We start from the raw sequence: 56,561 nt of genomic DNA, 5'->3' as shown, positions 1-56,561 counted from the left end.
AAAATTTCTTTTTGGCATTTTTCTTTTTCTGTCAATAAAGATTGATTCAAAGAATTATGCTGACAATTTTGCTAAAATTTCATCACTGACATCAAAATTGGCATAAACATTTTGCACATCATCGTCTTCTTCTAAGGTTGCAATCAGACGTACAACAGAGAGTGCTTTTTCTTCATCAATTGGTGCTAGAGTTGTTGCTTTCCAAATGGTTTTGATCGATTCTGCTTCGCCGAGTGTGGTTTCAAGAATTTTCGAGACCTCACCAATATCTTCAAAGGCACAAAAAATATGATGATCCGTTTCTTCAGACTGTACATCTTCCGCGCCTGCTTCAATTGCTGCGTCCATAATGGTATCAACAGTGCCAGCCTCAGATTTATAGATAATCTCACCAACGCGATTAAACATAAAGCTAACGGAACCTGTTTCTCCTAAAGCACCTCCTGCTTTTGTAAAAGCAGCGCGGACATTTGAAGCGGTACGATTCCGATTATCGGTTAAGGCTTCAACAATAACGGCTACCCCACCAGGGCCATATCCCTCATAGCGCACTTCATCGTAATTTTCGACATCACCACCTGAGGCTTTTTTAATTGCTCGTTCAATATTATCTTTCGGCATTGATTGCGCTTTTGCATTTTGAACCGCGAGCCTTAAACGCGGATTCATTGTCGGATCAGGAGAGCCCTGTTTAGCTGCAACCGTAATTTCACGTGCAAGTTTGGAGAATATTTTCGAACGCATTGCATCTTGACGTCCTTTGCGGTGCATAATATTTTTAAATTGTGAATGGCCTGCCATGGCTTACCTTTTTGTTTGGGTGGTCAAACGCTCCCTTTTAGTAGCACAAAAGTACCATAAAAAAGGATAAAGAGATTGAAAAAATCTTTATAAGAAAATTCTCCTCAAAGGTAAAGACATTCTCGTTACAATCACTATTAAGAGAGATCTCTTGTCGTGGGCTAAAAATCAGGTTATAAAGATCTTTATTTCATGGTATTAAATAAATAACTTACTTTATATGTTTCATCTTGTTGGAAGGGGTGAATAAAATCTTCTATAGTAGAAACATAGCACTCCAAAGTTCCAAAGTGGGCAGTAACTTGCCTCAGAAAGAGGCCGATAAAAGGATATAACAGATATGTCAACGCAACTTTTGATGCCCAAAGCAACAGCTGTTTGGTTAGTCGATAATACAGCGCTTTCTTTTGATCAGATTGCGGAGTTTTGTCAATTGCATGTGTTGGAAGTCAAAGCAATTGCTGATGGTGAAGCAGCACACGGAATTAGAGGATTGAATCCTATTAGTTCAGGGCAGTTAACACGCAGCGAGATCGCACGTGTTGAAGCAGATGCAAATGCACGCTTAAAAATATCTGAATCAAAAGTGCGGATTCCTCAAACTAAACGCAAAGGCTCACGTTATATTCCTTTGTCTCGACGGCAAGATCGTCCAAATGGTATTTTATGGTTGGTTTTGAACCATCCTGAATTAAAAGATGCGCAAATCGCACGATTGATTGGAACAACAAAGGGAACTATTGAGCAAATTCGTCATAGAACACATTGGAACAGTAATAATTTGGTTCCTCTCGATCCCGTAGGGTTGGGGCTCTGTTCTCAAATTGATTTAGATTTTGAATTGCAACGGGCAGCAAAAAATCTTCCTCTTTCTGTAGAAGGAGATCAGACTCTCCTTCCTACATCGGTAACAGAAAATGCCAATCTCGATGAAATAGAATTTGAAAAAGCTTTTGAAAAAAATCTCGATGCTGATACCGTGTTTGCTAATCTCAATGCTCTAAAAAAATCTCAAGAGGAAGAATAAAAATTTCGCAGAGCAGTAAAAGAGCGGTAAAGATGAGAACAAAAATCTTAGGAAATTGAGAAAGAGTGATACTTGAAAGCGAAATGGGGTGACGAAGATCCATTGAAAGAAATGCTGGGGGATGAAAAAAGAGAAAATAAAAGAGATTAATGTTTTATTTTCAAAATAGATATTAAGAATAAGGCATGATTGATGATGCCGAAAACAAGGAGAACTGGTTTATGAACTCTCTTAGAAACATTATCCGTTATCCATTTGTGATGGCTTTTTGTGTATTGTTAGCTTTGGTTAGTGGTTGTGGCAAAAAAAATATTAATGCGACAAATGGTATGAATTCCTCTCTAAATGGTTCTGGGTTAAATAATGTACAGGCAGGCTCATCACAAGACTTTACAGTCAATGTTGGAGATCGGATTTTCTTTAGTTTGAATTCTTCTTCTATTGAATTGGATGCAGAATATGTTTTGGCTCGTCAAGCAGAATGGTTGCTCCGTTATCCGCATTATTTTATTATGATTGAAGGTCATGCTGATGAACGTGGAACGCGCGAATACAATTTAGCTCTTGGACAACGCCGTGCTGTTGCAGTTCGTGATCATCTTATTTCTTTGGGTGTTTCTTCTCAACGGATGAAAACAATCTCTTACGGAAAGGAAAGGCCTGTAGCGCTATGTGATGACATTTCTTGTTGGAACCAAAATCGACGTGCTGTTTTGGTTGTTAATAACAACAGGGAATAATTTAAGAGATATGAAACGTAAAGGTTTGAAAAAGATCTGTGGACACTCTTGAGAGAAAGACAAAATTTGAAGAAGGAATAAGAGGTTAAGAAGCAATAAAATGGAGAGAAAGAATAAAGAATAGCAAAAGAGAGGGTAGAAAATCTGCCCTTATAGGTTTTTTAGCCTTTTCTTTATAAAATTTGCATAAAAATGCTTCTTCCTCTGTTTGCCGGTGCCTCTTTTTCTCATATTTCCCGGCTTATTTTTTCGTATGTTTTCCGTCAAATAGTAAGGGCTTCTTATTCAGAAGAAAAATATAAATTCAAAATACAAAATATCAGAATATATTTGTGCATCATAAAATGGAAAAGAAAAAAGTGAGTGTTTTCAACGATAAGAAGAGCATTATTTTATTCATCATTCCTTGTGTAGTGGATTTCTTGTAACTATTGCTCAAAAGAGCAAAGTTTGTGGTAATTTGAAGATCAATCACAACGGGCTCGAATATTGGAAGCGTTTTGTCGGTGCTTTAAAGAGGAGTGAAGTTTTTTCGGTGTCCGTTAAATTAGCAAAAGATCTTTTTAAAAAAACAGATTTTTCTCATTGTCAGAAATTGATTTTAGCGGTTTCTGGAGGGAGTGATTCGTTAGCTTTATTGTTTTTGGTGCAAGAACATTTAAAGACACTGCCCATTTCTCCAGAAGTGATTGTTGTGACGATTGATCATCAATTGCGTGAAGAATCAGCACTTGAAGCCAAAAGTGTTGCAAAAATTTGCCAAGCTTATCAGATCAAACATATTATTGTGCAGTGGGAAGGAAAAAAGCCAAAGACAAAAATAATTGAAAAAGCGCGGATCGCGCGATATGATTTACTTTTTAAAGAAGCCCAAAAACATGGTGCAACACTGATTATGACAGGACATACGCTGAATGATCAGGCTGAAACTTACCAAATGCGTGTTCAACGCAGTCAAAAAAAAACAAAAGGTGCTGAATTAGAAGTTCTCGAAAAGTCATGGAAAGAGAGAAGTTCTGAAAATGCAATAACCGAGATGCTGAAAAAAAATGACCAAGAAATATTGGCAGAAAAGGGTGAGGAAGGATATGAGCGTGGGTTGTCTTGTATTCCAAGGGAAGCATTGTTGCATGGTCAAGTGCGCTTAATTCGCCCATTACTTGGGGTTAATCGTCAAACACTGCGTGCTTATTTATCTTTTCAAGGATTAACATGGATTGATGATCCAACAAATGAAGATTCAAAGTTTGAACGTGTGCGCGTGCGCAATTTTCTTCGTCAAAAGAATCTTTCTGAGATTGCTAAGAAGGTTCGTAAAGCGGCGTTAAAACGTCGGATACAAGCGCAAAAAGTTGCTGATTTAATCTTAGCTTTGGATATTGCTGTTGAGCATGGGCGCTGTTTTATTGGAAAACCTCCTGCTTTTTTATACCAACATCATGCTTTTCCCTTTGTTGTTGGGCTTTTCATTGTTTTAATGGGGGGAAGCTCTTATTTGCTTTCTTCTCAAAAATTGGTTGCTCTAAACCAGAAATTATGTTTGCAAAAACCAGAAAAAAAACGTTTTACTCTAGCAGGAGCAGTAATTGAATCGAGCAAAAAAGGAATTGCTATGTGGCGTGAAGCACGGCATATTCAAGAAGCAATCATCGCTCCAGGAGAAACCTTTGTATGGGATCGACGTTACCAAATTACCAATCATGATACAAAAGCTATACGCGTAGGGCCCGCGGATTTTGCCCATCTGAAAGATTATCTCGATCAAGGAAAAAGTGAGGTTGAAACCCCACATTTTCCCTCTTTGCAATCCTTAGTGATGATTTCTAATGAAAAAGGGGTTGATATTCCAGAGTTAACACATCATTTTTGTTATCAACGAGATATTATAATGAAACGCATTATGGCCCCATTTAATTGGTTGTTATCATTAGAAGATGCTGCTATTGCTAATGTTGTAGGATCTTTTTTCAATATTGAGTAGAAAATTTTAAGATTTAGGGAAAAAATGAAGAAAAATCATTTTAAAAGATAATAAATAGTTCTTATATCTTGGCAAGGGGGAAACAAGATTATATGCTGAGCGCGACTTTTAAGAATCTCTATTAAAATAAATGAGCTGAATATGAATTCCAATTATCGCTCCCTCTTGATTTGGGGGGTTATTGCCTTCGTTTTAATTGCGTTATTTTCTCTTTTTAATAGAGACAATCAGCGTGCTGGAAATAGCGAAATATCTTATTCTGAGTTTTTACAGAAAGTTGAGAATGGCGAGCTTAAAGCCGTAACTATTCAAGGACAAAAATTAGTAGGAAAAACTACAGATCAGAGAGTGATTTCAACTTATGCACCAAGAGATCCAGGATTGGTGCAAAAATTGGAAAACAAAAAAGTTAATGTTAAAGCTATTCCTGAAAGCTCAGGGAATAATATTTTTCTTAATTTATTATTTTCATTGCTTCCCGTTATTATTATCGTTGGAGCATGGATTTTCTTTATGCGACAAATGCAACATGGATCACGCGGTGCTATGGGCTTCGGGAAATCGAAAGCAAAATTGCTGACAGAAGCCCATGGAAGGGTCACCTTTCAAGATGTCGCTGGTGTTGAAGAGGCAAAGCAGGATTTACAAGAAATTGTTGATTTCTTACGGGAACCACAAAAATTTCAGCGCTTAGGTGGACGTATTCCACGTGGTGTTCTGCTCGTAGGACCTCCAGGAACAGGGAAAACGTTGCTCGCACGTTCTGTGGCAGGGGAAGCCAATGTGCCTTTTTTTACCATTTCGGGGTCCGATTTTGTGGAAATGTTCGTTGGGGTTGGAGCAAGCCGTGTTCGTGATATGTTCGAACAAGCAAAAAAAAATGCACCGTGTATTATCTTTATCGATGAAATTGATGCCGTAGGGCGTCATCGTGGTGCAGGATTGGGTGGCGGAAATGATGAACGCGAACAAACATTAAATCAGTTATTGGTTGAAATGGATGGATTTGAACCTAATGAAAGCATTATTTTAATTGCTGCAACAAATCGTCCTGATGTACTCGATCCCGCTTTGTTAAGACCTGGACGATTCGATCGACAAGTAGTTGTTCCAAATCCGGATGTATCTGGGCGAGAACAAATTTTAAAAGTTCATGTGCGGAATGTACCTCTGGCTCCTAATGTCGATCTGAAAGTATTGGCAAGGGGAACACCAGGATTTTCTGGAGCTGATCTGATGAACCTCGTCAATGAAGCCGCTTTAATGGCTGCAAGCCGTAATAAAAGAGTGGTCACAATGAAAGAGTTTGAAGATGCTAAAGATAAGGTAATGATGGGAGCTGAACGCCGTTCAACCGCTATGACACAAGAGGAAAAGGAACTGACAGCCTATCACGAAGCAGGACATGCTATTGTAGCTTTGAGCGTTCCAGTTGCTGACCCTGTCCATAAAGCAACAATCGTGCCAAGGGGAAGAGCTCTCGGTATGGTTATGCAATTGCCAGAGGGAGATCGCTATTCTATGAGTTATCGGTGGATGATTTCACGTCTGGCTATCATGATGGGAGGAAGAGTTGCCGAAGAATTGAAATTTGGAAAAGAAAATATCACCTCTGGAGCCGCATCTGATATTGAACAAGCGACAAAATTAGCGCGTGCAATGATTACACGATGGGGATTTTCTGATATTCTCGGAAATGTTGCTTATGGTGATAATCAAGATGAGGTTTTTTTAGGTCACTCGGTAGCGAGAACACAAAATATCTCTGAAGAAACAGCTCGTATGATCGATGCTGAAGTGCGTAAGTTGATTGATGACGCCTATAAAACCGCTACAAAAATTTTGAAAGAAAAAAAGAAACAGTGGTGGGCCCTTGCTCAAGGCTTGTTGGAATATGAAACATTAACAGGAACAGAAATTAACGATATCATAAAAGGAAAGCCTCCTGCACGGACATTAGGAAGTGAAAATGACAATTCACGGACTTCTGTTGTTCCTAAAATAGGGAAAAAAGGAAGACAAGATACCACCAATCTTAAAGGTAAGCACGAACTGGAAACCAGTGGTGCTGAAAAAAAGTCGCGGAGCAAAAAAAATAAAGCTGAGGCAAATAAATCTGATAAAACTGAAACAGGAAATGTTTCTGAAAATAAAGAAAAAGCTGCAGAAAAGTCTAACGTTTCTAAACAAAAGAAAAAACAAACTCCTGCTAATGATGCTTAATCAGAACGGATTATCATGAAAGCTGTGTGCATCGTCGTCACAAAAATCCTTTATGGCATTATAAAAACAGCAAAGATCTTGATCAAGAAAAATAAAAGGTGCGAGGTTGGATTTAAGAAATCGGTTAGAAAAAAGGTGGTATAGTAAAAGCTGATGTAGCAAAGGTGAACACGACAAATCCTAGAAAGAGAACGGTTCTGGAAAGAGACGAGAAATAAAACTGTTCATGGACAGTCCAAAACTCTTGGGAGGTTAGATTCTGATGACTCTCTCTCCTCATAAGAGGGAGAAGAGTTTACTTGCTAAGAGGTTTTTCTCTTAATTTTAAGAAATACTAAAAACATAAGAAATTACAGTATATGAAAGCTGTAAGGAAAGCATATAATATGTAAAAGGAAAAAAAATGGCACGGAAATATTTCGGTACAGATGGAATTCGAGGGAGAGCTAATTTTTTTCCTATGACACCAGATTTTGCCATGAAAATAGGAATGGCAGTGGGGGTTTTATTTCGCAAAAAAGAACAGTCACATCGTGTGGTTATTGGGAAAGATACACGTTTATCTGGTTATATGCTGGAAAATGCTTTGGTTTCAGGACTGACTTCTGCTGGAATGGATGCTTTCTTATTAGGACCTGTGCCAACCCCTGCTGTGGCTATGTTATGTCGTTCATTACGCGCTGATTTGGGTGTGATGATTTCTGCTTCTCATAATCCCTTTTATGACAATGGTATTAAACTTTTTGGTCCCGATGGCTTTAAACTTTCCGATGAAATAGAAAAGAAAATTGAGCAATTAATCGAAACAGATTTTTCACATTCTTTAGCGGAACCTGCTGAAATTGGTCGTGCTAAACGCGTGGAAGGGGATATTTATCGCTATATTGAATATGCTAAACGAACTTTGCCACGTGATGTGCGTTTGGATTCTTTGCGTATTGTGGTGGATTGTGCCAATGGTGCTACTTATAAAGCAGCACCCCGCGCATTATGGGAATTAGGAGCAGAAGTCTTTGCGATTAATAATGAGCCAACAGGTCTTAATATTAACCAGAAATGTGGATCAACTGACCTCACATCTTTAAAAAGAAAAGTGCATGAAGTGCGTGCTGATGTTGGTATTGCTCTTGATGGCGATGGTGATCGGGTGCTCATGGTTGATGAAAAAGCCCAAACCATCGATGGGGATCAAATCATTGCTGTTATTGCTGAGCATTGGTATAAAACAGAACGCTTACGAAATAAGGGGGTTGTAACAACTATTATGTCAAACCTTGGGCTTGAGCGCTTCTTAAACAGCAAGGGATTGGATCTCATTCGTACAAATGTAGGGGATCGTTACGTTGTCGATACTATGCGGCAAAAAGGGTACAATGTGGGTGGGGAGTCCTCTGGGCATATTGTCTTAAGTGATTTTGGTACAACTGGTGATGGACTGGTGGCTGCCTTGCAAATTCTCGCTTGTATGCAGCAAAATCACTATTCTATGAGCTACTTGTGTCAGCGTTTTGAAGTTGTACCACAAATTTTGAAAAATATAGCGATTAAAAATAAAAATATATTGGAGAACCCTAAAGTTAAAACTGTGATCGATCATGCACAGAAATGTTTAAGAAAAGAAGGACGGTTGGTTATTCGTCCTTCTGGAACTGAACCATTAATTCGAGTAATGGCTGAAGGCGATGATCAAAAAGCAATTGAAGAGATTGTTGCAGAGATCAGTGATGTTCTTATGCAGTATGATAGCACTAAAACATAATAGTGCTACAATATTTGAAAACTCTTGAGAAAATGGGGGCCTTTGCAGTGTTTATTTTTGGTAAGGCCCTGTATGTGATTCTATAAATTTATATAAAAGGTGGGGAAAGAGGGTTCCTTCCCCTTGAAGAGGGCTGGGAGATGGGGCATTCTCTGAATGCTCTCCTCGAAGGGAGACTTGGATGAAGAGCAAACAGTTTGGAGAGTAGAAGGATATCCACCTGTTTTAAGAGTGGTCTTTTTTATTTTTTTTCCAGAGAAAATAAGTCATAAACCCGAGAATAGGTCCCCCTAATTTAACAAGAGGAAAATGTTTGTTTAACAACGCGAGGCTGGAAAGAGCTGAAGTCGTTATAAGCTCGTGACGATGCTTTTCCCACTGTTTTTGATGATCCTGACGGTGGTACGATTTTAAAAATTGACAAAGAACAGCATTGAATCCTGCGATAAAAAGCCAAATAAAAAAGAGTGTACTCGCTGCTGCAAGAGGGGACATCACCAAACATAACGCAAAAAAGCTTGTGACACATAAAAAAATGAGAGCTATAAACAGTGCAATTCCAATAATCCCATAGCAAAATGTTTGGATCTGGATTTTTTTGACAGTGTTTTTGATCCCTCCACTAACAAGATGGCTCAAAAGAGGTGCGATCACTTTATACATTGGTTAACGGCGCAACAAGTGAGAAAGAATAAAACCAATGCCTGTCGCAATCAGAATAGTTTTGCCAGGATTATCACGAACTTGTTGGTTGAGCGTTTTTTCTAAATCGTTATACTTGCGTTTCGCTTGCGATAAGAGTTCTTCACCATTTTCCTTTGCTGAACTGTAAAATTGTTCAGCTTTATTTTTCGCTTCGTTCATTTTGTTGGAACTAAAATCACTCAGGGTTGATGTGATGTTTGTAACCTCATTGCGTAATTGCTCCAACTGTTTTTTTAAGTTTTTCTCTGTTTCTGTTTTGTTGTTTGTTTTATTATTTGCCATAGTTATGATTCTTTCTATTGACCTAATTGCACATAGTGTTGATAGTGTTTGATTGAAATAAAGATTTTTAATAATTATGCTTTTGTAACGTTATAAAATCTTCTTAGTTCCCTGATCTGTTGAATAATAATATTTTTAGAGATAAGTCTAAGGAGAAAAGAGGAGAAATATTCTTTTTAGGAGAAATCTTATAGAGAAAGCTTTTTCAAGAAAAAGCTACTCTTCAATGAAGTGACCGATTGATACAATTGGTTTTGATAATGCGAGATTTTCTTTATGAGATAAAAAAAGAAATATAAATAATATCTAAAAATCTTCTTGATGATGAAAAAGATTAATCATAAGTAATAGGCAATAAAAATGACTTGTTTTTTCAAATTGATATCTTTTAAAAAGGCGATGTAAAGAATAGTCAAAAAATATAAAGGGGAAAAATAGAAAATTTAAATATAAGGGTTATAAATATAACATGACATCTCATACAGTTTCTTTAGAGAACAATACTGTTGCAGTATCAATGCATGATTTCTCTCCTTTTTCAATGTTTATGGCTGCTGATTGGGTTGTGAAAGCTGTCATTATATTTCTATTGTTGGCTTCTCTCCTCTCTTGGACCATTGCCTTCGTTAAAATTATTGAACTCACTGTAGCAAAATACAAAGCACGGTATGCCCTTAAATTAGCAAGAAATGCTCAGACACTTGCAGGATTGATTGTCAGCTTTAAAGAAATTAAAGGAACTTCTGTCTTCTTACTGGAAGAAACACTGAAAGAAATACGTCTGTCGTCACAATTTGTAAAATCAGATGATGCTGACAGAAGTCAAAATGAAGCCTTTTTTTGTGGAAATATCAGTAGTGTAAATGGATTGAAAGAGCGTGTGCATTCGCTTTTATCTCGCTGTTTATTGGCTGCGATACGTCGTATTACTTTCGGAATTCCTGTTCTGGCAACAATTGGTTCTGTAGCACCTTTCATTGGCCTTTTTGCAACCGTTTGGGGGATTATGGATTCCTTTATTGGAATCGCAAAATCCCAAACAACACGGTTGGATGTTGTCGCTCCTGGAATCGCTGAAGCTTTGATGGCAACAGCTATTGGGCTTTTTGTAGCAATCCCAGCTGTTATTATCTATAATAGTATTATGCGGGTTCTTAATGGATATCGAAATGATTTAGCGGATATCGCAGCGGTGATTGAAAGGCTTGTAAGCCGTGAATTTGATAGACAACAACAATTATTAGATAACCATGAAAACAGATCATTATGATAATTGGGAAACCAATGAAGAGAGCCTTTATAGCGAGATCAATATAACACCTTTTATTGATGTAATATTAGTGTTGTTGATTGTTTTTATGGTGACTGCACCTTTGGCAACGTCGATTCTGCCTGTTCAGCTCCCTACTTTCACTCAAGCCCCTGTTGCTGATCAAACAGACAAACCGCTCTATATTACCTTACAAAAAAATCACATTCTTTATATTGGAAAAAATCAAACGGATAAAACAGAGTTTGTTGATCTGTTATTGCAGGAAACACAACGCAATTTCGAAACAAAAATTTTAATTCGAGCAGATAGTGAAATCGATTATGGAGCTGTTGTGGATCTACTCAATCAAATTCGAATGGTTGGATATACCAAAATCGGTCTTGTAGGACTCCAAAAAACAGAAAAAATTTCTCATAGTAATGTGATAAGCGATTCTTTCGAGGATGATGATTAAAGAACATATTTTAGAGCTTGGTGTGGGCTGGATTCGTGGTTGGGATGTTTTGAGTCTGTGTTTCAGATGTGTATCGGGGGGAGTGGAGCTTGTGTCTGAGTGTGTTGAGGCACGTGGTATCTTATGCCTTGTGATGCGTAATGGAAGTATGTGGCGAGATATTGGTTCCCTAAAGAAAAGCGAGTGATCGTGTCATTCTTGTCCTGTTGAGCCAAAACCTCCTGTACCGCGAGAGTGTGGAGTGGTTTGAGAAGAAGTAAAAAAAAGCTCTTCTTGATCTGGGTCAAATTCATGTACATCAACCTGGATAACTGGAGCAATGACCGTTTGTGCGATGCGCATACCACGCTGAATGGAAAAGTTTTCTTGTCCCAAATTGATCAGAAGAACTTTAACTTCACCAAGATAATCGCTATCGATTGTTCCCGGAGTATTCAGGCAGGTAATACCATGCTTTAAAGCAAGACCGGATCGTGGACGGATTTGTGCTTCATAGCCTGGAAGAAGATGAAAGATAAAACCAGTTGGTATTAGAATACGCTGTCCCGGTGCGAGATTCACAGTTTCTTCTGGGGCAAGAGCAGCACGTAGATCAAGGCCTGCAGAACCCACTGTTGCATAATGGGGAAGGTCAAGCCCTTGTCCATGGTTAAGGCGTTGGATCCGTAAAGGGAGTTTTTGTACAAGATGAGAAAAAGCATCTTTCTGAGGAGACAGAGGAGGAGTATTTGAAGAATAAGACATGGCAAGGAATCTCCAACAGATAAATCAGATACCCATCCTAACAAAAGCCCTTTTACAAAACAAGCGGATACAATGATTGCGTGAAACAAAGGGATTCTATGTTTTTGAATCAGATTGTGCCGATAAAAATCCCCGTGGCAAATACTAAAGCACCGCCGAGAATAATCTGAAGAGAGGCACGCCGCAAGGGGGTCGACATGAATTTATTTTGAATCCAAACAATGACCCCTAACTCTAAAAATACAATAATGAAAGCAATAAGTGTTGCTAAGAGAAAAGAGTCAATCAAATAAGGGATAGTATGGCCTAAGCCACCAAGCATTGTCATCAGACCACAAGCAATCCCTCTTTTTACGGGAGAGCCACGACCGGATAATTTACCATCATCGTGAAGCGCTTCTGTAAAGCCCATCGAAAGACCAGCTCCGATCGATGCTGAAAGACCCACTAGAAAAGTTTTATAGGTGTCACCCGTGGCAAAAGCTGCTGCAAAAATAGGAGCAAGCGTTGAAATGGAACCATCCATTAATCCGGCAAGACCCGGTTGAATCCACGTTAAAAGAGTCTTCTTTTGATGAGGCGTGAGGGCAGATTGATCTGTCTCTTCAAAGGGATGAGAAGGGGGAGAGGCAGGAGAAAAGGATGAAAAAAGAGAATTGTCAAGTGATGAATTCGAGGTTCCCGAATTCATATGACATGAAAGGTCAAGGAGTTGCTTATGATGTTCGAGTTCATTGTGGCCCATTGTTGTGAGAATCAAAGCTTGGTTGGGACAAGATGATTCTAATGCTTTTGCATATTTTAAATATAGTGCAGCGTGGTCTTTTTTTAACTGGGTAGCATGAGCAACAATCTCTTGCGCGGTGCAAGAGGAGCAAGCCTTTTGCGACATAGGAGGAGAGGAGCTCTTGAACATTGTGACTCAGACTCATATAATTCATTTAGAACTATTCTAAAATATAAAAATTAAAATAATGAAAGTCAATGCAGAATTTATTTCTTTCGGAGTAAAATTTTCTTTGCGAAAAAAGGCCTAAGGTAAGTTCCAAGATTAGTGATTGGGAAGCATAAGTGAAATGGTATTTTAGGATGAAGATTTAAGAAGAAGACTCTTGTTAGGGTGAGGATGCTGCTAAAGTGGAGTTTTTGGAGTTGAGGGTTTTTGGAATGGAAGCTTTTAGGTGATGAAGAAGAACACTTGAGAAGTTTGGGATTTTTTTTGTGTTCGATGCCTCTCCCTTTATATTATTTATGGTTTAGGATGTTGAGCGAGAATGCCTTTTGAAGCAACAAATAGGCTTATCAACATCAACAATAAACTAGCAACAGCGTTCCATCCGGCAAAGGAGAGAAATAAAAAATATCCTGCTGCTTGATTACAGGAAGGAGGTTGAAGAGTGTTTAATTGATTTAAGAGTTGAGAAGCATCTTTTACGGTCATGTTAGAGGACGAAATACAATTGTTTGGAATGTTCCAAAAATGATATTCAGCGCCTGCGTGGTAGACTGCTAAGATAAAGCTGATGGTCATGAATATAAAAATTCCCCAGAATAAAGACCGTATCCAAACAGAGTAGGGGAAAAATCGTATTGATAAGCCAGCAACACCTGCAAATATAAGAGAACCATAGTGAGGAAGCCGTTCGATAATGCACAACTGACAGGGAAGAATGCCTCTAATATATTCAAAAGCAAGGGCGATACTAATGGGAATGAACAGAAAAACGGTGAGGATAAAAATCCATATTTTTTTTTCTTTATCACTAAATGTACAGTGAAGATGTTGGGTGAAAAAACATTGAGAAGAAGTCATTGCGTGTACACCTTAAAAAGAAAAATATGGTTTGAGAAAAAAAGTGTATAATCCATAAATGAATAAAAACAAAAGAAAACCAAGTGGCATAAGCCATTTAAAGTGATGAGAAAGCCAGTGGGTCGCTTGAGAGCCAAAACGCTGAATAAGCCAAGCAAAAAAATAAAAACGTATCCCACGGGAAAGAATACAGAGAAGAATAAAAAGCCAAAGATTAAAATGTGTAACACCTGCAAGAAGAGTGGTAATCTTGATGGGGGGAAGATGTATGAGACCAGAAACAGTCAGTAATATTGCCAGAAACTCTTGAGTCGTATCATTGTGTAATGTTTGAAAATTTTCATATTGGTTGGTGAATTCTAAAAGAGGTTTGACAATCGTATCAGAGGTAAAATAACCAAGACACCATCCAACAATACCCCCAAAAACAGAACAAATTGTTGCAATAAAAGCATAGGAATACGCTTTTTGAGGACGAACAATTGTTAAAGGAATATACAAAACATCTACTGGGATAAAAAATATAAAGCTTTCAATAAAAGCAATAAAACCAAGCCAATAAGACGCTGTGTGGCGCTTTGCTAGTGAAATTGTCCAAAGCTTTACTGAGTTAAAGATCATCATTTCTTCCGACAATTTAAAGAGGCAAAGAGGTTTAAGAGGATTTTAGAAAGTCTGAATGAGACAAAAAATAGTCAATTTTTACAAAAAAAGAAGTCTAATGTTGACGAATCTGTCGTTCTTTATATAGTACAAAAAAAGAGGGAACAAGTATGTTCTTTATTATATGTTGTGCGGGTGTGGTGGAACTGGTAGACGCGCCAGACTCAAAATCTGGTTCCGAGAGGAGTGTCGGTTCGAGTCCGACCACCCGCACCAGTCTCTCTTATATTCCTTTGATTTTAATATTCCTTTATTTTAAATATAATATCCTCTTAAATTTCTAAACATAGATTGTGGAGTTAAGATGCTCGTCAGTCTTTATTTTACGCTCATGAAGCCCCTCTTCGAGGCCTTTTTTCTTTTTAGAAGAAGCACTGTTTGAAAGATTCCCTCTTCGAGAGGGAAATGTCAAAAGAGACGCTCAAAAAAGTTTTTTATAAAAAAGAATTTTTAAAAAGAAAATGCTCATACAAAGTGCTTATACAGAGAAAGTGCTGACAGAAAGAACAGAATAGGAGAAGAGAGAGGGATAGGAAGAATGAAATGGTGAGTCTAAGATGTGTTATGGGATGGTGATAAAGGATGTGATGCATGCTTTTTGCAAAGAGCTAAGATGTACTCGCGTGATTCACATAGCCCCAGTGGATAGCGAGTAAGTCTAAACAATCTCGTAAATGATCGGCAAGAGAATTTTGTTTGCGTTTGGAAGGACTTAATTCTTTAAATGCTTGATCATAACCAACGACTTGTTCAACCAGTCGATACCCGAGAATACCTAAGTGGGTCTTGACCGTTTGTAAGTGTTTGAGGGCGTTTGTTTGTATTTCAATTGGGTGGGTATATCTCTGACTGCTATCCACTTTTTGAACGGTCAAATCAAGACTCATTTGTGTATCACCTTGGCATTGACGCCAGTAAATATAAAAGCGTTCTGCTGCTTTGTATTGCGCTTGGTTGATATGTCCTTTCTTATATAAAAGAGCAATGGGGCGGCTGTGGGCATCGATAATAGCAAGGGTTGTGCGTGGGTTTTTGGTGTTGATTGGTAATGTGGATTGAAAGGAAGGATTGCTCGTTTCAATCATTATTTCTCGCGTTTTTAAGTGGCCAATCGGTTGCTCTTTGCAGGGCAAGGACATAGAGGAGAAGAGACGCGAAGATTTGTGTTTTTTGGTCGAGGGGATTGTGTTTCCTGTTTTTTGTAGATGGGTCATGATGTTTCCTTACAAGGATGATGGGTGTTCTTGTTTGATAAGAGAAGCACTGAAATTAAGAGCTTCTGTAAGGGTAAAAGAGGTTGAAAGGTTTAAGGAATGGTATTGATTAAAGCCTTGTTTTAAAGAGACTGATTCTTTTGTATTGAAGAGTTATTATTTGTCGAGAAAGGTCAATGGAGAGGAAAAAGGTCATGGAGGGGAAAAAGAAGGAGATTCTTGTGGTGGAGGAGATGTAGGGAAATGATGCAATATGTGAGGGGAGGGATAGCTTTCTTTTGGTTTCAAAGAACTGTTGTGGTCGCGTTCAATATAGCGTCGCAGAGTCGATGAAGCAGAAGAAGAACAACGATAACGGTAAGTTTTGGGGTCAAACCAGAGACCGATTTTCCCTTCAAAATCACCAGAGCGTTGTTTGGCGATATTCATAATGACACCTGGACGTTGCGTTAAGTTTGCTTTTTCTTCTGGTTGATGAGCGGAAAAAATTTTATCTTCTAAAGACCGATTACGCCAAATGGTGATAATATTAAAAGCATTTGCACCAATTTCTGAGGCGCCTTTAATGTCTTCTGTGCCGGGAATATCCTTTTCTAAACCACTTTTGCGCGTATGCGCTACAAGATGAATGTGAACAGCGTTTAAGATAGCCCAATCAACGATTTTGTAAACAGCTTTTTCTTGCCCAGCATAGTCATCAGAAGAGATCCCAAGACGCATCAGACTGTCAATAATAAACTGGTCACAGCCATATTTTGCACGGCAATAGTCAAAAACATCTAGTAAAGTGTCAACGCTTGATTTGCCTACATGTTCATACAGAATAAGACCTGCATCTAAAAAATGAAGAATACGTTCAATCATTTCTTTCGTTGGTTGGTCGGTTCCACCCGTTTGCTTCGTTAAACGACGCAAAGATTGTTCGCCTTTCATTTCAAGAGAAGCTAAGCAAAGACGGCTTTTTTGCTCAATCCAATGGGGAATGCAATCTGATAAAAGTTGACTTTTACCTGCACCACTGGCCCCACTCCACAGGGTCAATTCTGCAGGGCGAAAATAAAGCTTACCATTCAATTGGGGATAGGGAATCGTATAGCCAAGATGCTGTTCTGCAGGAGGATAAAATAAGTTGATTACTTGCTCTTTATAATCCAAAGCATGACGTAACCCCTTTGGCGTAAAGCTTTGAGCCTGTAAAAAAGCTTCTTGGATAATGGAAGCGTCAACACCTGCTTGTAAACACGCGTTCGCATCTTTGCCAGGAAGCTGGACGCGATAACAACGATGACGACCAAGGCGATGAGCAATCTCAAAAGCTGCTTCTTCCCCCGATGCATCCATATCTGTGGCTAAAAAAATGGTTTCAAAGGATTCTAAATGATCAAATTCATTCTCAATCCAATTTTGTTTGCCCCCCTTTCCTCCGCCAAAGGGAACTGAAACAGCTGGATAGCCATAGGTCGCTAAAGAAAGAGCGTCAATCTCTCCTTCGGTGATAACCAGGGTTCGATCCGTTGAAGCACGTTCTTTGGAGGACAAAGCTTGCCAGCCAAAGAGAATCGGCTCACACTGAGAAAGAGTCGGTTTTGCCTTTGCACCGTCTTCGGCTAAGCGCTCTTTCACTAGAGCAAGGGTGCCATTTGGCTTATAAAAAGGAAAAATAATTTTATTGCCCTCTTCTCCAATTTGGTATCGTTGTAAAATTTCAAGTGGAATATGACGCTTTTTGTGCAAATATGTTTTAACCTGATGTTGAGGCATGTTGGCTTTGGGAATAGAGGGTGAACGATACTGATGGCGGGGAGCCATAAAAGGCTTGGGACGAGAAAGATTGAGATAAGCGCGCGCTTCATCAAGTGCTTGGGAAAGGCTGATCCCTTTAACACCACACCATAGGTCAAGAAGATCGCCGCCGCTGCCTTCAGCAAAATCATACCAAAGACCTGCTTTACTACCGCTTAAGCTGATTGATAGGCTTTGTCCTGCTTCACCGCGGATATTCCCAACAACCCAGGAATTGCCCTGTTTGCGACCTTGTGGAAGAAGCATTTCTGCAATAGAACCCGCTTGGGCAGTTAGTCTTTGTTTAATTTCAAAAAGTGTGCTCATTTTAACCAACCTGATAATTGATAAGGTTGCTGTAAAGGATTTCTTCATTAGCTCTGCCCAAGGGAGATGAAGAGTGTGCTGAAAAAGTTGCCGAAGACAAAACTAAAAGCCGTTGATCATTTTCTTTTAAACGCTCAATTTCACGGCGGTACCAATTGCGCCAAGTGGCTGACCAATCAACCTTCATAGCCTCTTTGCCACTTTTCGCTTGCCAATAATCACGAAATTTTTTTTCTTGCCAATGCGCTTGCTCTTCACTGAGACCTTCCGAAATCGCTGCTGCAATATCAGCACGCCAATCAGATGGAAGACGAGACCCCTGCGTCGCTTTTTTAAGGGAAGAAACATCACAAAAAGAGTCAGAAGAAACAACTGAAGAATATTTCTTTTGTGAAACACCTATTGGTGTTTCTTTTTCTTCTGCTTTCTGAGCTTCTGAGTTATGTTCAGCATCTGGTGGAGAGGTGTTAAACAAATGTTGAAATTGGTCATTGATTTTCTTACGTTTTTTTGCTGAAGAACGACCAGCATAGGATTTTTTTTCAAGCAATTTTGTACGCTCATGAAAAACAGTTTCACAGCGCGCATTCCACAATCCACTGGCCAGGTTTAATATTTTCCCCTCCGTTATCAACATCTCTAAAACACCTTCAAAAGTCCGCTTGTCACAACCACAAAGACGCGCTAAACGTTCTACCGATAAATCTAAAGGACGGCCTCGCGCGTACATTTCATTCAAAAGAATCGTGTAAATGCCAATTTCATGTGCTCGCATTCCACGAACTCCACCAAGAAAATCATTCTGGTACCAACAAACATAAGGAAGTATCGATGATTCATAATCAGGAAATTCTGAGTATAAAAGTTGTTTCATGGTTCAATAAACTTTCTTTTTTCAATCTGGGATAAAGCAGTAAAAAGCAAAAAATGTATTGTGAGAGTTCTCAAAGTGCATTGATAAAATTGACTATTTTAAAAATGTTGCTGTTTTATTCTGGTAGAGGATTATTTTTTTGTGTATTTCCTTAAAATTAACGCATCAATTATACAGAATCTAGAGAATTGCAATTTGAGGTTGTATTAAAGGGTAAAATTAAAGAGGATGAAGAAACAATACACGGGTTTTTGAGAAATTCCTGTCTAGCCCTGGGCTGATGCTGTGTTTTTTGATGAAAAAATAAAATATGATAAGCCCTCCAATAAATGAAAGTTTTAATTTTATCCTCTTTAGAAGATAAAGCAAGTCAAATTTTATTATGGAACATATTTTTTAAGACAGGCTATAAGGTGAGACTATGAATATTGATGGTTGGCGTCAAAGATTGCAGGAAGCGCTTCAAAAAAGTGGACGATCAAAACGGTCTATTTCGCTTGCTGCAGGCAAAGGGGCCGGGTATTTGCATTCAATCCTTTCTGAAGGAAAAGAGCCGACGATTGAATCACTCTATCATGTCTGTCATGCCATTAATGTCAGTATGAGCTATATCCTCTATGGAAAAGGTGCAATGCCCGAAGATCAAGAGTTTATTGATCTCGTTTTGCAGGTTTCTCCTGAGGAGAGGAAGGCCATTTTGACCCTTTTGCGTCGACCACCCGATGGAGAAAAAACATAACAGCTTGTTGTGTTTTTAGGTCAAGTTTTTTCCAAGATTTTAGTAGTTCAAAATCACTCATTTCAGCCCCCCGTTTATTGAAAATTTATGGATTAAGAGCTATCAGAAACAATGCAAAAATGGGAACAAGAGATTAACAGTCTTCGTTCTCGTTTTTATTTGAACATTGTCAAAAGCCATAATATATCTTTTATTAAGGATAAAATAATTGACATATCTTCCATAGAGGATATAAGACTAACGCTATATTTGATCATGTCAAGAAAAAGCTTAGCTTTATCAACTGCCGAAGAGAGGAAAAATTTTATGAAAGATGTATCATTCGTTAAAGAGGATGAAATTCTTGTCATTCTTTGTGAAGATGAGATCAACGACGCTTATGATGGTCCTATTGAGCAAGAAGACATTCTCGAACTGATTGATAAGCACGATAATGTGACTCGACTTTTACGCCTCGACTTAAGATCACTCCATGCTGATGATGTGAGTGAACAAATCGCTGAATTTTATATGAAAACACATGATAATTATGAAGATGACGAACAAATACATCCTTTCATTTTCAATAGTGATATTTATCACGCTTATTTAGATCAAAAAGCTGCTCAAGAATACGAAGATAATCTTTACGGATCTTATGAAAAACAACATCGCTTGCGGTGGTCTGATGTGTTGAATGAATATTGAGGGGAAAATAATGAAAAGTTATCTCAAAACACTTTCTTACGGACTGCCACTCTATTATGCCGGAAATGCCAAAAATATTATCAAATTGGAACCACAACAAAAAAATGCCTGTTCTTTTACCTCACAGTATGAGGCAGAATCCCTGGCACAGAAGTTAGCACTTCAATATCAGCGTTATGACTTTTATGTGGCTCAAAAATAGCTATGCATTTTCTGATCACAGTGTAAAAAAATCAACTTTGAGCAATAAAAAGCCTTAGTGAAAGAAAGGTGGGCGGTGTGATTATATCACTGTCTACGTTGAGCTATGTGAGGTTAGTAGGCTTTAATCGGGTTTGTCAGTGGTGTTGGTGAGTGAAAGAAAAATCTTCGAGGGTAAAAAATTTCACAGATCAGAAAGAGGAACAAGAATGGCAAAGAGGAGGACATCTAAATAATGCCAACGATTATTGATTGTGTTCAAGGAACAGGTGAATGGCGCCAAGCGCGCAATGGTTTAATTACTGCTTCTTTGTTCGAAATGGTGCTTGCGCAAAAACAAGATGGCAAAAAAACCCAAAAATATAATGCTGTTATGATGAAACTTGCTGGAGAAAGAATAACAGGAAAGTTCGTTGAAGAAGGGATAACGTTGCCTATGCGGCGCGGAATAGAATTAGAACCACAGGCGCGTCAGCTTTATGGAACTCTCACACAGACGGAACCTGAATGCGTTGGCTTCATTTTGGCAGAAGATCGTCTGAAAGGAGTCTCTCCAGATGCTTTGATCGGGACAAATGGGATGTTGGAAATTAAAACGAAAAAACCTGAAATTTTGATTCCTCATTATACGCAAAAAGACTTTCCTCTCGAACATAAAGCACAATGTCAAGGAGGATTGTGGATTGCACAACGCGAATGGATTGATTTAATGCTCTATTGGCCAGATATGCCTCCTTTGATTAAGCGTGCTTATCGTGATGAGGCCTATATTCAGAAGCTCGAAATAGAAATCAATCGATTTAATGATGCTTTGGCAGTGATGGTGCATCGTCTTAAAACGATGTGTCTATAAAGAAGGGTGGGGGGTATGCAGTGCATAGTGGTGCTGCGAGAGAGGATTGAACTCTCGACCTCTCCCTTACCAAGGGAGTGCTCTGCCACTGAGCTACCGCAGCGCTTTGAATCTTTGTGCTGCTTGTGCCATATTGTTACAAAATAGGCAAGAGAGCATTGATCCATTCTTGAAAGTTAGTTTATCTTATGTCATGACAAAAAAGGTGATATGAGAAACCAAAAAAATAAAAGAAAAATAGTGTGAGCTTGACGTGTTTCAAGTTATTAAAAGAGTAAAATTGTTTAAAAAAGTGTGTCATGACACAAATGAATCAACAAAAACAAAACAATAATAAAAAATGTAAAGATGAAAAAAGAAAACAACGCCAAGAAAGGCTCGCTCAGCAGTTACGCGCCAATTTAAAACGTCGAAAAGAGCAAAATCGAAAACGATTTCAGGATAACTCATAAAAAAAATTTTAATTAAGGTATTTTTAAGAGATTTTTGCAACCAAATCTCTTGATGATTCATTTCAAAGTCATAGAAAAAAAACGCTTTAAGGTGTTCACCTATTTTAAAAGGAACTTTCTTCAAAAGGCCCTTTTAAAGGAAGACTTTGGGCTTGAGTAAAAAGGGCAAAACATTATGGATTCTATTCACATTATTGGTGGAAATCCTCTTAATGGTGTTATTCCTATTTCAGGGGCTAAGAATGCTACACTTCCTCTTATGGTTGCGGCATTGCTCACGGAGGGGACACTTACTTTAGATAATATTCCTCATCTCGTCGATGTCGAATTCTTATTGCGGATCCTTAATCATCACGGGATCGGTTATGCTGTCGAAGGACGAAAATCACATCAAGAGAACGGATATTCAAGAACAATTCATTTTACAGCAAAAAAAATAACAACAGTAAATGCACCTTATGAATTGGTAACAAAAATGCGTGCAAGTTTTTGGGTCATTGGTCCGCTGCTTGCACGATGTAGAGAAGCTTATGTTTCTTTACCTGGAGGATGCGCCATCGGAACACGCCCTGTCGATTTTATTCTGGAAGGACTCAAAAGTCTAGGAGCACAAATCGTGATCGAACAAGGATATGTGCATGCTAAAGCGCCAGAGGGTCTCAAAGGCGGACGCTATCGTTTCCCTAAAGTAACTGTCGGGGGAACACATGTGCTCTTGATGGCAGCTGTCATGGCAAAAGGAACAACCATTCTTGATAATATCGCTTGTGAGCCAGAAGTTATAAATCTGATTCAAGCGCTTAAGGCTATGGGTGCACTTATCTCTGGAGAAGGAACGCAGACCCTCACTATCCACGGAGTCGAAAAACTCAACGGTGCAAGAATTCAAGTCATTGCTGATCGAATCGAAGCAGGAACATACGCTATGGCCGTCGCTATGACAGGAGGAGAAGTTTTCCTCAAAAACGCAAATCCTCATCATCTTACCGAAGTTCTTGAATGTCTCAAAAAAACAGGGCTCGAAATCGAAATAAAACCAGAAGGGATCAATGTAAAACGAAACCCAGAGCAAAAGATTATATCCGTAGATATCAAAACAGGTCCTTTCCCAGATTTTCCGACAGATTTACAAGCCCAATTCATGGCTCTTATGACACGGGCTCAGGGGAGTGCACATATCACCGAAACAATTTTCGAAAACCGATTTATGCACGTACAGGAATTGGTCCGCTTGGGTGCACAAATTACACTCAGTGGACAAACAGCATTTGTTCAAGGGACAGGTCGTTTGCAAGGTGCACAGGTAATGGCAACAGATTTGCGTGCTTCTGTTTCTCTTGTTATTGCTGCACTTGCTGCACAGGGAAAGACGATCGTTAATCGTGTTTATCATCTCGATCGAGGTTTTGAACGGTTGGAAGAAAAATTGGCTCAATGTGGTGCAAACATTCAACGCGTAACAGGATGAGAAAATAAGAGGCTGCTTGAAAGATATAGGCGCAAAAGCAGCACTGTGAAGGCTCGGGGAGGCCAAAGGGGTTGCGGAGAGGATAATGGGGTTGTTAAAGGTACATGTTTCGAAGGAGATCAGAGAGGCCTAAAGTGACAGAGGATCCCAAAAATCTGGAGTTTCAGGCTTTAAATGGGGACCAATGCGGACAGCTGAAACCTTTTCAGCAAGGCCAGTACGGTCAGAAAGTTCAACCGCTAAACCACAAAGCGTTGCTGGGCCTTTCGCAGGCTCATAAAATTTAAACTTCTTCTTATAAAGAAAACGGTACAAAGGTTCTTCTTTGTCCATCCCTAAAGAGGAATTATAATCACCACACATCCCCGCATCCGACAAATAAGCACTGCCTCCCTCTAAAATTTGAGCGTCAGCCGTTGGAATATGGGTATGGGTTCCAACAATAACACTCACACGTCCATCAAGAAAGTGACCAAAACATTGTTTCTCGCTGGTCGCTTCTGCGTGAAAGTCAAAAATAATAGCGTCTGCTTGCTCTCGCAAAGGACATGCTGCGATAATCTTATCCGCTGTATGAAAAGGGTCTTCTACCTTGCAGGGCATAAAAACAGCACCCATTATATTCGCAATAAGAACACAGGCCCCATTTTTCGCTGTCCATAAACCAGACCCTTTCCCAGGTGTGCCTTCAACAAAATTCGCTGGGCGTAAAAAACGATCGCTATAAGATGCATAGCTTAAAGTCTCTTGACAGTTAAATGCATGATTGCCCGTCGTAACAACATCAACACCCGCATTTAGAAAATCTTGATAAACTGACTCCCTAATCCCAAAGCCATTGGAGGCATTTTCACCATTCACAACAACAAAATCAAGGCGCCATTGATCAATTAAATGAGGAAGAGTGCGCAAAACAGCTGCACAGCCCGTTTGTCCAACAACATCACCTAAAAATAAAAAGCGCATAAGCGTTTTAATCATAATTTAAGGTTCAAGAAAACCCTTTTCTGTAAAAATACCCTCTAAAAGAAGGTCATCTTCTCGCGCGGGAATGGATAAAACTTCTTGGCACGAAAAACCAAAACCAAATAAATGCACAGGATGAGCTTGGTTGCGAAGATGTGCAATTACCCGGTCATAATAACCTGCTCCATAGCCAAGACGGTGACCTTGACGGTCAAACGCAGAAAGGGGAACAAAGATGAAATCAGGAAAAACAACACTCTGTTCAGAGTTAGGACAAAAAATGCCAAAATGCATCGGTTCTAATTGCTTCTCATCCGAAAAATGACGAAAAACCATCATCTTGTGATCAAGAACAACCGGTAAAGCTAAATTTCCACCACGGGAGGAAATAAAATCAAACAAAGGACGTGGGTCAAGCTCTGAACGAATGGGCCAATAACCAGCAAAAATAATCTGTGAAAAATTATGCACTCTTTGTGCAAGATACTCAGAAATATGCAAACATGCCTGTTGCGAAAAAATATTTCGCTCTTCTAAAGATAAACAATTTCGTTGCGATAAACCAAATTGCCGCAAAGAGTTGCGAATCGATAAAAAAAGAGAAGGGGAAGAAACCATCATTGTTAAGCAATGACCTGCAATAATTACAAAAATCAAAGAAAATAATAGCCAAAAACTGACCAAAAATATAAAAAAGGTGAACCACAACAGCCGATGGAAAAAGTTGATTCCGAGTGCCTAGTATACTAGGTGGGCACCGTGTGAAAAAGCCCACGAGCTCTTTCAGGGACAGCTCCCTTGGAAATCAATAAGGCCTCAGGAATATGTTATTTCCTGTCGAGAAGCGCAGAACACCTTTCACCATTATAAAACAATTTCATCTTCCCGGCTAGATAAAAAATTATCCGATTATCACTCTAAATAATCACTGCTAAAATTGCTAAATTTCTTGACCCAGTTGTTCGGATAAAAGAATATCAAGACGTTGTTGAACAAGCTGCATTTGCGGATAAAAAGAAAGGGCCTTTTCGTAAGCCTTTATCGCTAAATGTGCGCGATCCGTTGCTTCCATGATAATGCCAAGCTCAAAAAAAGCTATGTAATTCCGAGGCTCAAGTTTGAGAGCATGAGAAAGATCAATCATCGCAAGCTTAAAATCACTTAATTGAATATGAATCCAAGCACGCCTAACCCAAGGTTCTGCATAGGTTGGAGAAAGAGATATCACAGAATCAATTATATCAAGAGCAGAACCGTAATTCGATTCCGTAATGCTTTGTTCTGCCCATGTCATTAAAAGATCAACCGTCTCACTGCCTGAGCGTGACCATAAACGCTGAAGTTGACGACTCAGATTTTTCGCCTCCTTCGCATCAGAACAATATTTCAATTCTTTCAAAAGACGCACAATCTCTTGTTCTTTACGGTTATTCGAAAGGGACCGATGAGTGTGAGGCAGCGATTCATAATCTTCAAGAAGAATTGCTCCTGAGTGAGTCTCCGATAAGGAAGAAGTCTCAGATTCAGCTGATGGCAAACCAGGTATGAGGTCATCTAAAGGTAAAAACAATTGTGGAGAAGGTGATTCTTCAAACGATAAAGGAGGAGAACTCTGACTGTGACAAGGAGAAAGAAAAAAAAGACTATTGAAAAGTAAAACAGAAATACTCCGCTGCCTTAAAAATCTTGCCCATTGTCTTAAAAGTTTTAGACTTAAAAGTTTTAAATGAACACCACAAAAAGATGTACACAAAAAAACAGCAGAAACCAAAAATCTCTCTCTAAAATTCATTATCCCTGGCGGGCTCTAAAACGCGGATTGCTCTTATTCAAAATATAGATACGACCTTTACGACGAACTAACCGATTATTACGGTGACGTTCTTTGAGTGCTTTGAGCGAATTCTTAATTTTCATCATCATCACCGTTTATATACGTTTATATATATGAGCAAAATGTTATAGTCTTAAATAGTGTAACAGTGTATTCTTAAGGATGTAAGACATTACAGAAACATTTCCACTACCCTATCGTAGAAACTACTTTATAAAAAAATAATGAAACTTCACACCACAATAGACAAATAAAAACGGTGAATTTTTAACAGGGAGTCCTTTTCTTGTCAAGTACGCTTTACCTTTATCCCTATGGAAATAGAGTAATCTTTCAGGATTGATAATCTTTTCTAGGAAAAAAAGGAGGATGTCGTTGGAGGAAGAGGGCTTATAGGAAAGGGGGTGTTGTTGCAGGAGAAGTGTTATAAGGGGAAGGGTGACAGATATGGAGAGGTTCTCTAAGGGGAGCTCTCCAAAAGGCGGGTTCTCCAAAGTGCTTCATTTTGTTGCGTCGAGAGATTGTGTTGCTGGTCCCGTCAATTGGATGACATGGCCCATTTTGCGTTCTGGCTTGACAAGAGTTTTGCCGTATAAATGCACCGATGTCGATTTTTGCCGTAAAAAGCTTTGATAATCTTTCAAGTTCATGCCAAGGAGATTTGTCATCTCGCAATTGCTATGGCGTGAGGTATCTCCTAAAGGAAGAGCACAAATGGCACGGATATGCTGTTCAAATTGTGAAGTGGTGCATGCTTTTTGTGTCCAGTGACCCGAATTATGCACGCGAGGCGCTAATTCGTTAACCAAAAGACTTCCATCGGTCAAGACAAAAAATTCTACACAAAGAACACCAACATAATCAAGAATATCCATAATCTGAGCATTGATCTCATGTGCTGTTTCTTGTATTTTTGATGAAGCATGTGAAGGCACAAATGTTTTATAAAGAATGCCGCTTCTATGTTGATTTTCACAGCAGTCATAAAAAGCGTGCTCTTTTTGAGGATTTGATGCTGATACAACAGATATTTCAAACAAAAAAGGAACAATCTCTTCTAAAATCAGAGGTTGATGATCAAGAGCAATTAAAGCTTTATCGATGATTTCTTTATTCGGATGATGAAGACCAATTTGGTGTTTGCCATCATAGCCAAAACGGCGTGTCTTTAAAAGACCACTCCCTCCCAAAGCTGATAATCCCTCAATAAGAGAATTACGGTCATGAACCGCGTACCACTTAGCCGTCCGAATCCCATTATCGTTCAGAAATTGTTTCTCAAAAACTCGGTCTTGCGAAATCTCCAAAATCTGAGAAGAGGGATAAAGATAACTTTTTTGTTCGATATACTGCGCTATTTCCAAAGGAAGATTTTCAAACTCGTAGGTTATCACGTTGCAAACAGAAAGAAGACGCGCTAACGCTGTTTGATCTTCGTACGAAGCAAGAATATGTTCTGTGCCAATTTGAGACGCTGGGCAATCAATTTCAGGGCTTAAAACAAGTGTTTTAAAACCAAGTTCCGCTGCTGCAAGTGCTAACATTCGTGCTAATTGACCTCCTCCAAGAAGGCCAATAGTATTGCCAGAATATAAACTTTCAGAATAGTGAGACATTTGCACTTTCCATCGTTGGAGTCGTTGCTACGCTGGTTGTTTGTTTTTCACGCCAGCTCTGTAAACGTTTAGATAAAACATTATCATAAATCGCAAGAACCGCTGCAGATAAAAGAGCCGCATTAATCGCTCCTGCTTTGCCTATCGCTAAAGTGCCAACCGGTATGCCAGCCGGCATTTGCACAATCGAAAACAAAGAATCTTGACCCGACAAAGCTTGAGAGTGAATCGGAACGCCAAAAACAGGTAAAGAAGTAAGAGACGCTAACATACCAGGAAGATGCGCTGCTCCCCCAGCGCCAGCAATCAAAACTTTAAAGCCAGAAGCTTTTGCTCCCTTTGCAAATTGGTAAAGCCGTTCAGGTGTTCGATGCGCCGAGATAATCTGTGTCAGGTGAGAAATGCCGAGGTCAGTTAAAATATCTGAACTATGTTGCATAATATGCCAATCTGATTGGCTGCCCATTAAAAGCGCTACGTCATACAATTTTTCAGCCATTTCATATCCTTTTTCATTTTTTAAGGCTTGGTTCTCGATCAATAGGCTTCATGCCTTCAAAGGGCAATTCAATTGCTTTTAAAAGTTTTGTCGTCTTTTTGTAAAGTTAATTAGTAGATTTTATCCTTTTTAATGAGAGAAAATAAATATTGGAGTGCAGCTTCTAAGAAAAATAAAGAGATAGAGAAAGAATATCACAAATAAAAGGAGCATAGAATAATGGTTTTATTGAGAAGATTAAGAATCTGTGAAATTTAAAGTAGGAGATAGAAAGGTGGAGTTTGCTGTCACGCTCAGGAACTCCTTAATATTATACAATGAAAAAGCAATCATATGAAGAAAATTAAAATTAGAATAAAGAAAAAAGAGAAAGAATAAGGAATGAAAAAAGATTTAATGAACAATAAAAAGCGCGGAAAAGAAAATCTCTCTCTCTGTTAAATCCCTGTTCACAAAATCAACAAAATAGGATATGAAAAAAGAAAAGACAACTTATTATATAAAATCAACGACATATTATTGTAAAGGAAATCACTCTTTATGTCTAAAGAAGAAGTATTGGAATTTTCTGGAATCGTTACAGAACTCTTACCGAACGCAATGTTTCGGGTAAAGCTAGAAAATGATCATGAAATTATTGCTCATACCGCTGGAAGAATGCGCAAAAATCGTATTCGTGTCTTGGTCGGCGATAAAATTATGGTGGAAATGACCCCTTATGATTTATCAAAAGGACGAATTACATATCGCTATAAATAATCGTCACAAGGAAAAATTCTGTATCAAAAATCAACTATTCCTAAAAATCAGGCTTTTGGCTGAAAAAGTGAAATCCTAGCAAAAGAATAAACTGATATAAGGCTTATCCAGTGATCAAAAAAATCAAAAATAAAAAAAGATCATAGGTATAAAAACTTAAATGAAGTGGGGACGTTAAGACAAAAGTGCGTAAGCACTCGAAATTGGCGAAAGGGGTTCTATCGTGGATATTGATTTGATTCTTGCTTCTGCTTCCCCGCGGCGTTTAATACTTCTCGAACAAATAGGTGTTGAGCCCAAATTTGTTTATGCAACCAATATTGATGAAACGCCAAAATCAAGAGAGCATCCCGCAAGCATGGCAAAGCGTTTGGCAAAAACAAAAGTCCTTGCAGCAAAGGAAAGTTGGTTAAGAGACCAGAAAAATAGTCAAAGAGAACCAGAAGCAAAAAAATATTTAATTTTAGCTGCAGATACAGTTGTGGCAGTGGGACATGTCATTTTTCCTAAAGCAGAGGGAGAAGATGAAGCATATGAATGTTTGCGCTTTCTTTCAGGAAGAGTTCATAAAGTATATAGTGCCGTGTGTCTCATGAATGAACGTGGGAAAATAAGTGTTAGACTGGTTGAAAGTTCTGTGCGGTTTAAACGCTTAACTAAAATGATGATGAATGCCTATTTAGCTTCCGGGGAATGGGAAGGAAAAGCTGGAGGATATGCGATCCAGGGAAAAGCAGGGGCTTTCGTGACAAATATAAGTGGGTCTTATTCCAACGTCGTAGGGCTCCCATTGGCTGAAACAATGGATCTCTTAATGACTTATCAGTATCCATTGCTGAATCATTGGGTGGAAAATTTCGATGAATAAGGTCAAAATAGGTGAAAAATGATAGGTCAAGGCAGAAAAAAAACAAAAGCTTACAGAAAAAAGGTGCTGTAAAAAACAATGAAACAGCGCAAAAAAGATGAAAAAAAAGCAGAAATGTATCAATTGTCATTGCAGAAAAATAATCTGCGTCCATCACGCCCTTGCCCAGAATGTGGAAAAATGTCTCAGCAGGATTCTTACCCTTTTTGTTCATCACGGTGTCGTGCAGTCGATCTGAACCGTTGGCTTTCTGGGGCATATATTTTACCTCCTCCACTTCAAAAAACCGATGAGGAAGAGTAAAAAAGAAAAATTTTGTAAAAAGGAAAATCGCCACACCACTATTTGTGGTTAAAATTAAGTGCTTTTTACGAATTCGTCTGAAAAAGTTGTGCTTCTATTTGAGCATGAATGCCTTCAATTAAGGGCAGTTTGCGTTATTTAATATTTTAAAATATGAGCCAGTATTCTGTTTTTTTCCTTTCTTGGTTATCTAGATCAGGTCTAATTCGTTATGGTGCGACGTGGAAAGAGAGCTGTGAAGAGGAGCAGTGGAGGGATTGGAGATTGATTTTCAAAAAAAGGTTTTCCCTCTTGCTATAAGAAAAGAGTGTTCCCATATTTCTTTATATTAATTTAAATGAATTATTGCTTATAGATGTGTAGAAAATCGTGAAGATTCTTGAAAAGGAATATTAAGCGATAAAATACAAGCGCGTGAGGACAAAGAATCTGTAAAGGCAGAAAGAAAGAAAAATATGAATTTGGAAAAATATAGCGAACGGTTTCAAGGTTTTTTACAAGCAGCACAAAGCAGTGCTCTTGCGTCTGATCATCAGCAGTTTATGCCTGAACATTTCTTGAAAGCGCTCTTAGAGGATAGTCAAGGATTGGCAGTTTCTTTGATCCAAAAAGCAGGGGGGAATTTGCCTGCTATTCAAAAAGAACTCAAAGAAGCTCTCGATGCTTTGCCAAAAGTACAGGGTGGAAATGGACAGCTCTATATGTCTCAGTCTTTGGCAAAAGTCTTCGCAAAAGCAGAAGAAATCGCCCAAAAAGCAAATGATCAGTTTGTGACAGTGGAACGTGTTTTACAAGCTTTACTTCTCGAAAAAAGTGCAAAAACGGCAGATATTTTGACAGGAGGTGGGGTGAAAGCTCAAGAGCTTGAGCAGGTCATCAATGTCATGCGAAAGGGAAAAACTGCAACAAGTCGTCATGCCGAAAGCCAATATGAAGCCTTGGAAAAATATGCCCGTGATTTAACAAAAGAAGCACGAGAGGGAAAACTCGATCCTGTGATTGGACGAGAAGAAGAAATTAGAAGAACTGTGCAAGTCTTATCACGTCGAACTAAAAATAATCCCGTACTGATTGGAGAGCCAGGAGTCGGAAAAACCGCTATCGTAGAAGGATTAGCTCTCCGCATTGTCAATGGTGATGTGCCTGAAACATTGCGCGATAAACAGCTCTATGCTCTCGATATGGGAGCCCTTATCGCTGGTGCAAAATATCGAGGCGAATTTGAAGAACGTTTGAAGGCCGTTCTCACAGATATTCAAGCCGAAAATGGACAAATTATTCTCTTCATCGATGAATTGCATAATCTCGTCGGAGCTGGGAAATCGGATGGACCTATGGATGCTTCTAATTTGCTCAAACCCGCTCTCGCTCGTGGTGAACTCCATTGTGTCGGCGCTACAACGCTTGATGAATATCGAAAATATGTTGAAAAAGATGCCGCTTTAGCACGACGTTTCCAACCTGTCTTCGTCCCTGAGCCAACTGTGGAGGATAGTATCTCTATCTTGCGAGGCATCAAAGAAAAATACGAACAACATCACAAAGTACGCTTAGCTGATAGTGCTTTGATTGCTGCTGCACGATTATCTCAACGCTATATTGCTGATCGTTTTTTGCCCGATAAAGCGATCGATTTGATCGATGAAGCTGCTGCACGCTTGCGGATGCAGGTTGATTCAAAACCGGAAGAACTCGATGCAATCGATCGGCGTATTATGCAGTTGAAAATCGAACAGGAAGCGTTGAAAACGGAAGTCGATCCCGCAGCAGAAGAACGTTTGAAAACCGTCAAAGCCGAACTCGAAACTTTGGAAAAAAGCTCAACAGAAATGACACAAGCTTGGCAAGCCGAAAAACAAAAATTAGGCTATGCTGCCGATCTCAAAAAACAGCTCGAAGAAGCACGAAATGCTTTGGCTATTGCACAACGAAATGGACAGTTCCAACGCGCTGGTGAACTGGCCTATAGTGTCATTCCTGAACTCGAAAAACAACTCAATGTTGCAGAAAATGACGACCAACAAAATAATCTGGTCGAAGAAATTGTTACTGCAGAGCATATTGCTCAAATTGTTTCTCGTTGGACAGGGATCCCCATCGATCGAATGCTCGAAGGCGAACGAGAAAAATTATTGCGAATGGAAGATGAAATCAGTAAACGGGTGGTTGGGCAAACCGAAGCTGTACAAGCTATTGCGCGAGCTGTACGACGTGCACGAGCCGGATTACAAGACCCTAACCGTCCTATCGGATCGTTTATGTTCCTAGGACCAACAGGGGTTGGAAAAACAGAACTGACAAAAGCTCTTGCTGCTTTTCTCTTTCAAGATGCTCAGGCTATGTTGCGGATCGATATGTCCGAATATATGGAAAAACATGCCGGAGCACGATTGATCGGTGCTCCCCCGGGATATGTCGGATATGAAGAAGGAGGACTCCTCACCGAAGCTGTCAGACGTAGACCGTATCAAGTTATTCTCTTCGATGAAATTGAAAAAGCGCATCCTGATATCTTTAATCTCTTGCTACAAGTGCTCGATGAAGGACGTTTGACAGATAGTCAAGGACGAACCGTCGATTTTCGAAATACTGTCCTCATTATGACTTCTAATCTCGGAGCAGAAAGCTTGACAGCATTACCCGAAGGGCAAATAACACCGCAAGCAAAAGAAGAAGTAATGCAAGGAGTCAAAGCCGCTTTCCGGCCAGAATTCCTTAATCGCGTCGATGAAATTATCCTCTTTCAAAGATTACAACGCAAAGATATTGAAGCAATCGTCGATATTCAAATTCAACACTTACAAAATTTACTTAGTGAACGCAAAATTACCTTGCAAATCAAACCAGAAGCTCGAACTTTGCTCGCCCATAAAGGCTATGATCCCCTCTATGGGGCTCGGCCGTTAAAGCGAATGATACAAAGAGAAATTCAAGATCCCCTCGCAGAAAGTCTTTTAAAAGGGATAATCCGTGATGACACAACCATAACAATTACAAAAGAAGGAGAGCAGTTGATCTTTTCCTCTATAACAGAAAAAGAAAAAATAAACGCTTGAAAGATTAAAAAACAGAAAGGTTAAAAACATTTGACAAGGTGAATCTAAACTGCTACTATAAACACATAATGACAAGTGTGTATTATTTAATTTAGCTTGGTTCAGTAAGTGAACTGAGTTTTTTTATGTGTGGATTAGTACTGGCAATTATAGGCTCAGAGTTAGAGTTCAGCATATTTTAATCAGCCATGTAGAGCTTTTACCATATAGAGCTAATGTGTTGTGGAGGAAGTCTTGTCGTTGTTTCAAAGCATGTTATGAAAGCTGTTTTTGTCGTGCAGAAGTTGGGGTGGGGAGGAAAAATAGTGAAAATTAAACAGATCTTATTCTTTCAATAAAAGAAAGGTCAGTAAAGGTTTCTGTGTTAGAAGATGCTGGTACCGGTAGAAGTCGCATAGGTCTTTGTTGAGAAATGGCGGACTTGCCTTTTGTATAATGAATATAATATAGTAGATTTTTTTCTGCTTTTTTTGAGAAAAAAATTATCTAAGTCTCTTTTGTTGTTTAATTTTTTAGGAGTGGAGATGAAACATTTCTCTGTTAAGGGATAGGTGACGCTTTCTGTATGTTTGGCTTATTAAAGTTTCTAATCACTTCAAGCTTCTCCTTTTATTAAAGACTAGACGTATAATTATGTTGAAAGTTTGAAGGGGGAGCAATAATTGAGCACGAAGGATTTATAAAGTGGGCAAGAGTCATTGATTAGGTGGCTTTGAGGTCAAAATTTATTTCTGTTATTAGCGAAAATGCTGATATCCGTATATCATCCAACAAACACAGTGAAAAAAGTCTAAAGAGTGATGAGGGGACTCTCTATTTGCGGAACAGATTGGATCATCTTTGTATGATTTCCTCCTTTATTGGATTGCTTTCTTTTTTCTGAGGATAGTGTTTATAATTCTTGCTCGGGAAGTAGCGGATTGTATCGAAATAAATGAATGATTGAGGCTTCTATTTTATCTTGCTTATCATGTTGAGAAATGGAGCCGTTATTATCATTGATAAAAGCACTTGCTTCTCTTTTAGTGGTGGTGTGATGAAAAAATGTTTTTTCTTTAATAAATTGACATATGAAAAAGGAACTGCTTGATGATAGAGGCTAATTCTCTTCCTTTACGGAGAAGAGGACGATCAAAAGGAGCCATGAATAGAACAACAAAGCTTTTTAAAAAAGCGCTCCTTACTGCGGCTGAGAAAGCTGGTGATCAATATGGTTCTGATGGGCTAGTATCTTATCTTTGTTATCATGCGATCAATAATCCTGTGCCTTTCTTTTCTTTGTTGGCAAAGATTTTACCTTTGCAAGTGACAGAAGAAGATAAAAGGAATACTAAGATTTCGCGGATTGAGATTGTACCGATGATCCCCAATGAGGCAATGAATGATAAATTTTATGAAGCCTCTCGTGAAAATAAGATGTGATTCTCATGGGGGTTAGATGTAAGAAGATTTAAGAACGAGAGTTTATCAAGAATAAGAGTGCATAATGACAACCGCTCAGATTGCCCTGATTCCAAAACTTATGCCTGTATTTACGGGAAAGGCTGATGTTCGTGCATCTTGGGGAGGAAGGGGATCGGGGAAAACACGCTCTTTCGCTTTGATGACAGCTGTGATCGGCTATCGTCATGGAAAAGCCGGAGAACGAGGCATTATCCTCTGTGCGAGACAATTCCAAAATTCACTGGCTGAAAGTTCTCTTGAAGAAATTAAACGTGCCATCGAATCCTATTCCTTTTTAAACGACTATTATGAGATGGGTGATAAATATATCAAATCAAGAGATGGCTGTATCGTTTATGTTTTTGCTGGTCTTGATCGCAATATCGCTAGCGTCAAATCTATGGGGCGTATTTTGCTCTGTTGGGTGGATGAAGCTGAACCAGTGACTGATGCTGCTTGGCAAACCCTGATTCCAACGCTCAGGGAAGAAGGAAAAGACTGGCATTCCGAGTTATGGGTGACGTGGAACCCTTGCCGAGAAAATGCTGCCGTTGAAAAACGTTTCCGTTTTACCAAGGATCTTAATATCAAAGGTGTTGAAATCAATTGGCGTGATAATCCAAAATTTCCTGCAAAACTTAATCGCGATCGAAAAGCTGATTTAGAACAAAGACCCGAACAATATCAACATATTTGGGAAGGGGGCTATCTGCAGGCAATGCAAGGGGCTTATTATCAAAAATTGCTGCTCGAAGCAGAACAAGATGGGCGTATTACCAAAGTACCGCGCGATCCTCTGATTCAAGTCAGGATTTTTTGGGATATCGGTGGAACTGGTGCTAAAGCTGATGCAACTGCTTTATGGGTGGCACAATTTGTCGGACGCGAAATCCGCGTGCTCGATTATTATGAAGCACAAGGGCAACCCTTATCAGAACATATTGGATGGGTCTGTCAAAAGGGATATGAAAAAGCACTGATGGTTTTGCCACATGATGGGGCTACAAAAGATCGTGTCTATAATGTCAGTTTTGAAAGTGCACTCCAACAAGCCGGTTTTCGTACACAAATTATTCCTAACCAAGGTGTCGGCGCTGTCAAAATGCGTATCGAAGCTGTAAGACGATTATTCCCTGCTATATGGTTTAATCGTGAGACAACAACAGCTGGACGAAAAGCGCTCGCATGGTATCATGAAAAACGCGATGAGCAACGTAATATCGGCTTGGGGGCTGAACACGATTGGGCAAGTCATGGTGCCGATAGTTTTGGCTTGTTATGTGTGGCCTATGAACAACCCAGTGCTCACAAAAAACGAGATGTTTATCGGTCGCGTTTTTCTTCTTCTACAACATCATGGATGGCTTTTTAATGAATATGCAAACTGCTTCTCTTGATCCGCTTGAAAACCTTGAACATCAGGCGCTTTTTCAAAAGCTTGTTAATTGGTATCAAGAAGATATTGCCCATGTCGAGCAATGGCGAAAAAATGCTCAGGAAGATTATAATTTTTACAATGGACGACAGTGGAACGAACAAGATCTTGCTATCTTGCGGGAACAAAACAGACCCGTCATGACCTTTAATCGTATTGCACCTTTGATTAATGCTGTCGTTGGAACCGAACGCAACAATAAACGTCATGTGCAATTTATTCCACGGCAAGAAGGCGCTGCTATTGCTAATCAAATCCTCACTGGAGCAGCAGAATGGTTTCGCGATGAGGCTCATGGTGAATATGAAGATTCCGATGCTTTTCAAGATACCATTATTTGCGGCATGGGATGGACCGATACCCGGCTTGATTATGAAGAAGATCCTAGAGGGAAACCGGTCATTGCGCGGCTCGACCCCATGAAAATGGTGTGGGATGCAAGCGCTGTTAAGCCTAATCTTATTGATGCTCAAAGGGTTTGGTATATCGATGAAAAACCCCTCGAAATGGCGCGAGAAATGTTCCCGAATGTGCATTGGAGTGAACTGAACGCAGAGTGGGTTCAACAACAAACAGGAATGGGAGCTTATAGCTACGGTGATGGAGATCACGAAAGTCTTGAGGGGGCTGAAAACATTCTGCAGAGCCCTAAAATGGTCACACTAGCTGAATGCCGGTGGTTCGAACGCGAAGTCATCTATAAGGTGCTTAATCCTCAAACCGGACAGTTTACTGAATATTCTGAACAGGATTTTCAACATATCAAAAAAGAATTTCCTACATTTTCTGCAACAAGGATGACAAAAAAAGTTGTTAAGCGTGCTTTCTTGGGAAAAAAATTACTCGAGGCACCCGATAGACCGTTGGTGCCTTCTGATCAATTAGGATGGGAATGCATTACTGGGACATTCGATAAATTAAGTCGACAATTTTACGGGATTGTGCGTTCAACGAAAGATCCTCAACGTTGGTCTAATAAATATTTTAGTCAAGTTATGCACTTGCTTAACAGTCAATCCAAAGGCGGTATTATGGCAGAGCGTGATGCTTTCGATGATGATCGTCAAGCTGTTGAAAGCTGGGCAAGAGCCGATAGTATTACCTGGCTAAAAAATGGTGCTATGGCAGCCGGAAGAGTGCAACCAAAACCCGTCGCGCAGTTTCCAAATGGCTTTTTTCAACTTTTTAATGAAGCAAAAGGAGCCATTTCTCAAGTGACAGGATTGTCGCCTGAATTTGTTGGAACACGCTCTGTTAATCAACCTGGTGTGCTTGAAGAACAGCGCAGGCAATCTTCACTCAATTTGTTGGCTGGCTTCTTTGATGGATTGCGTCGCTATCGACAACGGCAGGGGAAAATTATTCTCTATCTTATCCAGAATTATCTCTCTGATGGTCGTTTGATCCGTATCGCTGGAGAAGATAATGCTAAATATGTCCCTCTTACACGAGAAATGGTCACGAGTTTGGAATATGATATCGTGGTGGATGATGCCCCAACAAGCACTAATGAAAAAGAGCGGACATTTTCTGTTATTATGCAATTGCTTCCACTTATGCAACAATTCGCAACACCAGAAATTCTGCTCGATTTTCTACATTATTCACCTTTACCTGCGTCGCTCATCCATAAAATTGCACTCAAAGCACAGCAGAACAATCAAGTGCTCGGTGGGCAACAAGGGCTCCAACAATTGCCAGAAGGGACAGAAAGGGTACGGGCTGCACAAGCTCTGCAGGCTTTTGAGGGATGATTTATTGTATGCGTTCTCTGCATGAATGAGGGGCGTTTTGTTGTTTACGGCAAATGAGGAAAGCACAATGAAGGAAGAAACTTTAACATCAGAAGAACAGCACACATGGGAACAGCATTCTTTGCAAGAGACAGATGATCGTGTTGGAGGAGATTCTGGAGCGGAAGAAGATTCTGGGAGGGAAGAGGTAGGAAATGTCCTTGCAGAAGAGGACGAGGAAAGTGAAAAAACATCTATGGGTCAAAGGAGTGAAGGCGACCAGAGGGCGAAGACTCAGGGGGGAGCTCATTTGCAAGGGCCACCAGATCCGCAAAAAGACTTTATGGGTTATATGCAATGGCTCGGAAAGATGCTTCAAATCAAACAGGAGACATTGGAAGCTGAACAGTTTGCTTCTCAACTGCAGGAGTTTTCAGAAGCAGAGAAATTGCGGTCTTTTTTTCATCAGTCTGTGGAGAGTATCAAAAAGATGCATCACGATTTTGATCAAGCTGCTGATTTTGTTTACGAGATGCGTGCAAAACAATTGGCTGCTTGTGCTTCTCTTTACCCTGAACTGACAGATCCGAAAGTCATTGATGCCATGATCGGAGATGAATTGAAAAAAATCGTGCAAGATTGTAACAAAAAAAATAAAAATCCTGCTGAGATGATTTATACGATTGCGCAAACAATTGGTTATACAGCCCTACAAAACCATGAAGGTGAAGCTATACAGAGCCATCAGGGTGGAAGTATACAGGGTAAGAACCTCCAAGAAAGTGTATGGCGGGGGGAAAATATCCAGGAAAGGAAAAATTCTGCTCGTACGCTTTCTGCTTCTAATGGTTTGAGCACGAATGGACCAATTTCTTTGGAGCTTCTCGATAAAATGTCCGAGGCAGAATTTACTGTTTGGATCGATAATCCAAAAAATAAAGCTGCTTTTCATCATTTAATGAGTGGTGAAGATCTTTAAAGAGAGGAAAAACTGTTTAAGGAAGTAAGAAAAAATTTTCTGTTTTGATGACCAAGATATTCTGATGATCAAGAGAGAGGAAATAAATATCCGGCATAGTGCCGGTTTTTTTATATCAAAATTACAAGGGGGAAAAAATGGCTGTAACAAGCATTGGAATCAACGACCCAATAGCTGTACGCACATGGTCGAAATTACTCAATCAAGAAGTCTCAAAAGCAATTTCTATTGCACCGCTGATTGGAAAAGATTCCAATAGCATTATCCAATTGAAAGATGAGACCAATAAAGCCAATGGAGATTCTATTAGTTTTGGTTTGCGTGTCCAATTGTATGGCGATGGGGTCAGCGAGGGCCAAGCTCTTGAGGGAAAAGAAGAAGCTTTACAATTCCTTAATGATCGCTTGGTTATTAATGAACTTTCTCATGCTGTGCGTGTCAAAAATGAAGGGACAATTGATCAACAACGGATTTTACATAATTTGCGGACAGAAGCTAAAAATGGTCTCGTTGATTGGTATGCAGATCGCTTAAGTATGATGTTCTTTATCCAAGTCTGTGGATATACCGCAAAAACCATCAATTTTGAAGGGCGAACCATTACACTCAAGCCTGTTCATTATGGATTTAACCCACCCACTGAACCAACTGCTAAACGGATATTGCGCCCTGGGGAGAGAAAAAAAGATTCAGATCTTAAAGCAGAAGATGTCTTTACTTTTAAGTTGATTGATAAAGCTGTCGAACGCGCTAAACTTGCTAATCCAAAAATCAGACCTGTGCGGGTTAATGGGGAAAATGTTTATGTGCTTTATCTCCATCCAACGCAAGTCACGCAATTGCGGACCAATACACAACCAGGACAGTGGCTCGACATTACTAAAGCAATTTATAGTGGAAGCCGCATGAAAAACCCCATCTATAATGGCTCATTGGGAATGTATAATGGGGTCATTTTACGAGAAGCAGAACATGTCACAGAAGGGGTAAATGCCGGATCCGGAGACGATAGCAATGATACTGCGGTGCCTAATGTGCGTCGTGCTGTTTTGTTGGGAGCACAAAGTGCTGTTATCGCTTTTGGTAAGGATCGGGGAGCTACACGCTATAAATTGGTCGAAGAACTCTTTGATTATGAACGTGAATTCGGTGTTGCTGCAAAAACAATTATTGGCATGAAAAAAACTTGTTTTCAATTGCCAAGCAAGGATGTTCAATCGGCTCAAGATTTTGGTACCATCGTGATTTCAACCTATGGTGCACCTTCTTAAAAGTTTTTTAAAGTTCTCTCCCAACTAGCACCCTTGGGAGGAACCAAAATACAAAGGAATTCCTATGTCTATTCCTGAATATTCTTCGATAAAATCTACCGCCAAATCCTATTCATTTGTTACAAAATTCTCAGGTCATGCCAAAACATTTGAGCAAATGGTAACGCTAATTCAAGATGAAATCGATGATACAACAGCTGAATATTCTGTCCAAATTCAAGATTCCATTTTAACTGCTCTTCGTTTGTGTGAACGAGAACCTTTCTTCTTCAATAAAATGAGAGAAATAAGCTTTAAAACACAAAGCGGAAAAACATGGTATGAATATGAAGATACCACCTTTCTTGAAACAGAAATGGTCATTGAGTCTTTAGTGCTCGAACAAAAAAAAGCAAAGCCAATACCCCTTCTCTACAAGTCGATGAAGAAGGGGCAAAAAGAATATAAAAAAAACCATTTAGTTCAAGGAATACCCGTATTCTATACTTTTTTGGATCAAAAAATCGGACTTTTCCCAACACCCAACACTGTTGAAACTGTCCGCCTCTTTTGGAGATCAGCACACTTTTCTGATATCCTTACCCTACAGGATGAAAACCCTTGGTTTATTTATGCTTTCGATTTGATTAAAGCACGAGCAAAATACGAACTCTATAAAAATATTCTCAAAGATCCTGAATATGCGACTGTTTCGTTTAAGGATTTTCAAGAACAGCTCCAATTCTTGCGGTACGAAACATCACGTCGCGAAGGATGCTCTAATATTCTTTCAACGGGGTTTTAAATGACTTTTTTCTCTATCGCGGATTATCGTCCCGATGTCGCTAATATCAATAGTCTCTTTACCGATGAGCTTATTAATGTACTCCCTGCAGATGGATCTTATATTCCAATGCCAAGTTTTAGTTCATTTTCAGAGCCCTGTCCGGAGGCTATTTTAGGTGCTATCGCTGTAAAAACAAAAAATGGTGTATCGATTATTGTTGGAACAGAAAAAAAAATCTATCAGCTCAGTAATACAACGTTGCAGTGGAAAGATGTCACGGGTAAAGGTAAATCTTATTTTGCCAATGTTGATGCACCTTGGTCTTTTGCTTTGTTTGGTGATTATGTTATCGCTGTTAATGCTAATAATAAACCACAAGTCATTGATATTAATCAAGATGAAAATTTCAGAGATTTAGGTGGGAATCCTCCACAAGCAGGAATTGTCCGTGTTTGGGGTGATTTCGTCTGTTTAATGAAATTACCCGAACATCCAAGACGCGTCCATTGGTCTGGGCTAAATGATCCTGAGTTTTGGACTGTAGGGAAGAAAAGCTGCGATTATCAAGATTTTCCTGATGGGGGATATGTTCAAGGAGCAACTGAAACAACAAATCCGCTAATCTTTATGCGTTCTGCAATTTATGCAGGCTCTTTTATCCCAGGATCTAAAATTATCTTCAGTTTTCAAAAAATACATGATAAACGCGGAGCAAAGAATGCTGAATCAATCGTTTGCCGTGGGGATCTTGCTTTCTTTGCCGATGATGGAGGTTTTTATCAAATTACAACCGATGGACGGATTACTCCCATTGGATTCGAAAAGGTGGATCGAACCATGGTGGCAGAAACCTCAGAGAACCAATTGTCCACTTTGAGTGCTGCAATCGATGGCGTTTACAATCGGGTTTATTGGATTATCGATGCTGATGAAATGATCGAAGAACGGATCCTGCTGATTTATGATTGGGGATTACAAAAGTGGACAAAAGCGACGGTAAATATCAAAATAATTTTACCTATTTTTCTGGCCGGATATACTTTAGAAGGGCTTGATCGGGTTTCAGAAAGTTTGGATGATTTACCTTTTTCTCTTGATAGTAAAGTGTGGGAAAATGAAACACCAATTTTAGGAGCTTTCGATCATGAAGGTAGGCTCGGATCATTTTCCGGCCCTCCTATGGCTTGTGTGGTGACCTCGCAAGAAATGGGACAGACGGATGGCATGATGACTCGGGTGAAAAATATTATGCCTCAGGTGAATAGTGAAACATTTTACTTGTCGATTGGTATGCGTTTTCGTCAAGCTCTTGAAGAAGAAACTGTTTGGTTGCCAGAAAGACAACCTTCTGCACATACAGGGCAAATTCATTCTCGTGCTAGAGCACGGTTTTATCGTTTTAAGCTTCGGATACCGGAAGGGGTTAATTGGTCTCACGTGACTGGATTCGATGTTGAGTTGCGATCTGCCGGTATGCGTTAAGCATGCCTCAAAATAACTAAATGTGTTAGCCTGCCAGAACAAAGGGTCAATGTGGTGCGTGTGCTGAGGGCAGGAGTTTGATACGGTAAGTAATTCAATAAAGGTAACATGTAAGAAGTAGAACAATAGACGTGGGCAATGGGCAAAGGTTGTGGATTGCTGGTTTTTTAGTGTTGTATGTTGTTTTTCCCCATGCACTGAAAGAGGCTGAGCAGGATTATCGTTGTGAACAGTAGAAATGCTCTGGATGAACAGTGAGATATGTTTTGAGGATAAGTATGTGTTGAGTATAGCAACACAGGGATTTCTAGCGAAAGCAGAGTAAAAGGGTTAAGAAGCGGGGGTGTCATGCGCTGGAAGAAGGCTAAAAAAGCCAGAATTATGATACGGCAGTCGGAAAATAAGGATTTTTATTCTCTTCATCCTACGCATCAGTGGTCTTGGGAAAAAATAGCTCTCTATCGAGAAGCTATTAATGCGGCTATGCGGAAATATGTTCGACGATTTCCTCATGATGTGTGTTTGAAGCATATGGCTGAAGAGATCATTGCTGGAAAAACACAGTTGTGGTTGATCTTAAAAAACAAAACTGAATTTAGTGCTTTTGTGGTCACTAAAATTGAAAGAACACATGATGGAAAAAAACGTGTTGTGATCTTAGATCTTGCTGGTCAAGGAGGGGTGAAACTGGTTCCATTGATTGATCAACTCGAACAATGGGCACGTACTATCGATGCTGATGAAATTTTGACACTAGGAAGATCTGGGTGGGCAAAAATACTTGTTCATCACGGATATGCCATCAATCTTATTCATTATAGAAAGGTTTTAACGCATGAGCAGACGGAAAAGTCCTCAAGTTCAAACAACGACACAAACGAACGCTCCTCCCTCATGGGCAGAGGATATTTTAAAACAGGCAAGTGTTGAAGCCCTCAATTTGTATAATAAAGGTATTGAGGGAAATGTCTATCAAGGAGAACGCCATGCCGGTTTAAGTGAGACAACACAAAATGCTCTACAGGGTCTAGAAAATGCAGCCAATCAGTATAATAATTCGGCGCTTAATGAGTGGCTTAAAGCACCGACAAAAAGTGCACAAAATCTTTCAGATATGGCCGCTGGAAATTGGATGGGCAATAATAGCAAATTTAATAATGCTCTTAGCAATGCACTGAATAAAACTTCCGATGTTGTCAACCAATCTATGGCGGGAGCAGGACGCTACGGCTCTGGAGCACATACCGGTGTGCTTACCGATGCATTGGGGGCATTAGCAACTCAGGCAACCGCACAACAATATAATCATGATGTCAATCATATGCTCAACGCTAATCAGATGATTGATCGTTCGATGCAAAATCAGGTGAATGCAGCCAATAATTTTTATCAAGGACAAAGCAATGCTCAAAACAATGCTTTAAAAGGAGGAATGGTGCAGGATGCAAATCAGCAGCATGCTTTGGATGTAGAGAGAGAAAAATGGTTCGAACAAGATAATCAAGCTTGGAACCAATTAGAGAGATTACTGAATCTTGGAACCAAAGCAGCCAGTAGCTATGGCACAAAAACAGGAGAAACCATAACTACGCCTTCGACTATAAAAGATCCTTTGCATGATGCACAGCGGGTGCTTGGCTTGTTGAAAGGCATTATTGGTCTTTCCGATGTAAAAGTTAAAGAAAATATCGTCCCCATAGGGGAAAAAAATGGCTATCCCCTCTATGAATTTAATTATAAAGGAAATCCACAACGCTATCGTGGAGTTCTTGCTCAAGATCTCATTCGTTTGAAACCTGATGCTGTTTATATGAATATAAAAACACATTTATTACACGTGAATTATAACACACTCGGCTTTGGATTGGAAAAGGTTAAAAAACCAAAGAAAAAATTCTTTGCCTTTTTCTCTTCTTTCTTTTCTTGGTTTAGTGTTTCACAAAAAGGACAGATTCTATGAGCTCGATTTATGATTGGTCTCTTGTCGCAGCCGAAAATGCTCGTTCCGACGAAATAATCAACTGGGCTGAAGGACAACCTCCGAGTTCAGTGAATGATAGTGCTCGAGCAATGATGCAGCGCGTCAAAGAATATTTATCTGATATCGGGGGAACGGTTGAGGTTAAATTCACTATAACGACCGAAGAAAAGAGCGAGAGTAAAACTTCTATTCACTTGACCACTAAGGTTCCTTATGCAGCTTATCAAAATGGTATTGTGCTCCGATTCAAATCTCAAGAAACCAATGTGGGAGCAACAAGTGTTGTCTTAAATCAGTTGTCTTCTCAGTTGATTTATAAAGGAACACAAGAAGGGCTCAAGCCTTTAACCGGTGGGGAAATGCAAAAGGGAGGGCTTTATGAGCTCATCTATTATTCTGGAATCGGTGAAGGAAATGGAGAAGGATGGTATTTAACAAATCCAACCGTTATTATCCCTAAAGTCAGTTTTCCTTCAGGGTTTATTGCTTGCTTTGCAATGGAAAAAATCCCCACCGAATGGCTGTTATGTGATGGTAAAGCTTATGTACGAGAGGAATATGCTAGCCTTTTTGAAGCTATTGGAGAAGTTTGGGGAAAAGGAGATGGCACAACAACCTTTAATGTCCCCGATTTTCGTGGCATGTTTTTACGGGGATTGGACAGTGAAAGAGGGATTGATAAAAATCGTGTTTTGGGAAGTGAGCAAAAAGATTCTTTTGAATCCCATACCCATACGGGAAAAACAAATAAAGCAGGACAACATAAGCACTCATTTGTAATGAGTAAGGAGAGGAATGATATACAAGGAGGGGGAGGCCTTATCAGACATAGAGACCCAGAAACAAGGTATACAGATTCTGCAGGAGAACATACCCACGAAATAATCCTCAATAAAACAGGGGAAGAGGAAACACGTCCTAAGAATATGGCTGTTATTTATGCCATTAAGGTATAAAATTTTTCGTTCTCAAAAACTTCAAAGTGTTTTCGTTGCTTCGTGGGAGAGAGGCAAAATAAATATAAGTGTAGGTAAATCTTGAAAACACGACAATGGAAAAAAGAAGTGATGAAAATTTTCTCTATTTTCATCACGACATATTGATTACATAGGCGAAAAGGGAGAGAGTAAAATGGCATTATTTCCATTTTCAATCGCTGATATCGATGATCCTAATTATATTCGTGTTGTTCTCTACGCCAGTGGGAGAATGGGGCATGCCCCTTTAAATGCTTTGTTAAAGCAAATGTCTCAAGAGGTCAGGCGTGAAGATAAAAAACAGCAAACAAATTATACAAACCTTTCACAGCGTGTTACAGCGTTAGAAGAAAAATTGACAACAATCATAAAAGATAATAATTTTTTATCAGAAAAAGCAGGGTGATTTCCAAAAGTGAAAAGGATTAAGCGGATAATTAAGTGTCTCCTTCATCATGTATAATGAAGAAGAGATACATTGATCTTCACGATCTTCACCACCCAAGCCATTTTATGGAATCAGAAAAATGCGTAAAATATCAAAAGAAGGACTTGCACTTATTAAACAATGGGAAGGATTACGCTTAAAAGCTTATCAAGATGCTGTTGGTGTGTTGACAATAGGCTATGGTCATACAGTGCAAGCAGGAGAACCTGTTGTGAAAGATGGTATGGAAATCACCCATCTTGAAGCAGAAGCTTTGCTTCGAAAAGATTTAAGCCAATTCGAGCGAACCGTGGAACGCAAGGTGAAACAGCCCTTAACCGATGAACAATTTGCAGCTCTTGTGTCTTTTTGTTATAATGTAGGAATAGAGGCCTTTTGCAATTCTACACTCTTAAGAAAATTGAATAAAGGAGAGTATGAAGCTGTACCAGCTGAATTGCAAAAATGGACAAAAGCAGGCGGAAAACGTTTGCAAGGGCTTGTGCATCGACGAGCAGCTGAGGCTGGTTTATGGGCCAAAGGAGCTTATGTTTCTTCTAATTATCAGAAAGTGGAAATAGCGGAGAAAGCTCTTTTTTTCAGAGCAGAAGTCTTTGCGCCATTAATTGCATCTTTTTCAGGTCTTACAGGGTTTGTTACAGGACAAGGTCCTGTACAATGGGCTCTAGCGGGCATTATGATTTTAGCCGTCATTTTGGGTACCATCTTGTATATTAAGACAGTAGGGAAAGAACAATAGTGGTTTTTTTATTTCGATGGAGCTTTGTGGCGCTTTTAATAATTATTATTGCATTGAGTAGCTTTTTTTATGGACGTTCTTTTGAACGGACAAGGTCCTTAATGCAAGCGATGTCAGCTCTTCAAAATCGTGAGAAAATTAATGTTGAGACTTTTGCTCTTTCCCCTTTTAACCTCTGTCGTGCTCTTGGGGGGATGCCAAAGGAGTGTACCATTCTCTTGCATAGGATGGAGCAAGCCTCCGACTATTAATAAACCTGCAAATTTGGTTAAAACGGAACCTTTGTTATCCCGCTGGATTGTAGAAACAGACCATTTTGGAAAAAAACAGAAATGTTGGTGATCATAAAAACGAAAAAACTGATCTGCAGGGGAAGGCTAGACAGCTAGAGTAAAAAAGAAATGAAAATGAAAAACACCAATATTTTGGTCACTTTATTCTCTGCTTTTGTTAATTTTTTTAGGGAAGAGAATAAAGCAGTGTGTTTTTTTATGATGCTGATAAAAATTTGCGAAATTAAAAAAGATAAAAAGAGCAAGACGATTTTATCATTTATCATAAGAAGAAATTTTAGCCTGAGAAAAACAGAAAGGTTTCTTTCTTGAAATGAATGAAAGGTTGCTTTTTGATGTCAGACAATTGATAATGACTTTTTATTTTGTTCAAAATTGTCTTCTCAAATAAGCTTTGTTCTCTCGGTAGAGTAAAGGATACGCTGTTTATGGAAAAAAGACTCCGCGCAAGACGAAAATCCTATCGCAAAAAATTATATAAAAAAATGTCTTTTGTTTGTATCGTTCTTTTTTGTGTGCTGACTTTTGGTTTTGTGGTGAAAACGATTCTCAGTTACTTTTTTTTCAAACAAGAGAGCGTACAAGAAGACCCCGTTAAATTAGTTATTCCAACATTTGATTTTCGTGTTTATTGCAAAGAAATCGCTGCTTTAGCTACACCCGATATGGTGGAACAAGTTTATCTACGCTGCTTTAATTTAGAGAGTGAGGCTTTTTTTGCAACGCGCAAAATGTGGGGACATTCCTCCGATGATGTTAAGAAAAAATGTATAAAAATCATTCGTCCAGGAGATGGAAATTATTTTTTATTTCGTGATTGTCTTCTCAGTGAACAGGAAAAAAGTGAAGGAAATAATAAAGGGCGCCATCATTTTTAAGACCTCAATTTAATATATTAATATTTAATATATTGAGCGAAAATTTTGCTCAAGGATATTAGGCATTTCCCAATGATGGTATGTTTTTCAATGATGTGAACCTTCTTCTCAGAGAAAGAGAAGTCAGCTTTATTCATAGTGTGTTATTCATTCTCAGTAAATTATGTGTATTCCATTAGAAAGGGATTAAAAGCTCCTTTCTTTAAAGGCAGAGGAGATTGCGAGATGTGATCTAGTGTATAGGCGATATCATCAGCAAAAACTTCCAAAGACGGATTTTTACGTTGATCGAGTTGTTTGCAAGAACGCTGACATGTCTGACATGTTTCAACGAGAACAGTCTCTGAACTTTTGTTAAAATCGCAGCAAGAGACGCTTTCAGTTGATTCGCAAAAGGTGCACTGAAAAGGTGGATAATGCCATAAGGTGCCACAATAAAGACATGAACAAAATCGTGTGCTTTCTTCTTTTAGTCCTTCATCAATAATAATACTTGCTGAATGTATTCCTCTGCAGGCAGGGCACAGATTCTGTTGTTGCAGCTTTACAATTTGAGAATTGAGCTGTGAAGCAGCCAGAGAATAAATAATTTGTAAAACACCAGTGATAAAAAGATGTTCTCCTGCTTGTTTTGGAGGAATTTTACAATGAAGTATATTATTTCCCCAGAGACGCCATTGATCTTTTTGAAGATGCGTTGTGTTTAAAGCTTCTTTTTGTTTTGTGGAGAGACTATACGTTGACATATTGTTTAAAAAATCATGCACAACACTTTCATAAAACCCCAATTCTAATATCTTTTCTCGATCAATAAAAGGAGTCGAAAGAGCACCAAAACGAGCAAGTGCACTGGAAAAATCTTTAAATCGTTCGACTAATTTTTGTTGGACTGTGCAAAAATTAGCTAAAAAGAGAAGGGTATTTTTAGCAGAGTGAGTGGTGGCTAAATCTGTAAAGCGTTGAGCTCGTTTGGCAAACAAAACTTCTCTATCAGGAAATTTGATAATAAATGAGGAAGGAGTTGTATGAGGCGCGTCTAATTTCTCTGAATCTTTTTCGTATAGCATGTTAATATCCCTCTTTAGGATTTTACTTATAACCTCTTTTTCTTATAAAAGTTTAACATTATTGTTTTGAAGATCACTTTATAATTTATTTTCTGTGGGGATCTTCATTTTATAGAACTTTTTTCTACTCTTGGGTATTGTCATTACGCTCTCTTTGGGCAAGAATTGATCATATTTTCAAATATGAAGAGTCAGATGTCTTTGTTATTGAGCAGTCGTGTTAAGAAATATGAGCTTTCATATCTGAAAAAATGAATTAAAAAGAAGGATGACTTTTCAAATCCGTAATAAATGTGTGTATATTTGCGTTTTTGTGTTGTTTTTCGACAATATAATGGTTTTTTTTAACGAAATTATGATTTATTTTAAAAAAAACACTTGGCGTTTTCTATGAACATCTCTAGGTTCCTATTACTACAGTAAAGAAGGAATTTTGAGTTTAGTGTTCCGTACGGTTTTTGTAATTTTCAAAGAATAGTACTTTCATTAAGAAATCAAGAGATATCGTTTAAGTTAAGTGCAATGGGGATAGTTCAATAAATAAATTTTGAACAGGGTTAGCATTATTTAAAAGTAATGCGATAAGAGAATTTAAAGAAAGATATGATCCAAAAGGGATAAATATGAGGCCACAGCAGAATAGACGCGTACGCGGTCGCAATAATAATAACAATAACAATCGTCGCAGTCCTAATCCGTTGTCTCGTAATTATGAAAGCAACGGGCCAGATGTTAAAATTCGTGGGAATGCTCAGCAAATTGCTGATAAATATATAAGTCTTGCTCGTGATGCACAAGGAGCCGGTGATCGCGTTATGTCTGAGAATTATCTGCAGCATGCTGAACATTATTTGCGTATTATTTTAGCTGCTGCTGATCAAATGTCTCAATTTCATAAACGTGATGAAAATCATGAGCAAGAATTTGAAGAAAAAAGCGCTGAAGAAAACGTAAAAGGGGGTAATAATGAGGGGAGATCATCGCTGCAAGAACAGCCATTAAAAAATGGTGATGGGCAAAAAGATAAAGATAAAGAAAAGCGTGCAGAGGATCAAAATTCCTGGTCCGATCAAGTTGATCAGAAAGAACAGCAAATTATTGAAGAAGGTGTTGGAACTGTCAAACAATCACGACGTCTTTCACATCGCCGTAAGATACGTGTTTCAGAAACATTGTCTTCTGAACAATCAGCAATCGTTTCAGAAGGTACTGAAAGAAATATGACATCAGCGGAAAAGATTATTTCTCTTCCTTTATTAAATGAAAAGGAGCAGAAAAAGCCACGTCGGCGCCGGAGTGTATCTTCTTCAGCAGAAGAAAATACTTAAACATTTTAAACTGCCTTTTTATTTTATATGATGATATTCTTTAAATTTATTGTAAAGAAGAAGGGGTTGGTGCTTCTTTTGTAATGTTGACAGAAAAAACCGAAAGAAGCGCACCGGTGTGGTAATTATAAATCATAAATTTTGTTTGTCCTTTTGGTGTCAAAAGTCTTAAGACAATATTCTGATCGGAGAGGCTTTGCGATAAAATTTGCGTTTTTGGAGGCAAAGATAATGTGTGGTAAGTTGTTGGAAACGAGTCGCTTTGAGAAGATACAGGATGTATCAATTTTGGCTTGGTTTCAGGTTTGATGATTTTATAAATCACTCCAGCAAAAACAGCAAGAATTAACAAAAGCGTGATAGAGATGGCAATGATCATCAAACGCATCAATTTTTTTCTCACCCGTTCCACAGCAGGATCTAATGGTACATCTGAGGGAAGAACGCAGAGCTCACTATATTGAGCTTGGGGATCATACATTGGTTTATGCCTCGCTATTATTTAATAGGCTGTTGATTTTTTTTAAATTTAACTAAATGTATACTTTTAATTATTGTTGTTCAATGGGAAGATTTTTGGAAGAGGACAGAACGGTTTTACATACTTTGTTAGGGTGTTGCATGCATGTCATCATCGGTGTTTTGTTTTTTAAGAAAAAAATCGCCTTTGTTTGTTACAGACCAGCTAAGGGTGACTTTTTGTTTTTTTATATTGGCAGAGATCTTTGCGCATTGAGCAAAGATTTGCTCCCCATGAGAAGTAAATTTTTTAATTAAAGGCATAATTTTCTGTTCACATGTCTGTGTTGTAGGATAAATTTTAACCATGGTGTCATTGGAATAACAACTATTAAAATCATCTGTGCATGAAACCAGTAAGAGAACAGCAATAAAAGGACTCATAATATACTATCCGAATAAAATAGAGATTGTTGAGAAATTGTTTAGAAGGTAGCTTCTTTAGATTCTAAACAATCTCAAAGGATTTTTGTTCCATAATACCGCTTTCTTTCTAAGATAAAATATCAAAATAAGTATTAGAAACAGAGAGGCAATAGATCATTCCGTCTTCTGTCAATTTTAAAAAAGCTGAACCATCAACTGCAATAGGAACAATTTTGTCCAAAACGGTATTTCCAAAACAGGCTTTCTTATGCCCAGGAAGAAAGATTTTCTTTTTAAATTCTTCACTCCATGTAATAAAAAGTTGCGTTTTTCCTTCGCCTATTGTGCTGACCGTGCAAGTAATAGAGACATTACCTTCTTCTTGTGATAAAGCGCCAAAAGAAAGCGAATTAATAATTAATTCATGAAAAGCTAATCCAATATGCAAAACTGCATTTGGAAAAAGATAAGGGTCTACACCCTTAATAGAAAAACGCTCCGTTTCTTTTACTAAATAGTTTAAAATTTGTGTTTGTACCAATTCACGAAATTGAGCGCCGCGCCAGTCAGATTCAGTAATCAGATCTTGGGAATGGGAAAGAGAATGAAGACGTCCCTGAAATTTTCTTAAAAAAGTTTGCAATGATTCTGTATAGCGCGCAGTTTGAGTTGCAATACTTTGGATAATCGCTAAAAGATTTTTAGAACGGTGGCTTACTTCTCGCAGTAATATTTTAAGTACTTGTTCGCGACGGCGTAGACCTGAAATATCAACGCCTGTGGTGATGATACCAATGATTTTTCCGTTTTCATTCCGATGGCAATCAATAGAAAATTTGTACCAAATCGTTTGTTTAGCGGTATCTTCAAACCGTGCTTCAATAGTTTGTGTTTGTCCTGTTGATAAAACCTGAAGCTTGATGGTTTCCATATTATCAGCAAGATCGATCGAGAAAAAATCACTATCACGACATCCAATTCGCCATTTGCTTTGCAAAGGTTTAGGCAGGTTTTCTGCCCATAAATAAATCAGATTTGTTGTCTGATATAAAACACAAATATCAGCACCGCGGATTGCTTGCATTAAAGCGCTGAGGTGTGATCTATCAATAGATATGTTTGAAGGGGGAACGAACATAATCAAATCGTTGCCTTCTGTTAGGCAGCTTTGGATGCATTCTCTTGAAAAAACAAAGCTTGCGAGATAAGAGCTTTTACCATATCAGGATTAAAGGGTTTAGTGACTAAAAAAGTTGGTTCCGGACGCTCTCCGGTGAGCAATCTTTCAGGAAAAGCCGTGATAAAAATTACCGGGATACAATCATTTTTTAAGATATCGTTGACTGCGTCAATGCCAGAACTGTTATCGGCTAATTGAATATCGGCTAAAATTAGGCGCGGTTTTTTTTGATGATACATCATAACAGCTTCATCATGCGTTCGTGCAATTCCTATCACTTTATGCCCAAGACTTTCTACCATTTGTTCAATATCCATTGCAATCAGAGGTTCATCCTCAATAATCATTACTTGTGTTGCGATTTGTTGAGAGATATCAAAAGAAGCTTGGTTGAGGAGTTGATGAAACTTTTGTGAATCAATTTTCATGATTTCTCCCGCTTCACCTTCATTAAATCCTTCAACAGCAATGAGTAAAAAAGCTTGTCGTGCGCGGGGAGTTAGATAGGATAATTGAGTACAGGCTTTTTGTTCAAAACCAAATTGTGGCAATGGTTCTGCAATATTGGGTGTGGTTTGATCAAAAAGATGACAGAAAAGTTGATAAACTCCAATCCTATCACTGGAGGCTTGTGGAAAAATGGAAAGATCAACAATAAGCGCTTCTAACATAGCAGCGACATAGGCATCACCAGAAGTTTGGCTTCCTGTGATGGATCGGGCAAAGCGTCTAAGATAAGGAAGATGAGGGGCAATGCGTGTTGATAATGACATGATTGATAACTCCTTCAGTCTTTGAAAGTACTTTAAATTTCTTAAAATCCCTCTCAGATAAAAAAGTTCCTGCTTTCAGTATGGAACTTTTTAAGGGATGCTATATTTACAACTTTAAAGAGAAAAAATCTTCTAATACTATTATATAGATTAAAGGGCTAAAAAATGAACAACTTTGGTGAAAAAAATCTCACCGATTATTTTGTGTTTGAAGATGATCTTCTCGGAGCAAATAATGAAATAGCACTGAAATTGCGGCAATTTTATATGCAAATTCAAGAAGAGCCGCTTCCCCTGCATTTATTAGAACTTTTGGACAGACTGGAACAGGCAGAACAAGATAGCTTTTATCGAGAAGAAAAAAGGTTTGATCTCTTATGACACGTAGCTCAAAAGATTTTAAACAAGAATTGCTTTTAGTTTTGCCAGCTTTGCGTGCTTTTGCTGTTTCTTTAAGTGGCAAACACCATAAAGCCGAGGATTTAGTGCAAGATACGCTTATGAAAGCATGGGCTAAGCAGGAAAGTTTTGAAATAGGAACCAATATAAAGGCATGGCTTTTTACGATTTTGCGCAATGAATTTTACAGTCAAATGCGGAAAAGAGGAAGAGAAGTGCAAGATAGTGATGGCACTTTCACTCAAAATATGGCTATTCATCCTTCTCAATATGGGCTGCTCGATTTACAGGATTTTAAAAAAGCTTTAAGCACCTTATCAGCTGAACAGAGAGAGGCAATTATTTTAATTGGTGCATCTGGTTTTTCTTATGAAGATGCAGCAGCTATTTGCAATTGCGCTGTTGGAACAATTAAAAGCCGCGTAAGTCGTGCACGCAATCGTTTGCAGGAGCTTCTTCAAGTAAATGGTGAATGCGATTATGGTCCTGATCTTTATTCAGCTGGAACTATCTTGTGTTCTTTTAGTGATTAAAAGAATAAATAATTATGAGTAAGAAAAGTGTTTTTATTCTCGTTATAGAGACTAGAGGAAATAAAAATTTTGAGGGTATCTAAAGTCTTTTTATCTTTGTCCTTATAGGGACAAGAGAAAAAACTGAGATGAAGAAGATGATCATTTTCCTTTGCTGTAAAAAAATAAAACAATTCTTCTATAGGTTAAAGAGTTCTGGTTGTTGAGTTCATTGATGGAAAATATATGATAATAAAGACGAATTTGTCTCCTAAAATATCCATTTCTGATTCAACGACATCACGTTGGCGATGGGGAGCAATTATTATTTCTCTTTTTATGGCTCTTTTGGCTTCGACCTTTATTATTTTATTGTCCAGTGCTGTTGATCGGGAAGTCGCACAGTTAAACACAAGTTCAGAACTGCGTGAACAAGCAGATTTAGTGCTTATTGGTTTAGTCGATATGGCTGCAGCAAATCGAAGTTACGAAAAAAGTCGTCGGTTGGAAGATAAAATCCGCTTTGAGAAGGCGGTTCTTCATTTGGATGATATTCTCAATTATATTGCCCTGCTTGTTCACTCTCATTCGCAATGGTATACGTGGTTTACAGCTTTTAAAAAAGAGGTCAAAGCACGTATAGCAGTTATGAAGGATCATATGGTTGCTCTTGATTCATCTCCAGATCAATCTATTCTTCCCTCCTTTTTTCCTGAAATTAAGGCGAGCCAAATTACGCGTTTGGCTCAATTAATGACTGATTTTATCGATGGAGATGATATTGAACGACAAAAAAAACGCGAAGATATAGCGCTTATGCGTGCTGCTTTAACTTTAGCGGCAATTATTTCCGTTGTGAGCACTTTTGTTTCTGCCTATTTTGTTATTAACCGTTTTCGGTGCGATATTCGGTCTTTAAAGACTTATCAGTTACTGCTTCATAGCGAGAATACAGCTCTTGAAGCCCGTGTGAAGGAACGAACACAGGAATTGGAAAAAGCAAGGAATTATGCTGAAAAAGAACGCTGTCGTGTTGAAATGTTGTTACAAGATGCGAGCCATCGCATTGGCAATTCTCTTGGTACGGTTTCTTCTTTGCTTGGTTTGCAATTAAATCGAAGCAAGAATGAAGAAGTTCGCGCTGTTTTAGGAGCAGCTCGCGATCGCATTCAAACAATATCAGCAGCGCATCGGCGTTTGCGTTTGAGTGATGATATGGAAACGACATTATTGGCGGATTTTCTCAATTTGGTTGTACATGATGTCGAATTGGCTATACCATTTGAATTACGAGAAAATATCACTATTCATACGGATTTTAAAGATTGTCAATTATCTTCAAGAGATGCTACAACGCTTGGAATTATTCTCGGTGAATTGCTCACAAATTCTTTAAAACATGCTTTTCCTGATAAGCGCCGTGGGAATATTTATATTTCTTGTGGACCTCAGAATAATGGAAAAATGGCGCTAATCGTTGAAGATGATGGTGTGGGGATGTGCGGTCAAAATGAAGAGCTAAAAACAGGACTTGGCAGTTTGGTTGTAGAACAACTTTGTATGCAATTTGGGGAAAAATCACTATTTGAAACATCTAAATTAGGAGGAACAAAGGTGATAATCCCTTTACCAAAGCTTATAGAAAATTGCTCAGACCGCCTTTAATATCCTCTGCAAGGGGATCATCTTTTCTTCGAAAAATTATCGAAAAGTATTTCATGGTGAAAAATTTCATTGATAAAAGAACTGAATTTTTAACAAAACCCTCTATAAAAATTAGGAAATTTAAAGCTAAAAAAGTTCCAAGGAATTATAATTATTCAAAAATAATAGCTCGCTAAGATTCTCATGCAAAGGTTGAAAACGCAATGGGGAATTTATTGCACTCCCAAAAGTCTGTCTAACGCTTTTCTAAATAGAATTAAGACGCATTTTCTGGTTGTGTTACACTGTATATTAAAGCGTCAATATTCTTTTTTTCTTTCAAGAATGTTTGCAGATCTTGATCTTTTAAAGATTTGCTATCAGGCAAACGAATACGCATAGGATCAACTTTTTTACCATTAACAACGATTTCAAAATGACAGTGAGGTCCAGTTGCAAGACCGGTCGATCCAACATATCCAATGATTTGTCCTTGTCGTACTTTGACACCTGGTTTAATATTTGCGGCATGATTATTTTGGTGTGAATAACTACTAACATAGCCATTAGCATGTTTAATTTCTGTATGGTTTCCATAACCGCTAACTACCCCAACTTTTGTTACTACACCATCTCCAACGGCAATGATGGGTGATCCTTTTGGAGCAACCCAATCAACACCTGTATGCATGCGCACATAGCCTAAAATAGGGTGCTTCCGTGGACCAAAAGGAGAACCAAAAATGCCATTAGGAATCGGTTTTCGCAGTAAAAAAGGCTTTGAACTTTTGCCTTCTGAATCATAATAATCGGCTCCGCTATTTTTGGATTGGTAACGGTAATATTTATAAGTAACACTGCCAAAAGTTGCACTTATATAACGGATTTCAGGATCTGCAGGAGAGGATGCAGTTTGCAGCAGCATGCCATTTTTTGTGCTCTTATTGTTTTTTTCAGTATTTTGTTGTTTGGGAACAGCGTAAAATATTTCAAGCTGATCAGTTGGTGTGATGCGGCTTTTCATATCAATATTCATTGCAAGCAAACGAATAAGATGCTGTGAAAGAGATTGTGACATGTTATGACTGAGAACAGCTTGATAGATTGCATCATAGACCGTTGGTAATTGTGCCATATTAACATAAGAATGAGGCTGACCTTTTTCAAATGCAGTTTTAAGCACATGCGACATTTCTGGTTCTGTACTTACAACAAATTGGTTGTCATCATTGAGGGCAATTGTGATAATATGATTCATTCCTTGATAAATACTTGCCCGTACAAGATGATCTTCTTCACCCTGTTGTGTAACAATTCCAATGCGTAAAAGGCTTCCTGCTTTGAGTGTATTTGAACGATTCAATTTAGCTAATATTTTTGCAATT

General features: G+C 38.7%; 57 protein-coding genes, 2 tRNA genes and 1 other RNA gene (1 of these 60 only partly in view). 36 read left to right on the top strand and 24 right to left on the bottom strand.

Annotated features, from left to right (window positions below):
* Window positions 1–54: 54 nt before the first annotated feature.
* The gene (locus BJB63x_RS05235; protein WP_078719285.1) at window positions 55–801 is read right to left on the bottom strand and encodes a YebC/PmpR family DNA-binding transcriptional regulator; all 747 of its coding nucleotides are present in this window, start codon (window positions 799–801) and stop codon (window positions 55–57) included.
* Window positions 802–1,141: 340 nt separating this feature from the next.
* On the opposite strand from BJB63x_RS05235, the gene BJB63x_RS05230 reads away from it, so the two are divergent.
* From BJB63x_RS05230 to glmM, 5 genes are all read left to right on the top strand, one after another.
* Window positions 1,142–1,828, top strand: coding sequence for a DUF1013 domain-containing protein (locus tag BJB63x_RS05230; RefSeq protein ID WP_078719284.1), 687 nt, complete (start codon window positions 1,142–1,144; stop codon window positions 1,826–1,828).
* Between the two features lie 221 nt (window positions 1,829–2,049).
* Window positions 2,050–2,568 carry a peptidoglycan-associated lipoprotein Pal gene (gene pal / locus BJB63x_RS05225; protein WP_078719283.1) on the top strand — a complete coding sequence of 173 codons (519 nt, stop codon included), beginning with the start codon at window positions 2,050–2,052 and terminating at the stop codon, window positions 2,566–2,568.
* A gap of 535 nt (window positions 2,569–3,103) precedes the next feature.
* Complete coding sequence (gene tilS / locus BJB63x_RS05220; protein WP_078719688.1) at window positions 3,104–4,549, top strand: tRNA lysidine(34) synthetase TilS; 1,446 nt, start codon at window positions 3,104–3,106, stop codon at window positions 4,547–4,549.
* Between the two features lie 141 nt (window positions 4,550–4,690).
* The gene (gene ftsH / locus BJB63x_RS05215; protein ID WP_078719664.1) at window positions 4,691–6,772 is read left to right on the top strand and encodes an ATP-dependent zinc metalloprotease FtsH; all 2,082 of its coding nucleotides are present in this window, start codon (window positions 4,691–4,693) and stop codon (window positions 6,770–6,772) included.
* Between the two features lie 403 nt (window positions 6,773–7,175).
* Window positions 7,176–8,531 carry a phosphoglucosamine mutase gene (gene glmM, locus BJB63x_RS05210; RefSeq protein WP_078719282.1) on the top strand — a complete coding sequence of 452 codons (1,356 nt, stop codon included), beginning with the start codon at window positions 7,176–7,178 and terminating at the stop codon, window positions 8,529–8,531.
* A 225-nt stretch (window positions 8,532–8,756) separates the two neighbouring features.
* On the opposite strand, the gene BJB63x_RS05205 is transcribed toward glmM, so the two are convergent.
* Together BJB63x_RS05205 and BJB63x_RS05200 are read right to left on the bottom strand one after the other, a co-directional pair.
* A complete protein-coding gene (locus BJB63x_RS05205; RefSeq protein WP_078719281.1) occupies window positions 8,757–9,194 on the bottom strand; it encodes a phage holin family protein in 438 nt (145 codons plus the stop codon).
* Window positions 9,195–9,197: 3 nt separating this feature from the next.
* Window positions 9,198–9,518 (bottom strand): DUF883 family protein, encoded by a 321-nt coding sequence (locus BJB63x_RS05200; RefSeq protein WP_078719280.1) that lies wholly within the window; start codon window positions 9,516–9,518, stop codon window positions 9,198–9,200.
* 469 nt (window positions 9,519–9,987) lie between these two features.
* Between BJB63x_RS05200 and exbB the strand changes: the two genes are divergently transcribed.
* On the top strand, window positions 9,988–10,788 hold the full coding sequence (exbB, locus tag BJB63x_RS05195) for a tonB-system energizer ExbB (RefSeq protein WP_078719279.1): 801 nt from the start codon (window positions 9,988–9,990) through the stop codon (window positions 10,786–10,788).
* Window positions 10,769–11,245 carry a biopolymer transporter ExbD gene (locus BJB63x_RS05190; protein ID WP_078719278.1) on the top strand — a complete coding sequence of 159 codons (477 nt, stop codon included), beginning with the start codon at window positions 10,769–10,771 and terminating at the stop codon, window positions 11,243–11,245. The genes exbB and BJB63x_RS05190 overlap by 20 nt, the downstream gene beginning before the upstream one ends.
* A gap of 192 nt (window positions 11,246–11,437) precedes the next feature.
* Here the strand turns inward: BJB63x_RS05190 and dut are convergent, their stop codons facing one another.
* The 4 genes from dut to BJB63x_RS05165 form a co-directional block, all read right to left on the bottom strand.
* Entirely contained in the window at window positions 11,438–11,989 is a 552-nt protein-coding gene (gene dut / locus BJB63x_RS05180) for a dUTP diphosphatase (RefSeq protein WP_078719276.1), read from the bottom strand.
* 109 nt (window positions 11,990–12,098) lie between these two features.
* Window positions 12,099–12,905: a hypothetical protein gene (locus tag BJB63x_RS05175; RefSeq protein ID WP_078719275.1), complete on the bottom strand. Its 807-nt coding sequence runs from the start codon at window positions 12,903–12,905 to the stop codon at window positions 12,099–12,101.
* 333 nt (window positions 12,906–13,238) lie between these two features.
* Window positions 13,239–13,802 carry a disulfide bond formation protein B gene (locus tag BJB63x_RS05170; RefSeq protein ID WP_078719274.1) on the bottom strand — a complete coding sequence of 188 codons (564 nt, stop codon included), beginning with the start codon at window positions 13,800–13,802 and terminating at the stop codon, window positions 13,239–13,241.
* Window positions 13,803–13,814: 12 nt separating this feature from the next.
* Window positions 13,815–14,423 carry a YqaA family protein gene (locus BJB63x_RS05165; RefSeq protein ID WP_078719273.1) on the bottom strand — a complete coding sequence of 203 codons (609 nt, stop codon included), beginning with the start codon at window positions 14,421–14,423 and terminating at the stop codon, window positions 13,815–13,817.
* Window positions 14,424–14,596: 173 nt separating this feature from the next.
* On the opposite strand from BJB63x_RS05165, the gene BJB63x_RS05160 reads away from it, so the two are divergent.
* Window positions 14,597–14,681 (top strand) — tRNA-Leu (locus tag BJB63x_RS05160).
* A 392-nt stretch (window positions 14,682–15,073) separates the two neighbouring features.
* On the opposite strand, the gene BJB63x_RS05155 is transcribed toward BJB63x_RS05160, so the two are convergent.
* The 3 genes from BJB63x_RS05155 to BJB63x_RS05145 form a co-directional block, all read right to left on the bottom strand.
* Window positions 15,074–15,679 carry a hypothetical protein gene (locus BJB63x_RS05155; protein WP_194284783.1) on the bottom strand — a complete coding sequence of 202 codons (606 nt, stop codon included), beginning with the start codon at window positions 15,677–15,679 and terminating at the stop codon, window positions 15,074–15,076.
* Window positions 15,680–15,871: 192 nt separating this feature from the next.
* Window positions 15,872–17,788 (bottom strand): toprim domain-containing protein, encoded by a 1,917-nt coding sequence (locus BJB63x_RS05150; RefSeq protein WP_078719566.1) that lies wholly within the window; start codon window positions 17,786–17,788, stop codon window positions 15,872–15,874.
* A 1-nt stretch (window position 17,789) separates the two neighbouring features.
* Window positions 17,790–18,662: a YdaU family protein gene (locus tag BJB63x_RS05145; protein ID WP_078719272.1), complete on the bottom strand. Its 873-nt coding sequence runs from the start codon at window positions 18,660–18,662 to the stop codon at window positions 17,790–17,792.
* A 421-nt stretch (window positions 18,663–19,083) separates the two neighbouring features.
* On the opposite strand from BJB63x_RS05145, the gene BJB63x_RS05140 reads away from it, so the two are divergent.
* The 4 genes from BJB63x_RS05140 to BJB63x_RS05125 all read left to right on the top strand — a co-directional run bounded on the left by BJB63x_RS05140 (window position 19,084) and on the right by BJB63x_RS05125 (window position 21,142).
* Window positions 19,084–19,401 (top strand): helix-turn-helix domain-containing protein, encoded by a 318-nt coding sequence (locus BJB63x_RS05140; protein ID WP_078719271.1) that lies wholly within the window; start codon window positions 19,084–19,086, stop codon window positions 19,399–19,401.
* A 306-nt stretch (window positions 19,402–19,707) separates the two neighbouring features.
* Window positions 19,708–20,088, top strand: a complete 381-nt coding sequence (locus BJB63x_RS05135) for a hypothetical protein (protein WP_078719270.1) — start codon at window positions 19,708–19,710, stop codon at window positions 20,086–20,088.
* A gap of 10 nt (window positions 20,089–20,098) precedes the next feature.
* Window positions 20,099–20,290: a hypothetical protein gene (locus BJB63x_RS05130; protein ID WP_078719565.1), complete on the top strand. Its 192-nt coding sequence runs from the start codon at window positions 20,099–20,101 to the stop codon at window positions 20,288–20,290.
* Between the two features lie 234 nt (window positions 20,291–20,524).
* On the top strand, window positions 20,525–21,142 hold the full coding sequence (locus BJB63x_RS05125; RefSeq protein WP_078719269.1) for a lambda exonuclease family protein: 618 nt from the start codon (window positions 20,525–20,527) through the stop codon (window positions 21,140–21,142).
* Window positions 21,143–21,170: 28 nt separating this feature from the next.
* On the opposite strand, the gene BJB63x_RS05120 is transcribed toward BJB63x_RS05125, so the two are convergent.
* Window positions 21,171–21,245 (bottom strand) — tRNA-Thr (locus BJB63x_RS05120).
* 196 nt (window positions 21,246–21,441) lie between these two features.
* Between BJB63x_RS05120 and BJB63x_RS06600 the strand changes: the two genes are divergently transcribed.
* Both BJB63x_RS06600 and murA read left to right on the top strand, forming a co-directional pair.
* Window positions 21,442–21,594 (top strand): hypothetical protein, encoded by a 153-nt coding sequence (locus BJB63x_RS06600; RefSeq protein ID WP_194284782.1) that lies wholly within the window; start codon window positions 21,442–21,444, stop codon window positions 21,592–21,594.
* 175 nt (window positions 21,595–21,769) lie between these two features.
* Complete coding sequence (gene murA / locus BJB63x_RS05115; RefSeq protein WP_078719268.1) at window positions 21,770–23,062, top strand: UDP-N-acetylglucosamine 1-carboxyvinyltransferase; 1,293 nt, start codon at window positions 21,770–21,772, stop codon at window positions 23,060–23,062.
* 129 nt (window positions 23,063–23,191) lie between these two features.
* Here murA and BJB63x_RS05110 read toward each other — a convergent pair whose 3' ends face one another.
* From BJB63x_RS05110 to purE, 7 genes are all read right to left on the bottom strand, one after another.
* Entirely contained in the window at window positions 23,192–24,043 is an 852-nt protein-coding gene (locus tag BJB63x_RS05110) for a TIGR00282 family metallophosphoesterase (protein WP_078719267.1), read from the bottom strand.
* A gap of 3 nt (window positions 24,044–24,046) precedes the next feature.
* Window positions 24,047–24,649, bottom strand: a complete 603-nt coding sequence (locus BJB63x_RS05105; RefSeq protein WP_078719266.1) for a 5-formyltetrahydrofolate cyclo-ligase — start codon at window positions 24,647–24,649, stop codon at window positions 24,047–24,049.
* A gap of 74 nt (window positions 24,650–24,723) precedes the next feature.
* Window positions 24,724–24,884: non-coding RNA, 6S RNA (gene ssrS, locus BJB63x_RS05100), on the bottom strand.
* 84 nt (window positions 24,885–24,968) lie between these two features.
* On the bottom strand, window positions 24,969–25,820 hold the full coding sequence (locus tag BJB63x_RS05095) for a tetratricopeptide repeat protein (protein WP_078719265.1): 852 nt from the start codon (window positions 25,818–25,820) through the stop codon (window positions 24,969–24,971).
* The gene (ykgO, locus tag BJB63x_RS05090) at window positions 25,820–25,945 is read right to left on the bottom strand and encodes a type B 50S ribosomal protein L36 (RefSeq protein WP_078719264.1); all 126 of its coding nucleotides are present in this window, start codon (window positions 25,943–25,945) and stop codon (window positions 25,820–25,822) included. Before ykgO ends, BJB63x_RS05095 begins: the two co-directional genes overlap by 1 nt.
* 417 nt (window positions 25,946–26,362) lie before the next feature.
* Entirely contained in the window at window positions 26,363–27,478 is a 1,116-nt protein-coding gene (locus BJB63x_RS05085; protein ID WP_078719263.1) for a 5-(carboxyamino)imidazole ribonucleotide synthase, read from the bottom strand.
* Complete coding sequence (purE, locus tag BJB63x_RS05080; RefSeq protein ID WP_078719564.1) at window positions 27,462–27,977, bottom strand: 5-(carboxyamino)imidazole ribonucleotide mutase; 516 nt, start codon at window positions 27,975–27,977, stop codon at window positions 27,462–27,464. The genes BJB63x_RS05085 and purE overlap by 17 nt, the downstream gene beginning before the upstream one ends.
* A 540-nt stretch (window positions 27,978–28,517) precedes the next feature.
* Between purE and infA the strand changes: the two genes are divergently transcribed.
* From infA to BJB63x_RS04985, 18 genes are all read left to right on the top strand, one after another.
* Window positions 28,518–28,736 carry a translation initiation factor IF-1 gene (gene infA, locus BJB63x_RS05075; RefSeq protein ID WP_013545481.1) on the top strand — a complete coding sequence of 73 codons (219 nt, stop codon included), beginning with the start codon at window positions 28,518–28,520 and terminating at the stop codon, window positions 28,734–28,736.
* Window positions 28,737–28,959: 223 nt separating this feature from the next.
* A complete protein-coding gene (locus BJB63x_RS05070) occupies window positions 28,960–29,604 on the top strand; it encodes a Maf family nucleotide pyrophosphatase (protein ID WP_078719262.1) in 645 nt (214 codons plus the stop codon).
* A 114-nt stretch (window positions 29,605–29,718) separates the two neighbouring features.
* Window positions 29,719–29,907: a DNA gyrase inhibitor YacG gene (yacG, locus tag BJB63x_RS05065; protein WP_078719563.1), complete on the top strand. Its 189-nt coding sequence runs from the start codon at window positions 29,719–29,721 to the stop codon at window positions 29,905–29,907.
* A 455-nt stretch (window positions 29,908–30,362) separates the two neighbouring features.
* Window positions 30,363–32,963 carry an ATP-dependent chaperone ClpB gene (clpB, locus tag BJB63x_RS05060; RefSeq protein WP_078719261.1) on the top strand — a complete coding sequence of 867 codons (2,601 nt, stop codon included), beginning with the start codon at window positions 30,363–30,365 and terminating at the stop codon, window positions 32,961–32,963.
* A gap of 1,089 nt (window positions 32,964–34,052) precedes the next feature.
* Window positions 34,053–34,385: a hypothetical protein gene (locus tag BJB63x_RS05055; protein WP_078719260.1), complete on the top strand. Its 333-nt coding sequence runs from the start codon at window positions 34,053–34,055 to the stop codon at window positions 34,383–34,385.
* Window positions 34,386–34,449: 64 nt separating this feature from the next.
* Entirely contained in the window at window positions 34,450–35,778 is a 1,329-nt protein-coding gene (locus BJB63x_RS05050; RefSeq protein WP_078719259.1) for a PBSX family phage terminase large subunit, read from the top strand.
* Window positions 35,778–37,595 (top strand): portal protein, encoded by a 1,818-nt coding sequence (locus tag BJB63x_RS05045; RefSeq protein ID WP_078719562.1) that lies wholly within the window; start codon window positions 35,778–35,780, stop codon window positions 37,593–37,595. The genes BJB63x_RS05050 and BJB63x_RS05045 overlap by 1 nt, the downstream gene beginning before the upstream one ends.
* Before the next feature lie 67 nt (window positions 37,596–37,662).
* On the top strand, window positions 37,663–38,553 hold the full coding sequence (locus BJB63x_RS05040) for a hypothetical protein (RefSeq protein WP_078719258.1): 891 nt from the start codon (window positions 37,663–37,665) through the stop codon (window positions 38,551–38,553).
* Window positions 38,554–38,690: 137 nt separating this feature from the next.
* Window positions 38,691–39,824: a N4-gp56 family major capsid protein gene (locus BJB63x_RS05035; protein ID WP_078719257.1), complete on the top strand. Its 1,134-nt coding sequence runs from the start codon at window positions 38,691–38,693 to the stop codon at window positions 39,822–39,824.
* 64 nt (window positions 39,825–39,888) lie between these two features.
* Window positions 39,889–40,608: a hypothetical protein gene (locus BJB63x_RS05030; protein ID WP_236823850.1), complete on the top strand. Its 720-nt coding sequence runs from the start codon at window positions 39,889–39,891 to the stop codon at window positions 40,606–40,608.
* Complete coding sequence (locus BJB63x_RS05025; protein WP_078719256.1) at window positions 40,609–42,072, top strand: hypothetical protein; 1,464 nt, start codon at window positions 40,609–40,611, stop codon at window positions 42,070–42,072. It abuts the gene before it with no gap.
* A 348-nt stretch (window positions 42,073–42,420) separates the two neighbouring features.
* Window positions 42,421–43,002 carry a hypothetical protein gene (locus BJB63x_RS05020; RefSeq protein ID WP_078719255.1) on the top strand — a complete coding sequence of 194 codons (582 nt, stop codon included), beginning with the start codon at window positions 42,421–42,423 and terminating at the stop codon, window positions 43,000–43,002.
* Window positions 42,908–44,032, top strand: a complete 1,125-nt coding sequence (locus BJB63x_RS05015) for a tail fiber domain-containing protein (RefSeq protein WP_078719254.1) — start codon at window positions 42,908–42,910, stop codon at window positions 44,030–44,032. The genes BJB63x_RS05020 and BJB63x_RS05015 overlap by 95 nt, the downstream gene beginning before the upstream one ends.
* Complete coding sequence (locus BJB63x_RS05010) at window positions 44,029–45,009, top strand: phage tail protein (protein ID WP_078719253.1); 981 nt, start codon at window positions 44,029–44,031, stop codon at window positions 45,007–45,009. Before BJB63x_RS05015 ends, BJB63x_RS05010 begins: the two co-directional genes overlap by 4 nt.
* Window positions 45,010–45,184: 175 nt before the next feature.
* Window positions 45,185–45,436: a hypothetical protein gene (locus BJB63x_RS05005; RefSeq protein ID WP_078719252.1), complete on the top strand. Its 252-nt coding sequence runs from the start codon at window positions 45,185–45,187 to the stop codon at window positions 45,434–45,436.
* A gap of 121 nt (window positions 45,437–45,557) precedes the next feature.
* Window positions 45,558–46,217: a lysozyme gene (locus tag BJB63x_RS05000; protein WP_078719251.1), complete on the top strand. Its 660-nt coding sequence runs from the start codon at window positions 45,558–45,560 to the stop codon at window positions 46,215–46,217.
* A 26-nt stretch (window positions 46,218–46,243) separates the two neighbouring features.
* On the top strand, window positions 46,244–46,468 hold the full coding sequence (locus tag BJB63x_RS04995; RefSeq protein WP_194284781.1) for a hypothetical protein: 225 nt from the start codon (window positions 46,244–46,246) through the stop codon (window positions 46,466–46,468).
* A gap of 470 nt (window positions 46,469–46,938) precedes the next feature.
* Window positions 46,939–47,388 (top strand): hypothetical protein, encoded by a 450-nt coding sequence (locus BJB63x_RS04985; protein WP_078719248.1) that lies wholly within the window; start codon window positions 46,939–46,941, stop codon window positions 47,386–47,388.
* 161 nt (window positions 47,389–47,549) lie between these two features.
* Here BJB63x_RS04985 and BJB63x_RS04980 read toward each other — a convergent pair whose 3' ends face one another.
* The gene (locus tag BJB63x_RS04980) at window positions 47,550–48,455 is read right to left on the bottom strand and encodes a formate dehydrogenase accessory protein FdhE (RefSeq protein WP_078719247.1); all 906 of its coding nucleotides are present in this window, start codon (window positions 48,453–48,455) and stop codon (window positions 47,550–47,552) included.
* A 623-nt stretch (window positions 48,456–49,078) separates the two neighbouring features.
* On the opposite strand from BJB63x_RS04980, the gene BJB63x_RS04975 reads away from it, so the two are divergent.
* On the top strand, window positions 49,079–49,783 hold the full coding sequence (locus BJB63x_RS04975) for a DUF4167 domain-containing protein (protein ID WP_078719246.1): 705 nt from the start codon (window positions 49,079–49,081) through the stop codon (window positions 49,781–49,783).
* A gap of 46 nt (window positions 49,784–49,829) precedes the next feature.
* Here the strand turns inward: BJB63x_RS04975 and BJB63x_RS04970 are convergent, their stop codons facing one another.
* The 4 genes from BJB63x_RS04970 to BJB63x_RS04955 all read right to left on the bottom strand — a co-directional run bounded on the left by BJB63x_RS04970 (window position 49,830) and on the right by BJB63x_RS04955 (window position 52,621).
* Window positions 49,830–50,264, bottom strand: coding sequence for a hypothetical protein (locus BJB63x_RS04970; RefSeq protein WP_078719245.1), 435 nt, complete (start codon window positions 50,262–50,264; stop codon window positions 49,830–49,832).
* A 128-nt stretch (window positions 50,265–50,392) separates the two neighbouring features.
* The gene (locus BJB63x_RS04965; protein ID WP_078719244.1) at window positions 50,393–50,686 is read right to left on the bottom strand and encodes a hypothetical protein; all 294 of its coding nucleotides are present in this window, start codon (window positions 50,684–50,686) and stop codon (window positions 50,393–50,395) included.
* A gap of 109 nt (window positions 50,687–50,795) precedes the next feature.
* Window positions 50,796–51,806, bottom strand: coding sequence for a PAS domain-containing sensor histidine kinase (locus BJB63x_RS04960; RefSeq protein ID WP_078719243.1), 1,011 nt, complete (start codon window positions 51,804–51,806; stop codon window positions 50,796–50,798).
* Window positions 51,807–51,826: 20 nt separating this feature from the next.
* Window positions 51,827–52,621, bottom strand: a complete 795-nt coding sequence (locus BJB63x_RS04955; RefSeq protein ID WP_078719242.1) for a response regulator — start codon at window positions 52,619–52,621, stop codon at window positions 51,827–51,829.
* 165 nt (window positions 52,622–52,786) lie between these two features.
* Between BJB63x_RS04955 and BJB63x_RS04950 the strand changes: the two genes are divergently transcribed.
* The 3 genes from BJB63x_RS04950 to BJB63x_RS04940 all read left to right on the top strand — a co-directional run bounded on the left by BJB63x_RS04950 (window position 52,787) and on the right by BJB63x_RS04940 (window position 55,197).
* Window positions 52,787–53,002, top strand: a complete 216-nt coding sequence (locus BJB63x_RS04950; protein ID WP_078719241.1) for a NepR family anti-sigma factor — start codon at window positions 52,787–52,789, stop codon at window positions 53,000–53,002.
* Window positions 52,999–53,553, top strand: a complete 555-nt coding sequence (locus BJB63x_RS04945) for an RNA polymerase sigma factor (RefSeq protein WP_078719240.1) — start codon at window positions 52,999–53,001, stop codon at window positions 53,551–53,553. The genes BJB63x_RS04950 and BJB63x_RS04945 overlap by 4 nt, the downstream gene beginning before the upstream one ends.
* Window positions 53,554–53,778: 225 nt before the next feature.
* Window positions 53,779–55,197: a sensor histidine kinase gene (locus BJB63x_RS04940; protein WP_078719239.1), complete on the top strand. Its 1,419-nt coding sequence runs from the start codon at window positions 53,779–53,781 to the stop codon at window positions 55,195–55,197.
* A gap of 256 nt (window positions 55,198–55,453) precedes the next feature.
* Here BJB63x_RS04940 and BJB63x_RS04935 read toward each other — a convergent pair whose 3' ends face one another.
* Window positions 55,454–56,561, bottom strand: partial view of a M23 family metallopeptidase gene (locus BJB63x_RS04935; RefSeq protein ID WP_078719238.1) — the 3' portion only. 875 nt of this gene lie beyond the right edge of the window; only the last 1,108 of its 1,983 coding nucleotides appear in the window; its start codon lies off the right edge, out of view; it ends in the stop codon at window positions 55,454–55,456.

Origin of the sequence: Bartonella sp. JB63 (genome assembly GCF_002022665.1) — a bacterium.
GTDB lineage: Bacteria > Pseudomonadota > Alphaproteobacteria > Rhizobiales > Rhizobiaceae > Bartonella.
Note: the sequence above shows the minus strand (reverse complement) of the source record. Positions and strands in the feature narration are given on the sequence as shown.

Excerpts from the sequence above, each read along its gene's own strand:
- BJB63x_RS05200 (WP_078719280.1), bottom strand. The coding sequence starts at position 9,518 with ATGGCAAATAATAAAACAAACAACAAAACAGAAACAGAGAAAAACTTA.
- pal (WP_078719283.1), top strand. The coding sequence starts at position 2,050 with ATGAACTCTCTTAGAAACATTATCCGTTATCCATTTGTGATGGCTTTT.
- BJB63x_RS05110 (WP_078719267.1), bottom strand. The coding sequence starts at position 24,043 with ATGATTAAAACGCTTATGCGCTTTTTATTTTTAGGTGATGTTGTTGGA.
- BJB63x_RS05055 (WP_078719260.1), top strand. The coding sequence starts at position 34,053 with ATGATAGAGGCTAATTCTCTTCCTTTACGGAGAAGAGGACGATCAAAA.
- BJB63x_RS05020 (WP_078719255.1), top strand. The coding sequence starts at position 42,421 with ATGCGCTGGAAGAAGGCTAAAAAAGCCAGAATTATGATACGGCAGTCG.
- BJB63x_RS05175 (WP_078719275.1), bottom strand. The coding sequence starts at position 12,905 with ATGTTCAAGAGCTCCTCTCCTCCTATGTCGCAAAAGGCTTGCTCCTCT.
- BJB63x_RS05000 (WP_078719251.1), top strand. The coding sequence starts at position 45,558 with ATGCGTAAAATATCAAAAGAAGGACTTGCACTTATTAAACAATGGGAA.
- yacG (WP_078719563.1), top strand. The coding sequence starts at position 29,719 with ATGTATCAATTGTCATTGCAGAAAAATAATCTGCGTCCATCACGCCCT.
- BJB63x_RS05140 (WP_078719271.1), top strand. The coding sequence starts at position 19,084 with ATGAATATTGATGGTTGGCGTCAAAGATTGCAGGAAGCGCTTCAAAAA.
- BJB63x_RS05230 (WP_078719284.1), top strand. The coding sequence starts at position 1,142 with ATGTCAACGCAACTTTTGATGCCCAAAGCAACAGCTGTTTGGTTAGTC.
- purE (WP_078719564.1), bottom strand. The coding sequence starts at position 27,977 with ATGGCTGAAAAATTGTATGACGTAGCGCTTTTAATGGGCAGCCAATCA.
- BJB63x_RS05035 (WP_078719257.1), top strand. The coding sequence starts at position 38,691 with ATGGCTGTAACAAGCATTGGAATCAACGACCCAATAGCTGTACGCACA.
- BJB63x_RS05010 (WP_078719253.1), top strand. The coding sequence starts at position 44,029 with ATGAGCTCGATTTATGATTGGTCTCTTGTCGCAGCCGAAAATGCTCGT.
- clpB (WP_078719261.1), top strand. The coding sequence starts at position 30,363 with ATGAATTTGGAAAAATATAGCGAACGGTTTCAAGGTTTTTTACAAGCA.
- BJB63x_RS04970 (WP_078719245.1), bottom strand. The coding sequence starts at position 50,264 with ATGTATGATCCCCAAGCTCAATATAGTGAGCTCTGCGTTCTTCCCTCA.
- BJB63x_RS06600 (WP_194284782.1), top strand. The coding sequence starts at position 21,442 with ATGACACAAATGAATCAACAAAAACAAAACAATAATAAAAAATGTAAA.
- exbB (WP_078719279.1), top strand. The coding sequence starts at position 9,988 with ATGACATCTCATACAGTTTCTTTAGAGAACAATACTGTTGCAGTATCA.
- BJB63x_RS05135 (WP_078719270.1), top strand. The coding sequence starts at position 19,708 with ATGAAAGATGTATCATTCGTTAAAGAGGATGAAATTCTTGTCATTCTT.
- BJB63x_RS05050 (WP_078719259.1), top strand. The coding sequence starts at position 34,450 with ATGACAACCGCTCAGATTGCCCTGATTCCAAAACTTATGCCTGTATTT.
- infA (WP_013545481.1), top strand. The coding sequence starts at position 28,518 with ATGTCTAAAGAAGAAGTATTGGAATTTTCTGGAATCGTTACAGAACTC.
- BJB63x_RS05190 (WP_078719278.1), top strand. The coding sequence starts at position 10,769 with ATGAAAACAGATCATTATGATAATTGGGAAACCAATGAAGAGAGCCTT.
- BJB63x_RS04955 (WP_078719242.1), bottom strand. The coding sequence starts at position 52,621 with ATGTCATTATCAACACGCATTGCCCCTCATCTTCCTTATCTTAGACGC.
- BJB63x_RS04940 (WP_078719239.1), top strand. The coding sequence starts at position 53,779 with ATGATAATAAAGACGAATTTGTCTCCTAAAATATCCATTTCTGATTCA.
- dut (WP_078719276.1), bottom strand. The coding sequence starts at position 11,989 with ATGTCTTATTCTTCAAATACTCCTCCTCTGTCTCCTCAGAAAGATGCT.
- BJB63x_RS04960 (WP_078719243.1), bottom strand. The coding sequence starts at position 51,806 with ATGTTCGTTCCCCCTTCAAACATATCTATTGATAGATCACACCTCAGC.
- BJB63x_RS04965 (WP_078719244.1), bottom strand. The coding sequence starts at position 50,686 with ATGAGTCCTTTTATTGCTGTTCTCTTACTGGTTTCATGCACAGATGAT.
- BJB63x_RS05045 (WP_078719562.1), top strand. The coding sequence starts at position 35,778 with ATGAATATGCAAACTGCTTCTCTTGATCCGCTTGAAAACCTTGAACAT.
- BJB63x_RS05125 (WP_078719269.1), top strand. The coding sequence starts at position 20,525 with ATGCCAACGATTATTGATTGTGTTCAAGGAACAGGTGAATGGCGCCAA.
- BJB63x_RS05235 (WP_078719285.1), bottom strand. The coding sequence starts at position 801 with ATGGCAGGCCATTCACAATTTAAAAATATTATGCACCGCAAAGGACGT.
- BJB63x_RS05155 (WP_194284783.1), bottom strand. The coding sequence starts at position 15,679 with ATGACCCATCTACAAAAAACAGGAAACACAATCCCCTCGACCAAAAAA.
- BJB63x_RS05205 (WP_078719281.1), bottom strand. The coding sequence starts at position 9,194 with ATGTATAAAGTGATCGCACCTCTTTTGAGCCATCTTGTTAGTGGAGGG.
- BJB63x_RS05005 (WP_078719252.1), top strand. The coding sequence starts at position 45,185 with ATGGCATTATTTCCATTTTCAATCGCTGATATCGATGATCCTAATTAT.
- BJB63x_RS05095 (WP_078719265.1), bottom strand. The coding sequence starts at position 25,820 with ATGAATTTTAGAGAGAGATTTTTGGTTTCTGCTGTTTTTTTGTGTACA.
- BJB63x_RS05165 (WP_078719273.1), bottom strand. The coding sequence starts at position 14,423 with ATGATCTTTAACTCAGTAAAGCTTTGGACAATTTCACTAGCAAAGCGC.
- BJB63x_RS05130 (WP_078719565.1), top strand. The coding sequence starts at position 20,099 with ATGAAAAGTTATCTCAAAACACTTTCTTACGGACTGCCACTCTATTAT.
- BJB63x_RS05150 (WP_078719566.1), bottom strand. The coding sequence starts at position 17,788 with ATGAGCACACTTTTTGAAATTAAACAAAGACTAACTGCCCAAGCGGGT.
- BJB63x_RS04945 (WP_078719240.1), top strand. The coding sequence starts at position 52,999 with ATGACACGTAGCTCAAAAGATTTTAAACAAGAATTGCTTTTAGTTTTG.
- BJB63x_RS04980 (WP_078719247.1), bottom strand. The coding sequence starts at position 48,455 with ATGCTATACGAAAAAGATTCAGAGAAATTAGACGCGCCTCATACAACT.
- BJB63x_RS04975 (WP_078719246.1), top strand. The coding sequence starts at position 49,079 with ATGAGGCCACAGCAGAATAGACGCGTACGCGGTCGCAATAATAATAAC.
- BJB63x_RS04985 (WP_078719248.1), top strand. The coding sequence starts at position 46,939 with ATGGAAAAAAGACTCCGCGCAAGACGAAAATCCTATCGCAAAAAATTA.
- BJB63x_RS05145 (WP_078719272.1), bottom strand. The coding sequence starts at position 18,662 with ATGAAACAACTTTTATACTCAGAATTTCCTGATTATGAATCATCGATA.
- glmM (WP_078719282.1), top strand. The coding sequence starts at position 7,176 with ATGGCACGGAAATATTTCGGTACAGATGGAATTCGAGGGAGAGCTAAT.
- ftsH (WP_078719664.1), top strand. The coding sequence starts at position 4,691 with ATGAATTCCAATTATCGCTCCCTCTTGATTTGGGGGGTTATTGCCTTC.
- ykgO (WP_078719264.1), bottom strand. The coding sequence starts at position 25,945 with ATGAAAATTAAGAATTCGCTCAAAGCACTCAAAGAACGTCACCGTAAT.
- BJB63x_RS05025 (WP_078719256.1), top strand. The coding sequence starts at position 40,609 with ATGACTTTTTTCTCTATCGCGGATTATCGTCCCGATGTCGCTAATATC.
- BJB63x_RS05015 (WP_078719254.1), top strand. The coding sequence starts at position 42,908 with ATGAGCAGACGGAAAAGTCCTCAAGTTCAAACAACGACACAAACGAAC.
- murA (WP_078719268.1), top strand. The coding sequence starts at position 21,770 with ATGGATTCTATTCACATTATTGGTGGAAATCCTCTTAATGGTGTTATT.
- BJB63x_RS05105 (WP_078719266.1), bottom strand. The coding sequence starts at position 24,649 with ATGATGGTTTCTTCCCCTTCTCTTTTTTTATCGATTCGCAACTCTTTG.
- BJB63x_RS05030 (WP_236823850.1), top strand. The coding sequence starts at position 39,889 with ATGTCTATTCCTGAATATTCTTCGATAAAATCTACCGCCAAATCCTAT.
- BJB63x_RS04950 (WP_078719241.1), top strand. The coding sequence starts at position 52,787 with ATGAACAACTTTGGTGAAAAAAATCTCACCGATTATTTTGTGTTTGAA.
- BJB63x_RS05085 (WP_078719263.1), bottom strand. The coding sequence starts at position 27,478 with ATGTCTCACTATTCTGAAAGTTTATATTCTGGCAATACTATTGGCCTT.
- BJB63x_RS05170 (WP_078719274.1), bottom strand. The coding sequence starts at position 13,802 with ATGACTTCTTCTCAATGTTTTTTCACCCAACATCTTCACTGTACATTT.
- BJB63x_RS05040 (WP_078719258.1), top strand. The coding sequence starts at position 37,663 with ATGAAGGAAGAAACTTTAACATCAGAAGAACAGCACACATGGGAACAG.